The organism is Deinococcus aquiradiocola (genome assembly GCF_014646915.1).
In the GTDB taxonomy this organism is placed as follows: Bacteria; Deinococcota; Deinococci; order Deinococcales; family Deinococcaceae; genus Deinococcus; species Deinococcus aquiradiocola.
On sequence record NZ_BMOE01000013.1, the window covers coordinates 55,687 to 97,152 of the forward strand.

General features: G+C 71.1%; 44 protein-coding genes and 2 tRNA genes (1 of these 46 only partly in view). 33 read left to right on the forward strand and 13 right to left on the reverse strand.

Annotated features, from left to right (window positions below):
- Positions 1-706, reverse strand: the 5' portion of a protein-coding gene (locus tag IEY33_RS19355) for an aminopeptidase (protein WP_229671067.1). It extends 404 nt beyond the left edge of the window; the window shows 706 of its 1,110 coding nt (coding positions 1-706); the start codon lies at positions 704-706; its stop codon lies beyond the left edge, outside the window.
- A 176-nt stretch (positions 707-882) separates the two neighbouring features.
- Here IEY33_RS19355 and IEY33_RS15550 point away from each other — a divergent pair, with 176 nt between their 5' ends.
- Entirely contained in the window at positions 883-1,638 is a 756-nt protein-coding gene (locus tag IEY33_RS15550; RefSeq protein WP_188964203.1) for a hypothetical protein, read from the forward strand.
- An 87-nt stretch (positions 1,639-1,725) separates the two neighbouring features.
- Here IEY33_RS15550 and speA read toward each other — a convergent pair whose 3' ends face one another.
- The gene (gene speA / locus IEY33_RS15555) at positions 1,726-3,633 is read right to left on the reverse strand and encodes a biosynthetic arginine decarboxylase (RefSeq protein ID WP_188964204.1); all 1,908 of its coding nucleotides are present in this window, start codon (positions 3,631-3,633) and stop codon (positions 1,726-1,728) included.
- Positions 3,634-3,972: 339 nt separating this feature from the next.
- Positions 3,973-4,048: transfer RNA gene (locus IEY33_RS15560), tRNA-Asp, on the reverse strand.
- Positions 4,049-4,247: 199 nt separating this feature from the next.
- Between IEY33_RS15560 and IEY33_RS15565 the strand changes: the two genes are divergently transcribed.
- The gene (locus tag IEY33_RS15565) at positions 4,248-5,258 is read left to right on the forward strand and encodes a GGDEF domain-containing protein (RefSeq protein ID WP_188964205.1); all 1,011 of its coding nucleotides are present in this window, start codon (positions 4,248-4,250) and stop codon (positions 5,256-5,258) included.
- A gap of 89 nt (positions 5,259-5,347) precedes the next feature.
- Here IEY33_RS15565 and IEY33_RS15570 read toward each other — a convergent pair whose 3' ends face one another.
- The 4 genes from IEY33_RS15570 to ruvA form a co-directional block, all read right to left on the reverse strand.
- Positions 5,348-6,391 carry a DUF4384 domain-containing protein gene (locus tag IEY33_RS15570; RefSeq protein ID WP_188964206.1) on the reverse strand — a complete coding sequence of 348 codons (1,044 nt, stop codon included), beginning with the start codon at positions 6,389-6,391 and terminating at the stop codon, positions 5,348-5,350.
- Positions 6,392-6,524: 133 nt separating this feature from the next.
- Complete coding sequence (locus IEY33_RS15575) at positions 6,525-7,022, reverse strand: TM2 domain-containing protein (RefSeq protein ID WP_188964207.1); 498 nt, start codon at positions 7,020-7,022, stop codon at positions 6,525-6,527.
- A gap of 188 nt (positions 7,023-7,210) precedes the next feature.
- Positions 7,211-8,620: a low temperature requirement protein A gene (locus IEY33_RS15580; protein WP_188964208.1), complete on the reverse strand. Its 1,410-nt coding sequence runs from the start codon at positions 8,618-8,620 to the stop codon at positions 7,211-7,213.
- A 98-nt stretch (positions 8,621-8,718) separates the two neighbouring features.
- On the reverse strand, positions 8,719-9,318 hold the full coding sequence (ruvA, locus tag IEY33_RS15585; RefSeq protein ID WP_188964209.1) for a Holliday junction branch migration protein RuvA: 600 nt from the start codon (positions 9,316-9,318) through the stop codon (positions 8,719-8,721).
- A 135-nt stretch (positions 9,319-9,453) separates the two neighbouring features.
- Between ruvA and lepB the strand changes: the two genes are divergently transcribed.
- Entirely contained in the window at positions 9,454-10,062 is a 609-nt protein-coding gene (gene lepB / locus IEY33_RS15590; RefSeq protein WP_188964210.1) for a signal peptidase I, read from the forward strand.
- On the opposite strand, the gene IEY33_RS15595 is transcribed toward lepB, so the two are convergent.
- Positions 10,041-10,562, reverse strand: a complete 522-nt coding sequence (locus IEY33_RS15595) for an acyl-CoA thioesterase (RefSeq protein WP_188964211.1) — start codon at positions 10,560-10,562, stop codon at positions 10,041-10,043. The genes lepB and IEY33_RS15595 overlap by 22 nt on opposite strands.
- Before the next feature lie 44 nt (positions 10,563-10,606).
- Here IEY33_RS15595 and IEY33_RS15600 point away from each other — a divergent pair, with 44 nt between their 5' ends.
- Positions 10,607-11,146 carry a hypothetical protein gene (locus tag IEY33_RS15600; RefSeq protein ID WP_188964212.1) on the forward strand — a complete coding sequence of 180 codons (540 nt, stop codon included), beginning with the start codon at positions 10,607-10,609 and terminating at the stop codon, positions 11,144-11,146.
- A 97-nt stretch (positions 11,147-11,243) separates the two neighbouring features.
- On the opposite strand, the gene IEY33_RS15605 is transcribed toward IEY33_RS15600, so the two are convergent.
- The gene (locus IEY33_RS15605) at positions 11,244-11,507 is read right to left on the reverse strand and encodes a cold-shock protein (RefSeq protein WP_188964213.1); all 264 of its coding nucleotides are present in this window, start codon (positions 11,505-11,507) and stop codon (positions 11,244-11,246) included.
- A 456-nt stretch (positions 11,508-11,963) separates the two neighbouring features.
- Here IEY33_RS15605 and IEY33_RS15610 point away from each other — a divergent pair, with 456 nt between their 5' ends.
- The 5 genes from IEY33_RS15610 to kynA all read left to right on the forward strand — a co-directional run bounded on the left by IEY33_RS15610 (position 11,964) and on the right by kynA (position 16,227).
- On the forward strand, positions 11,964-12,698 hold the full coding sequence (locus IEY33_RS15610; protein ID WP_188964214.1) for a YebC/PmpR family DNA-binding transcriptional regulator: 735 nt from the start codon (positions 11,964-11,966) through the stop codon (positions 12,696-12,698).
- A gap of 128 nt (positions 12,699-12,826) precedes the next feature.
- The gene (locus IEY33_RS15615; protein WP_229671068.1) at positions 12,827-13,654 is read left to right on the forward strand and encodes a PSP1 domain-containing protein; all 828 of its coding nucleotides are present in this window, start codon (positions 12,827-12,829) and stop codon (positions 13,652-13,654) included.
- 102 nt (positions 13,655-13,756) lie between these two features.
- Positions 13,757-13,832, forward strand: a tRNA-Trp gene (locus IEY33_RS15620).
- Positions 13,833-14,095: 263 nt separating this feature from the next.
- Entirely contained in the window at positions 14,096-15,376 is a 1,281-nt protein-coding gene (kynU, locus tag IEY33_RS15625; protein WP_188964215.1) for a kynureninase, read from the forward strand.
- The gene (kynA, locus tag IEY33_RS15630) at positions 15,373-16,227 is read left to right on the forward strand and encodes a tryptophan 2,3-dioxygenase (RefSeq protein WP_188964216.1); all 855 of its coding nucleotides are present in this window, start codon (positions 15,373-15,375) and stop codon (positions 16,225-16,227) included. The genes kynU and kynA overlap by 4 nt, the downstream gene beginning before the upstream one ends.
- A gap of 17 nt (positions 16,228-16,244) precedes the next feature.
- Here the strand turns inward: kynA and IEY33_RS15635 are convergent, their stop codons facing one another.
- Positions 16,245-16,511: a hypothetical protein gene (locus IEY33_RS15635; protein ID WP_188964217.1), complete on the reverse strand. Its 267-nt coding sequence runs from the start codon at positions 16,509-16,511 to the stop codon at positions 16,245-16,247.
- 76 nt (positions 16,512-16,587) lie between these two features.
- On the opposite strand from IEY33_RS15635, the gene IEY33_RS15640 reads away from it, so the two are divergent.
- From IEY33_RS15640 to IEY33_RS15755, 24 genes are all read left to right on the forward strand, one after another.
- On the forward strand, positions 16,588-17,250 hold the full coding sequence (locus tag IEY33_RS15640; RefSeq protein WP_188964218.1) for an MBL fold metallo-hydrolase: 663 nt from the start codon (positions 16,588-16,590) through the stop codon (positions 17,248-17,250).
- 123 nt (positions 17,251-17,373) lie between these two features.
- Positions 17,374-19,758, forward strand: a complete 2,385-nt coding sequence (locus IEY33_RS15645) for an HD domain-containing phosphohydrolase (protein WP_229671074.1) — start codon at positions 17,374-17,376, stop codon at positions 19,756-19,758.
- Positions 19,759-19,944: 186 nt separating this feature from the next.
- A complete protein-coding gene (locus IEY33_RS15650; protein WP_188964220.1) occupies positions 19,945-20,652 on the forward strand; it encodes a response regulator transcription factor in 708 nt (235 codons plus the stop codon).
- A gap of 14 nt (positions 20,653-20,666) precedes the next feature.
- Positions 20,667-21,647 (forward strand): sensor histidine kinase, encoded by a 981-nt coding sequence (locus IEY33_RS15655; RefSeq protein WP_188964247.1) that lies wholly within the window; start codon positions 20,667-20,669, stop codon positions 21,645-21,647.
- 51 nt (positions 21,648-21,698) lie between these two features.
- The gene (gene phoU / locus IEY33_RS15660) at positions 21,699-22,337 is read left to right on the forward strand and encodes a phosphate signaling complex protein PhoU (RefSeq protein ID WP_188964221.1); all 639 of its coding nucleotides are present in this window, start codon (positions 21,699-21,701) and stop codon (positions 22,335-22,337) included.
- Positions 22,338-22,352: 15 nt separating this feature from the next.
- Entirely contained in the window at positions 22,353-23,426 is a 1,074-nt protein-coding gene (locus tag IEY33_RS15665) for a type 2 periplasmic-binding domain-containing protein (protein ID WP_188964222.1), read from the forward strand.
- 151 nt (positions 23,427-23,577) lie between these two features.
- Positions 23,578-25,308 carry a long-chain-fatty-acid--CoA ligase gene (locus tag IEY33_RS15670; RefSeq protein ID WP_188964223.1) on the forward strand — a complete coding sequence of 577 codons (1,731 nt, stop codon included), beginning with the start codon at positions 23,578-23,580 and terminating at the stop codon, positions 25,306-25,308.
- 106 nt (positions 25,309-25,414) lie between these two features.
- Positions 25,415-25,792, forward strand: coding sequence for a response regulator (locus tag IEY33_RS15675; RefSeq protein WP_188964224.1), 378 nt, complete (start codon positions 25,415-25,417; stop codon positions 25,790-25,792).
- A gap of 79 nt (positions 25,793-25,871) precedes the next feature.
- Positions 25,872-28,223 carry a transglycosylase domain-containing protein gene (locus IEY33_RS15680; protein WP_188964225.1) on the forward strand — a complete coding sequence of 784 codons (2,352 nt, stop codon included), beginning with the start codon at positions 25,872-25,874 and terminating at the stop codon, positions 28,221-28,223.
- 83 nt (positions 28,224-28,306) lie between these two features.
- The gene (locus tag IEY33_RS15685) at positions 28,307-28,720 is read left to right on the forward strand and encodes a penicillin-binding protein (protein WP_229671069.1); all 414 of its coding nucleotides are present in this window, start codon (positions 28,307-28,309) and stop codon (positions 28,718-28,720) included.
- 47 nt (positions 28,721-28,767) lie between these two features.
- Positions 28,768-29,457: a cytochrome c biogenesis CcdA family protein gene (locus IEY33_RS15690; RefSeq protein ID WP_188964226.1), complete on the forward strand. Its 690-nt coding sequence runs from the start codon at positions 28,768-28,770 to the stop codon at positions 29,455-29,457.
- A complete protein-coding gene (gene ccmA, locus IEY33_RS15695) occupies positions 29,442-30,125 on the forward strand; it encodes a heme ABC exporter ATP-binding protein CcmA (RefSeq protein ID WP_229671070.1) in 684 nt (227 codons plus the stop codon). The genes IEY33_RS15690 and ccmA overlap by 16 nt, the downstream gene beginning before the upstream one ends.
- On the forward strand, positions 30,122-30,811 hold the full coding sequence (locus tag IEY33_RS15700; RefSeq protein WP_188964227.1) for a heme exporter protein CcmB: 690 nt from the start codon (positions 30,122-30,124) through the stop codon (positions 30,809-30,811). The genes ccmA and IEY33_RS15700 overlap by 4 nt, the downstream gene beginning before the upstream one ends.
- Before the next feature lie 113 nt (positions 30,812-30,924).
- A complete protein-coding gene (locus tag IEY33_RS15705; RefSeq protein WP_188964228.1) occupies positions 30,925-31,434 on the forward strand; it encodes a macro domain-containing protein in 510 nt (169 codons plus the stop codon).
- A gap of 370 nt (positions 31,435-31,804) precedes the next feature.
- Positions 31,805-32,530 carry a cytochrome c biogenesis protein CcsA gene (ccsA, locus tag IEY33_RS15710; protein WP_188964229.1) on the forward strand — a complete coding sequence of 242 codons (726 nt, stop codon included), beginning with the start codon at positions 31,805-31,807 and terminating at the stop codon, positions 32,528-32,530.
- A complete protein-coding gene (gene ccmD / locus IEY33_RS15715; protein WP_188964230.1) occupies positions 32,523-32,645 on the forward strand; it encodes a heme exporter protein CcmD in 123 nt (40 codons plus the stop codon). Before ccsA ends, ccmD begins: the two co-directional genes overlap by 8 nt.
- A complete protein-coding gene (gene ccmE / locus IEY33_RS15720; RefSeq protein WP_306415620.1) occupies positions 32,642-33,106 on the forward strand; it encodes a cytochrome c maturation protein CcmE in 465 nt (154 codons plus the stop codon). Before ccmD ends, ccmE begins: the two co-directional genes overlap by 4 nt.
- Before the next feature lie 40 nt (positions 33,107-33,146).
- The gene (locus tag IEY33_RS15725) at positions 33,147-35,117 is read left to right on the forward strand and encodes a heme lyase CcmF/NrfE family subunit (protein WP_188964251.1); all 1,971 of its coding nucleotides are present in this window, start codon (positions 33,147-33,149) and stop codon (positions 35,115-35,117) included.
- Positions 35,118-35,217: 100 nt separating this feature from the next.
- Positions 35,218-35,799: a TlpA family protein disulfide reductase gene (locus IEY33_RS15730; protein ID WP_188964231.1), complete on the forward strand. Its 582-nt coding sequence runs from the start codon at positions 35,218-35,220 to the stop codon at positions 35,797-35,799.
- A 143-nt stretch (positions 35,800-35,942) separates the two neighbouring features.
- Entirely contained in the window at positions 35,943-36,440 is a 498-nt protein-coding gene (locus IEY33_RS15735) for a cytochrome c-type biogenesis protein (RefSeq protein WP_188964232.1), read from the forward strand.
- Positions 36,437-37,468: a c-type cytochrome gene (locus tag IEY33_RS15740; protein ID WP_229671071.1), complete on the forward strand. Its 1,032-nt coding sequence runs from the start codon at positions 36,437-36,439 to the stop codon at positions 37,466-37,468. Before IEY33_RS15735 ends, IEY33_RS15740 begins: the two co-directional genes overlap by 4 nt.
- A complete protein-coding gene (locus IEY33_RS15745) occupies positions 37,469-38,029 on the forward strand; it encodes a QcrA and Rieske domain-containing protein (RefSeq protein ID WP_188964233.1) in 561 nt (186 codons plus the stop codon).
- A complete protein-coding gene (locus tag IEY33_RS15750) occupies positions 38,026-38,703 on the forward strand; it encodes a Nif3-like dinuclear metal center hexameric protein (RefSeq protein WP_188964234.1) in 678 nt (225 codons plus the stop codon). Before IEY33_RS15745 ends, IEY33_RS15750 begins: the two co-directional genes overlap by 4 nt.
- Positions 38,704-38,745: 42 nt before the next feature.
- Complete coding sequence (locus tag IEY33_RS15755) at positions 38,746-39,348, forward strand: HD domain-containing protein (RefSeq protein WP_229671072.1); 603 nt, start codon at positions 38,746-38,748, stop codon at positions 39,346-39,348.
- Between the two features lie 19 nt (positions 39,349-39,367).
- Here the strand turns inward: IEY33_RS15755 and IEY33_RS15760 are convergent, their stop codons facing one another.
- Genes IEY33_RS15760 through IEY33_RS15770 form a run of 3 tightly spaced genes read right to left on the reverse strand, consistent with a single transcriptional unit; the run spans position 39,368 to position 41,303 of the window.
- Complete coding sequence (locus IEY33_RS15760; RefSeq protein ID WP_188964235.1) at positions 39,368-40,282, reverse strand: carbon-nitrogen hydrolase family protein; 915 nt, start codon at positions 40,280-40,282, stop codon at positions 39,368-39,370.
- Positions 40,279-40,902, reverse strand: coding sequence for a GNAT family N-acetyltransferase (locus IEY33_RS15765; RefSeq protein WP_229671073.1), 624 nt, complete (start codon positions 40,900-40,902; stop codon positions 40,279-40,281). The genes IEY33_RS15760 and IEY33_RS15765 overlap by 4 nt, the downstream gene beginning before the upstream one ends.
- Positions 40,899-41,303, reverse strand: coding sequence for a ketosteroid isomerase-related protein (locus tag IEY33_RS15770; protein ID WP_188964236.1), 405 nt, complete (start codon positions 41,301-41,303; stop codon positions 40,899-40,901). The genes IEY33_RS15765 and IEY33_RS15770 overlap by 4 nt, the downstream gene beginning before the upstream one ends.
- Positions 41,304-41,466 lie beyond the last annotated feature (163 nt).

The window sequence follows — 41,466 nt, forward strand, 5'->3', positions numbered from 1 at the left end:
GCGGGCCGGTGAAGACCTCGCCGCTCGGCATGTTGCGTTTGCCGTCGCTGTTCGCCCAGGTGCGGCCGCCCACGCGGAGCGTGAGGTCCGTTTCCGGTCCGACGATGCGGACGACGTCGGCGCGGCTGAGCCGCTCGATGAGGTGCGCCTGCCGTTCGCGCACGGCGACCCAGCCGCTGACGGGGTCCGGCTGGTCAAGGAACATGGCGCGCGCCACGAAGTCCTCGTACTCGGGGAGGGTCATGCCGGCCGCCTGCGCGCCCGCCAGGGTGGGGTACAGCGTGAGGCTCCAGCGGCGCTGCGACCTGAGCTGCGCGAGGGGCGCGAGGGCGCGGGCGTGCCGGGCGCGGCGTTCGGGGCGGCTGTCGGCCACGCTGTCCTGCGGCGTCAGGATGCGCAGGGTCGCCTCGTTGGCGCCCATGTCGTACAGGTCGGCGGGGTGCAGCTGGTCGATCAGGTCGTCGCTGGCGTAGCGGTAGAAGTCGTCGAGCTGTTCCGGGTACTCGATGCGCAGGACGGGCCGCGCGCCGCGCGTGAGCAGTTCGCGGTTCAGGGCCTCCAGCAGCGGGAGGGCGAGGGTGGTGGCGCTCACCTGGACGCGCTGGCCGGGCTGCGCGTCCAGGCAGTACGCGGCGAGCAGTTCGGCGTGCCGGGCCGGGATGTACAGGGACGAGGGGACGCTGCGCGTGTCGGTCAGGTCAGCCATGCTTCAGCGTACCTCCGGGGCGCGGCGCGGGGATGTCGATCACTTCACCCGTCCGGACCGGGGAAGGCGCGGGCGGCGGGGGGTGCGGTGCGGGCGTGCGGTCCCGCCGGAACATGAACGCGCGTACGTGCGGGACGGGCCAGTTCTCACCGTCGCGCTCTAAGCTGACGACTGGCATGAGGGCCACCCGTCACATCCTGATTTCGACCCTGCTGGTGGGCCTCCAAGGGGGCGCGCCGGTCCTGATGTTCTCGCAGTTCGCGCAGGGTGCGTCGTCCCTGGCCGCTGTCCCGTCGCTGCCGCCCGAGTCGGCGCTGCGGGCCCGGCTGGCGGCGCTGGTGCCGCTGCCCGGCACGGTCACGCAGGTGATGGTGGCGCAGCCGCGCGTGTCGGTCGTGGATTTCCAGCAGCGCGTCGTGGAGTCCGGCGGGGACCTGAAGGTCCTGGCGAGCGTGCTCGGGCAGGCGCAGCAGGGCAACATCCCCAGTTATGACGAGCGGCTCGGCATCACGCGCTCCGAGTTCCAGCGGTACCTGATCTTCCGCAGCACGCTCGTCCCGAGCGGCCGTTCGCTGCGGCTCACCGTGTCGCGCGACGGGAGCCGCCTGGTGTTCGGGGACGCGCCCGGCGCGGTCGTCCTGAAAGGCCTGAGCATCGACCTGGGTTCGGGTGAGCTGAGCACGCCGGAGGGCTTCACGGCCCGCCCGCGCACCGTGCAGATCAGTGCGGCGCAGGACGGGACGGGCATGGGGTCCAGCAGCGGGCTCGCGTGGGACGTGCGCGGCAGCAACCCGCGCACGCAGAACGCCCTGCAGGGGCACCTGTCGCTGCTGCAGTTCGGGGGTGGGCAGCTGCTGCTCAGTTACAACCGCGTGAGCATCCAGAAGGGCCGCATCAGCGAGGACAACCTGAACCTGCTGTACCGCCGCTGAGCGTCCCCTGCGCCCGGCAGGGCCAGCAGGACGAGCGCCCCGCCTGAATGTCAGGCGGGGCGCTCCAGTTCGGGCGGGGCGTGTGCGTTACGCTTCCTCGTACTCCAGGTACGTGTACCCGAGCAGTTCCTCGTCGTAGTCCTCCAGCAGTTCGCGTTCCTGGTCGGTGGTCAGGATGCCTGCCTCGATGGCACGGTCCGTCTGGTTCTCGATGCTGTCGCGCAGCATGGGTTCCTCGTACCCCATCGATTCGATCATGCGGCGGGCCTTCTGGCCGCGCACGAACAGGTCGATGTGGTAGCGGCCGCCGGGGCGGACGGTGACGTGCGCCTCGTTGACCTTCCCGAAGAGGTTGTGGGCGCTGCCGAGCACGTCCTGGTACGCGCCTGCCAGGAACACGCCCAGGTAGTACGGGTCGCCGTTCGGTTCGTGCAGCGGCAGGGTGGCCTTCACGTCGCGCAGGTCGATGAACTTGTCGATCTTGCCGTCGCTGTCGCAGGTGATGTCGACGAGCGTGCCCTGCCGGGTCGGCTGTTCGTTCAGGCGGTCGAGCGGCGTGATGGGGAACAGCGCCTGGATGGCCCAGTTGTCCGGCAGGCTCTGGAACAGCGAGAAGTTGCAGATGAACTTGTCGGCCAGCACCTTCTGCAGGTCTTCCAGTTCGTCCGGGACGTACTTCTCGCCGCTGATGAGCTTCTGGATCTTGCGGAGGATGGCGTTGAAGAGCGCCTCGCCGCGCGCGCGGTCCTCCAGCGTCACGTAGCCGAGGTCGAAGAGGTTGTGCAGCGTCTGCTTGTCGCCGACGGCGTCGTTGTACATCTCGCGGTAGTTGCGTCCGGAGATGTTCTCGAAGATCTCTTCGAGGTCCTTCACGACCTGGTGCGGTTCGCCCTTGCTTTCGGGGATGTCCTGCAGGTCGCGGGTGGGACCGGCGACGTCCACGACCGGCACGACCAGCACCGAGTGGTGCGCGGTCAGGGCGCGGCCCGATTCGGACACGATGGTCGGTTCCGGCACCTGGCGGGCCTTGCAGACTTCCTGCACGGTGTACACCACGTCGGCGGCGTACTCCTTGAGGGTGTAGTTCATGCTGGCGTAGAAGGTGGTCTTGCTGCCGTCGTAGTCGACGCCGAGGCCGCCGCCGACGTTCAGGTACTTGAGGGGCGCGCCCTGCGCGACGAGGCCCGCGTACGTCTGCGTGGCCTCGCGCACCGCGACCTTGATGCGGCGGATGTCGGTGATCTGGCTGCCGATGTGCGTGTGCAGCATCACGAGGCTGTCGAGCATGTCGAGTTCGCGCAGGCGTTCCACGACGCGCAGGAGTTCGTAGGCGTTCAGGCCGAACTTGGCCTGGTCGCCGCCGGACTCTTCCCACTGGCCGCTGCCGCGCGCGTGCAATTTGAAGCGCACGCCGATGGCGGGCTTCACGCCGAGCGCCGTCGCCTGCTTCAGGACGCGGTCGAGTTCGCTGTACTTCTCGAGCGTGATGACGACGTTCTTGCCGAGCGTGCGTCCCCACAGGGCCAGCTTGATGAAGCCGTCGTCCTTGAAGCCGTTGCAGCACAGCAGCGCGTCGGGGTGCATGCGCTGCGCGAGGCACAGGGCGAGTTCGGCCTTGCTGCCCGCCTCCAGGCCGTGCGCGTAGTCGTACCCGGCGGCGGCGATGCCTTCCACCACGGCGCGGCGCTGGTTGACCTTGATGGGGAACACACCCTGGTACGCGCCACTGTACCCGTACTCCAGCGTGGCGGCCTGGAAGGCCTCGTTCAGCTGTTTGACGCGTCCTGTCAGCACCTGCGGGAAACGCAGGATGACGGGCAGGCTCTCGCCGCGCTGCACGAGTTCGGCGACCATCTCGGAGAGGGTGGCGCGCAGGCCGGGGCTGGGCGTGACCTCGATCTTGCCGGCGTCGGACACCCGGAAGTACCCGCCGCTCCAGGCGGGGATGGAGTACAGTTCGGCGGCGTCAGTGGCGGTAAAAGGGGCAGTTTTCAATGCAGGCGTCCTCCAGCGGAAGTGTCCCCCAGCCTCGGCCGGTCTCGGCCTGGGGTGGGGACTGGGTGGCGCTCGCCGTGCGCGGGTCTGGGGCCAGACATCTGAACGTGAACCAGAAGGGCATTGCTCCCAAAAAGCCGTGCGAAACCGCTGGCAATAATACCCCCCCGCTGCCCGCGAAACGTCAGGCCCGCACACATCCCGCCGCGGCCGGGCAGGCGCGCCGTGACCTGACGTCCGTGGCACGTGCCCGGCTGTCCGGCGGGCCGTGCATCACAGCGGACCGGGACCCCTGGGGGCCCCGGCTTCTTCCGCTTCCTGATTGTTCCTGCTCGGTTCTGGCGGTCCGGACGGGATTTGAACCCGCGACCTTCTGCGTGACAGGCAGATATGCTAACCGCTACACTACCGGACCAGAACGCCACCAGTGGCAGCGGCATAGAGCTTAGCGGGCGGGGGCGGCCCTGTCAAGGCGGGCGCGGCGCTTCACAGCTCCGCGCGGCGAGTCTGTCTGCACAGCGGCCCCACAGGGTCAGGTTTTCGGAAGAGTTGCCCGCTAGGATGGGGGGTCAATGTCCGTCTCTTCCCGCCGATCGCTCCTGCCCGCGGACGCTGTGGCCTCCTCCCTGGAACCGGGACGCAGGCGCGTGCTGCTGTGCGTGAGCGTCGGGTACCTGCTGTACCTGCTGCTGCGGTCGCTGCTGGTCCAGATGCCGCTCGATCCGCTCGGGCCGACGGCGATCAGCGGGTACCTGGCAGGCGTGGCGACGCTGCTGGCGGCCGTGCCGGGCATCCGGTTCCGGCCGCTGAGTTACCTGCTCACGGCGATCTTCGTGCCGTTCGGGGTGTGGGAGACGGTCGTGATGCTGCAGCGCGGCCTGCAGCCGACCGGGGCGATCGGGTGGACGCCGCTGGTGTTCGTGCTGTATTTCGTGGTGCTGGGGTGGCGTCTGGCGCTGGGCGTGTCGCTCGTGTCGCTCGTGACGATGCTCGGCGCGCTGATCGCGCTGGGAGGCGGGCGGGGCGCGGCCCTGGACGGGTGGCTGTCGATGGACATGATGCTGGTGGTCGTCACGGTCACCTCGGCGCTCATCACGCGTTTCGTGGAGGGTCGCCTGGAGCACGGGCAGCTGGCGAGCGTGCAGCTGGAACAGGCGCGCATGGACGGCCTGACGGGCCTGATGGGCCGCGCTGCCGCCGAAACGTACCTGAAGGAAGTGCTGGACGCGGCCATGCGGGACCGCCTGCCGCTCGCGTTCCTGATCTGCGACATCGACAACTTCAAGGGCGTGAACGACCGGTACGGGCATCCGGTCGGGGACGCGGTCCTGAAGTCCGCCGCGCGCCGACTGAGGCGGCACACCGGCACGCAGGGCCGCGTGGCCCGCTGGGGCGGCGAGGAGTTCGTGGTGATCCTGCCGAGCGTCTCGAAGAGCGAGGCCCTGGTGATCGCCGAACGCCTCCGCAGGGCCTTCGCGGCGCAGGACCTGGCGGGCCTGAGCGTCACCGCGAGCTTCGGGGTGGCCGCGTACCGGTCCGGGGAGGGCTTCGCGGAACTGTTCGAACGGGCCGACCAGCGGCTGTACGAGGCCAAGCAGAACGGCCGGAACACCGTGCGCGGCTGAACGGGTCGGGCAGTCCCTCCCCTGACCCGCGCAGGTCACACGAGAACCCCCCCGCCACGGGGGCGGGGGGCGGACGCTGCTGTCCTGGCTCAGCGGGTGGGGTTGATGGTGAGGGTGCCGCCCTGGGTGACGTTGTAGGTGTTCACGAAGGTGCGGTAGCCGGGGGCGATCAGCACGATCTCGTGGCTGCCCTGGGGCACGACGAGGTTCAGTCCGCCGTTCTGGATGCTGCCGACCTGACGGCCGTCCACGAACACCAGGGCGCCCGCGACGCTGCTGCGCAGGTTGAGGGTGGCGCGGCCGGACTGCACGGGCTGCGGGGCGGGCGTGACGGTCCCGGCGGTGGGTTCCACGTTCAGGTTGAGGACGGCACCGGCGCGGATGCTGACGTTGCCGTTGTAGTCGGCGTAGCCGGGCGTGGTGACGCGCACGGCGTACGTGCCGGGCTGCAGGTTGGTGTACGTGACGTTCGCGCCGCCGACCTGACGGCCGTTGAGGTACACGATGCTGCCGGGGGCGTTGCTGCCCACGAAGAGGCTGCCGGTGCTGACGGTCTGGCTGGGCGCGACGCTGTACAGCGCGGTGTCACTGACCCAGCTGTTCTGCGGGAGGGGGTTCACGACGACGCTGAGCGCCTGCGCGAGCTGCTGCTGGCCCTCGACGCGGCCCGTGGCGAACTGCGCGCCGTTCGCGAACTCGCTGATGTTGCTGAGGTTCAGTTCGGTCTTGGACGCGACGGCCAGCACCTTGTTCAGGCCGAGGGGGCCGTCGATGCTGAAGCTGTAGTTGTCGCCCGCGGCGGGAAACACCTTGGTGGTGTTGGCCTTCAGGAAGTTCGCGCCGCTGTTGTAGCGGTTGGGGAGGATCTGCGTGACCTTGCCGGCCGCGTCGATGTCGAAGAGGTACACGTACGCGTCCTGGTTGACGGTCGCGCTGATGCGGACGTTGTCGCCCACGCGGTACGTGGCGACCTGCCCACCGGTGGGGTCGCGGTCCACGTTGACCTTCACGGCGAGGTCGCTGGGGGTGGGGTTCACGATGATGCTCTGAGCGCTGATCTTGGGGGCGGCGAACGTGGTACCGGTGATCAGGGCGGCCGTGACGGCAGCGGAGATGGTCAGAATCTTTTTCATGGTGGTGCCTCCTGTGCCTGCAGGCTAAAGGCCCGCACTTGACGGGCCATGAGGTGCACAGGAGAAAACGTTTATGTGGCTTCAGCCTGCAATCAGCCTTGCGCGCGCCGCGCGTGCTGCGCGCACCGGAGCGTCACAGCCAGGGTTTCCTGCCGCTGAGGTAATCGCGCTGGAAGTCCGTGTCGGACTTGGTGAGGTACAGGACGCCTTCCACCAGGCCGAGCAGGCCGACCGCCCAGGGAATCACGAAGAAGATCGCGCCCACGATGACGAGCGAACCCACGATGCCCAGAATCCAGCCACCGATGGTGAGGCCCAGCATGATGAGGCCCGCCTGCGTCATGCCGAGGTAGAACTTGTGGACGCCCAGGCTGCCGAGGAAGATGCCGAGCAGGCCCGCGATCAGCCGGCGCTGCGCGACGTCGCCCTGCGCCTGGAAACTGTTCAGTCCCCCCTGGACGGCCTGCTGTGCGGCGTTCGCGGCACCGGTGGCGGCGTCCTGCGCGGCGGCCCAGGGCGACGCGCCCGCCTCCTGCCGCTGGCCTGCCGGGGTGGACTTGTCGAGACTCACGGCGCCCGGCGTGGCCTGGGCGGGCGGGAAGGGGTCGTGCGGACGGGGATCGTCTGTCATGGCGGACCTCCTGAACCTGAGTGATCGGGCTGGACCCGGTTGGTCCGGGCGAAGCGTCGGCGGGCGCGCCGGGGATCGGCGCCGGACCTGCAGGCGGCGCGGGAACGGGGTGGGGCGAGCCTGCCTTCAGCATAGTCCCCCCGGGCCTGCGTGGTGCGGGCGCGGGTGGGCAGACCCGTCCGGTCATCTCAGGGGCGCTGCACGTCCGGCGTGTCCCGCTGCCGGTTTTCACTGTTCCCGTCCGGCCGCGCTCCTTCCTGGCCCTCTGTGCCCGTTCCGGCGTCATCCCGCTGGCCGGCTTCCTCGGAGGCGTCGGAGAGGTCGTCTTCCTGCTCGGAGAGCCGTTCGCGCAGCGGGTCGCGCCAGCTGAGGTACGTGACGAGCAGCAGCACTGCCGCGCACAGCGCCTCGTAGACGGGCGAGGACAGCGGGACCGGCACCAGCAGCAGCAGGACGGCGGCGCCCGTCACGCGCGCCACGGCGCTCAGGTTCAGCTGCCTGCCGCGCCCCTCACGGCCCGCCGGGCGCTGTCCGGGCGTGTCCTCCACGCGGTTCAGGGCGCGCAGCGAGAAGGCGCGCAGCAGCACCATGCTGAGCAGGACCACGGCGAGCGCGCCGCTCACGAGGAGGCGGGCGAGGTGGTCGGCCTCCTGGCCCTCGCCCGCCACGCTCTCGCCCAGGCCCACGCCCAGCACGCCCAGGCCCAGCATCAGCGGCAGGTGCGTGTACGCCCACGCGTACAGCAGGCCCGCGCGGCCGCTGCGGCGCGCGACGAGGGCCGGGAGGGTGTGCGCCTCGTCGAAGTACAGCCGCCACACGGCCATGATCTGCACGAAGGCCAGCACGGCGGGCAGCTGGTCCGGGAGGCGCAGGCGCTGCTCGCCCGCCGAGCGGGACAGTTCCGTCACGATGGCGCCCAGGAACACGATGAACAGCAGGCCCAGCCGTTCCGGGTAGTGACCCTGGTGCGGCAGTTCGCGGCGGGTGCGGGCCTCGGTCAGCACGACCGTCAGGACGTCCACCGCGAGCGCCAGCGTCCACAGCGCGAGCTGCGCCGCGCCGCCCAGCGGAACGGACGCGAGCCACAGCAGCACGCCGACCGAGAAGCCCAGCACGAGCAGCCGGTCGCTGCGCCCGTCCTCCTCGGGCCGCTTCCCGTCCCGGCGTGCGGCGGCAGCCTCCTGCCTGCGGTGCAGGACGAGCATCACGATCAACAGGGCGCGGCCCGCCGCGTACGCGCCCGCGAAGAAGGCGCCCACGTCGCGCAGGTCGCCGCGCAGCGACACGGTGAGCGCCGCGAGGGCCAGCATCTGCGCGAGCGTGCCCCAGCGGTACGCGCGGCAGCTGTTGCCGTAGCGTGCGGCGAAGTTGGTGTTCCCCAGCCACGCCCACCACAGCGCCAGGAAGATCAAAACGTACACCCCGAAGGACGGGAGGGTCGGGTGCGCCGCGAGGCGCTGCGAGAGGCGGTCGAAGGCCGACACGAACACCAGGTCGAAGAACAGTTCCAGCCAGCTGACCGGCTGGTCCCGGTCCTGGCGGTCGGCGCCTCCCCCGTCGTCCGTGCCACCACGGAGTTTGCGGGCCTGGGCGGTCACGGTCGTTCCGGTCGGGTGGGGGCTGGGGGCATTCGTTCACCGTACCGGGATTGGGGGCGGGCGGACTTGACCGCTCGTTTAGGGTTGGTGGGCGGCGTTCAGCGCAGCTTGCCGAGGCCGCGCCGGATGAGGGCGTCGGCGCTGAGGGCCGGGTCCTGCGAGAGCAGTTCCGCGACGACGGATCGCACCTGCGCGTCCCGGAAGCCGAGGGCGAGCAGGGCGTCCACCGCGTCACGTCCGGCGGTGGAGACCACGGCAGCCGCCTTGGCGCCCGCGCCGACCGGTCCGGCGGCGAGGTGTTCGGGCACCTTGTTCTGCAGTTCCAGCACGAGGCGCTCGGCGGTCTTCTTGCCGACGCCGCTCACGCTGGACAGCAGGGCGGTGTCGCCGGTCAGGAGGCCCTGCGCGAGCGCGGAGGGCGGCATGGCGGACAGCAGGGCCAGCGCGAGTTTGGGGCCGACGCCGCTCACCTGCGTGAGCAGGTCGAAGAGGCGCAGGCTGTCGGTGTCGAGGAAGCCGTACAGCGTCATGGAGTCCTCGCGGACCACGAGACGGGTGTGCAGTTCGGCCGGGTCGCCGGTCGTCAGGCGGCCCAGGGTGGAGGCCGGGCACAGCAGTTCGTAGCCGACGCCGGACACCAGCAGCACGGCGCTGTTCTCGCGCAGGTCGCGGACCACGCCGGAAAGGAAGGCAATCACGCACTCAGTTTACCGCGCCCGCACTGTTCGGGCCACAGCAGAATGAACACTCCTGAATTCGCCACGTTCAGGGGCATGCACCTGCCGGGGCACGGGTCCCGGCCACCCCGGCCCGGCGTGCTCTAGCATGCCGGGATGACCGGCGAGCCCTCCCCCGCCCCGCCCACCACCCCCGCCCGCCCGTGGTGGGTGCGGCTGTGGCGCGAGTGGCTGCTCGGCGCGGCCCTCCCGGTGTGGCTCGTCGTGACGTTCGGGTTCACGTTCGCGCGCGTGGACGGCAACAGCATGAACCCCACCCTGCACACCGGGGACGTGGCCGTACTCCTGAAGTACCCGCGCTGGCTGCGCGCGTGGGGCCTGTGGGACGGCTACCCGCGCCGGGGCGACATCGTGGTGTTCCGCGCGCCGGCCAGCAGCGAGTACGCCTACCAGGACGGCCCGCTGGGACGCTACCGGCCGTACAACATCAAGCGCGTGATCGGCGTGCCGGGCGACAGCGTCGGCATCCGGGACGGGCACGTCGTGCTGAACGGCCGACCGCTGACGGAACCGTACACGGCCGTCAGCACGGACCGGCCCGAGCAGACCGTGCGGCTCGGGCCGGGGCAGATCTACGTGCTGGGCGACAACCGCATCGTCGGGGAGAGCGTGGACTCCCGGTACTACGGGCCGGTGTCCCTGGCCGACGTGGCTGGCCCCGCGAACCTGCACGTGGGCCTGGGTCAGGCGGGCGAGTCGCCCTGAAACGAGAGGGCCGGAGCGCTGCCGTCGGGGGCGGCGAGGTCCGGCTGGAGGGCCAGGACCGCCGCCCGGAACGAGGCCGGAAGGGGGCGCGAACGGCCCGCGTGCGCGTTCACGGACACGACCTCCACCGTGCACAGCAGTTCCCCGTCACGCTCGACGCGGCACTCGAACACGAAACTGCTGTTCCCGAGCCGCGACACGCGCCCACGCAGGGTCAGCAGGTCGTCGAAACGGGCGGACGCGCGGTACTCGGCCGTGGCGCGCACCACGTACTGGTCGAGTCCCTGCGGGTCGTGCGGCGCGGCCGGGTCCGGCAGCCCGCCCCACGGGGCGAGGCCCGCCGCGCGGAAGTACTCGGTGGTGCACAGGTCCGCGTACATCAGGTAGTGCCCGTTGAACACCACGCCCTGCGGGTCCACTTCCGTCCAGCGCACCCGCAGCGGAAAGGAGAGCGGGTACGTCGCCCCGCCATGCAAGGTTCCAGATACAGGTTCGGTCATGCCCTCATTATTCCGCGCTCACTCCGCGCGGCTACGCTGCCCTCATGAAGACCGAGACTCCCGCCCTCACGACGCGACTCCTGCGCGTCCCGCTGCTGCTCGCGCCGCTCGTGCTCGCCCCGCTCGCGCAGGCGGCCGGGACGGTGCGCGTGTCCGACCCGAAACTCCCGTTCAGCGTGACGCTCCCGAGCAGCTGGGTGGGCGTGAACTTCAAGGACGGCCTGAGCGGCGTGAGCCTCGCGTCGCAGGCGAAGTCGCCCGCCGCACTGATGCGCTTCACGTTCATCCCGAAGCAGGGCAAGACCCTGAACCTGAAGTCGGAATTCATGGGCTTCGAGCAGGCCGTGCGGCAGGGCGGCGCGACCCTGAAGCTCGTGAGCGAGAAGCCCGCCACGTACGGCGGCGTGGGCGGCCTGACACACACGTACGACCTGACGCAGAAAGGCAAGACGCTCCGCATGCAGATCTGGTTCGGGAACGGCAGCAAGAACTTCTACAACTTCCAGCTGACGGACCAGAGCAGCACCTTCGCGAAACGCCAGCCGCAGTTCACGGCGGCCCTCGCCAGCGTGAAGTTCAAGTAACTCAGCAGTTGGGGCGGCTCGGCACAAGGTGTGTGCCGGGCCGCCCGTAGACATGAAGAAACCCCCGCCGGAGCGGGGGTGGAGTGTTAGAGGACGATTACCAGCGGTCGTTGCGCTGGGGACGGCTGTTGCCGTAGCTGCTCTCGGGAGCGGCCTTGGTCACCACGATCTTGGCGGCCTGGGGGCCCTTGCCGTTCTGACCGGGCTGAATCTCGAACTCGACCTCGTCGCCTTCGTTCAGCTTCTTGAAGCCGCTGCCCTGGATGGCGCTGAAGTGCGCGAAGACGTCCGGGCTACCGGGGGTCTCGATGAATCCGAAGCCTTTTTCCGCGTTAAACCATTTCACTTTACCTGTTGCCATATGTCCAACTCCTCAAGCGACAGGGTGATAAATGCTGAAGGTACACCTTCGCACCTGTATCACCATGTGCATAACCGGGATTATGACGCCTCGCGCGGCACAACGCAAGCGCTCCCGGAACCAGGGGTCCGGCAGCATGAGGCGCGCCCGCGCGTGGCACGGCGTTCCGGGGTCGCGGCACGCCCCGTCGCCGGCACCCGGGCGGACGCCCCGGCGGAGGCGCGGGGACTCGGGCGGGGCGGGCGGGGTCGGGGACAGGGGCGGCAGGGCAGGGTGCCGGACGGGACGGTTTGCTAGAATTGTCCGGTTACGACCTGCCGGGCTTCCGCTTCAGGCCACCCGGCGGGCCGCCAGGAGCGCGTCCTTTCCGTGGCCGTGCCGGTGACGGAACGCACGCACAGGCAAGAACCGTATCAAGTCATGCAGGGACAGTCAACGCACACGAGGTGAACAGGAATGGCAGGTCATAGCAAGTGGGCTCAGATCAAACGCAAGAAGGGCGCGAACGACAAGCGGCGCAGCGGCATCATCTCCAAGCACATCCGGGCGCTCACGGCGGCCGTCCGCAGCGGCGGCAGCGGTGACCCGGCCGGGAACCTCTCGCTGAAGAACGCCATCGCGGCCGCGAAGTCCGACAACGTCGGCACGGAGAACATCGAGAACGCCATCAAGCGGGCCGTCAGCAACGCCGACGGCGGCGCAGACTACAAGACCGTGGTGTACGAAGGGTACGGCCCCGGCGGGACCGCGATCCTGATCGAGGCGCTGACCGACAACGTGAACCGCACGGTGGGCGACGTGCGCTCCGTGTTCACGAAGCGTGGCGGCAGCATGGGCAACAGCGGGTCGGTCGCGTGGCAGTTCGAGAGCAAGGGCATCATCCAGCTGGCCGAGAACACCGAGGCCGCGCAGGAGGCCGCCATCGAACTGGGCGCCGAGGACCTGCAGGACGGCGAGGAGGGCCTGGAGATCAGCACGGCGCCCACCGACCTGTACGCGGTGTCGGAGGGCCTCACGTCGCGCGGCTTCACGGTCGTGAACGCCAGCCTGACCATGCTGCCCAGCAACACGGTGTCGGTGGCGGGCGCGGACGCCGACAAGCTCATGACGCTCATCGAGTACCTCGAGGACCTGGACGACGTGCAGAACGTGTACTCCAACGCCGACATGCCCGAGGAAGTCGAGGCCTGACCCTCCCCCACCCGAACGCGGGCGGCCCCACCTCCAGGCGAGCGTGGGGCCGCCCGTCCGCTTGCGGGGTACGCGCGGTGTGTGGCGCACGTCTGTACGCTGCGCGGCTGCGCGTGCCATCCTGAGCCGTGCAGATTCAGCCTGTCCGTTTCGAACGCAGCCCGCAGCTGCACGCCATGATGACCGAGCAGGCGTACCCGGTCGGCGCGCGCGTGGTGGTGCAGGGCAAACGCGGCCCGGAGGTCGCCACCGTGCGCGGCGAGGCCGAAGAGATGCCCGCCACCGGCCGGTACGGCATGATCCTGCAGGAGGCGACACAGGAGGACCTGGAGCGCTGGGCGGAACTGGGCCGCGAGGCCGAGGACCTCAAGTGGCTGCTGCGGGCCCGCGCCCGCGCCCGCAACCTCCCGGTGAAGATCGTGGCGGCCGAGTACACGCTGGACGCGTCGCTGCTGACCGTGAGTTACAGCGCCGAGGAGCGCATCGAGCTGAGCGCCCTGATTCAGGATCTGCGCTCGCACACGCGGGCCCGCGTGAACTTCGCGGCGGTCGGGCCGCGCGAGCAGGCCATGATGCTCGGCGCGCTCGGCGCGTGCGGCAAGGAGAACTGCTCCAGCCACCACCTGCAGGAGTTCGCGCCCGTCAGCATCCGCATGGCGCGCGACCAGCAGCTGCCGCTCAACCCGGAGAAACTGTCCGGCCCGTGCGGGCGGCTGCTGTGCTGCCTGCAGTACGAGCACACGCAGTACATCGAGCTGCTGCAGCACATCCCGCGCAAGAACGCCAAGGTGTGCGTGGAGGGCAGCGGCGCGTGCGGGAAGGTCGTGAAGCTCCACCCGCTGCAGGGCACAGTGGACGTGTACACCGACCAGGGCCTGCTGACGGAAGTGCCCGCCGCCGACCTGCGCGCGCAGAAGGACGCGCCGCAGGAGAACCGCCCTCGCCGCAACGGCTGATCCCGTCCCGGGGCGGCCCCGTGCGGGGTGCGGCGCTTGCAGGGCCGGGAGCGCTCTGCTACACTGTTCGGGCATTTGAAGCGTGACCTCACGTTCAAGTCCGGGTTCTTAGCTCAGTTGGTAGAGCGGCGGTCTCCAAAACCGTAGGTCGTAGGTTCAAGTCCTTCAGGGCCCGCCAGATCCCCCCCGCCTCGCGCGGGGGGTTCTTCTTGGGATGTGCGGCGTGGTATCGTCCGGCCGATGCGCCCCGCGTCCACCCTCCCCTGGCCTCACCGCAGCGCCGCGAACGAGATCGCGTGCGCGCTGCACGCCTGGTGGTGCGCGCACCTGGGCCGCCCCCTGAACTCCGGACGCTGAAGGCCCCCCTTCACCGTCCTCTGCCCGGACCCCGGCAGGCCACGCGCCGCCCGGTGGTCCGGCGACCCCTGCCCCGGAGTTCACATGCCGTACCCCGACGCTGCCGCCACGCACCTCACGCCCGCCGAAGACGCCGTTCCCGCCGACCTGCTCGCCCTGGACGCCACCGACCCGCTCGCACGGACCCGCGACCTCTTCTCGCTGCCGGACAGCGTGCTGTACCTGGACGGCAACAGCCTCGGCGCGCTGCCCGCGCACGTCCCGGACCGGGTCGCGCAGGTCGTGACGCGCGAGTGGGGAGACCAGCTCATCCGTTCGTGGACCGGCGACGCCGCGTGGATGACGCTGCCGGACCGGGTCGCGGCCCGCCTCGCGCCGCTGCTGGGCGCACGTCCGGAGCAGGTGGCCGTGTCGGACAGCACCAGCGTGAACCTCTTCAAGCTGCTGTCGGCCGCGCTGCACCTGCAGGACACGGCGTCCGGCGGGACGCGGCGCGTGATCCTGACGGACGCCGACAACTTCCCCACCGACCTGTACGTCGCGCAGGGCCTGAACGCCCTCCTGCGGGACCGCTACGAGCTGCGGCGCGTCCCGGCGCTGGACCTGGCGGGCGCGTTCGGGCCGGACGTGGCGGTCCTCCTGGCGACCGAGGTGGATTACCGGACCGGTGAGCGCCTGGACCTGCCGGGCCTCACGCGGGACGCGCACGCGCACGGCGTGCTGACCGTGTGGGACCTGGCGCACTCGGCGGGCGCGTTCCCGCTGGACCTGCGCGCGGCAGACGTGGATTTCGCGCTCGGCTGCGGGTACAAGTTCCTGAACGGCGGGCCGGGCGCGCCGTCCTTCGTGTACGTCTCGGAACGGCACCTGGAGGGCGTTCCGGCGTTCCTGAGCGGCTGGATGGGGCACGCCGAGCCGTTCGAGATGGCGCGAGAGTACCGTCCGGCGGCGGGCGCGCGCCGCTTCGTGGTGGGGACGCCCGGCGTGCTGAACCTCGCGGCGCTGGACGCGGCCCTCGAAGTGTTCGGGGACGTGGACCTGCACGCGCTGCGCACCAAGTCGCTCGGCCTGACCGACACCTTCATCCGGCTGATGGCGCCTGTCGCGGCCCGGCACGGTCTGACGCTCGTCACGCCGCTGGAGCACGCGCGGCGCGGCAGTCAGGTGTCGTACCGGCACGCGCGCGCCGGGGAACTCATGACGCACCTGATCCGGGCGGGCGTGATCGGCGACTACCGCACGCCGGACATCCTGCGCTTCGGGTTCACGCCGCTGTACCTGTCGTACGCGGACACGTACCGCGCCGCGCAGCGCACCGGGGCCGTGCTGGACGCCGTGCTCGGCGCAGCGCAGGTGCAGGCGTGAACGCCGCGGGCAGCGCGCCTGCCGGGGACGCGGACGCGCCGGAACGCGCGTACACCGACTTCACGCGCGCCCTGAGTTACGGCGAGTACCTGCAGCTCGACGCCCTGCATGCCGCGCACCGGCCCGTGACGCCCGCGCACGACGAGCACCTGTTCATCGCGGTGCATCACGTGTCCGAGGTGTGGCTGAACCTGATCGTGCAGGAACTGCGGGCCGCCATGACGCTGCTGGAGGCGGGCGTGACGGACGCGCCCCTCAAGATGCTGAGCCGCGTGGTGCGCGCCCAGGAGCAGATGACGAACGCGTGGGAGGTCCTGAAGACCATGACGCCCGCCGACTACCTGCAGTTCCGGGACGCGTTCGGGCAGGCGTCCGGCTTTCAGTCCGCGCAGTACCGCATGATGGAGTTCCTGCTCGGCAACCGCAGCGCCGTCCTGCTGCGCCCGCACGAGCACCGCCCGGACCTGCACGGGCCGCTGCTGGCCGCCCTGCACGCCCCCAGCGTGTACGACCTGACGTTGCGCCTCCTGGCGGCGCGCGGCCTGCCGGTGCCCGCCGAGGTGCTGGACCGTGACCTGACCGTGCCGCACGAGGCGCACCCGGGCGTGCTGGCCGCGTGGCTCGCCGTGTACCGCGACCCGGAACGGTACTGGGACGTGTACGAACTCGCGGAGAAGCTGCTGGACGTGGAGGATAACTTCCGCCGCTGGCGGTTCAATCACCTGACGACGGTGGAGCGCACCATCGGCTTCAAGCGCGGCAGCGGCGGCACGAGCGGCGCCGGGTACCTGCAGCGCGCGCTCGGCACGGTGCTGTTCCCGGAACTGTGGGAGGTCCGCACGCACCTGTAGGGCGCCGCACACCCGGCTCAGGGGACGGGCTGGCCGGACCCTGCCGCCGGAGCGGCGCGCCCTTCGAGCGCCTGGACGCGCGCCTCGAGTTCCGTGACGCGGCGCAGCAGGGCCGCGATCACCAGGGCGTAATGGTCGTACACCTTCGGGCGTTCCATCCTCAGCTCGCCGCTCATCCAGTCCTCGAACAGCTGCCGGGAACGGGCGAGAATCTCGTCGTCCGGCACGTCGCGGTGGTTGCGGCCCTGCAGGATCTCGCGCGCGAGGTTCAGTTCGTCACTCATGCCCGCCATTGTTCCATGCGCGCCGGGGACGTGCGGCCCGCACTGCCCTGCGCGCGGGTGCTCTACACTCCGCAGCATGACGCAAGTTCCTGTGTACGCCCACGGCCCGCTGCGGGTCTCGACGCTCGTGACGGGGCCGGTGCAGGAGAACGCCGTGCTCGTGTGGGGGCCGGAAGGTCAGGGGTTCCTGATCGACCCGGGCGACGACGCCGGGCAGGTGCTGGCGTGGGTGCGGGCGCTGGAAGTGCAGGTGCAGGCGATCCTGCTGACGCACGCGCACTTCGATCACATCGGGGCGGTGCAGCCGGTCCGGGAGGCGCTGAGCGTGCCGGTGTACCTGCACGCGGACGGGCTGGACCTGTACGCGCAGGGCGCACAGAGCGCGGCGCGCTGGAATCTGCCGTTCGTGCAGCCGGACGCGCCGGAGCACGGCATCGTGCAGGGGCAGACGTTCGTGGCGGGCGGCCTGACGCTCACCGCGCGGGAACTGCCGGGGCACGCGCCGGGGCACGTGGTGTTGCTGGCGAGCACCGGCGCGGAGGGCTTCGTGGTGGCGGGCGACACCCTGTTCCAGGGGAGCGTGGGGCGCACGGACCTGCCGGGCGGGAACCACGACCTGCTCCTGGCGGGCATCCGGCAGGAACTGCTGACCCTGCCGGACGACACGGTGGTGTATCCCGGTCACGGCGGGCCGACCAGCGTGGGCCGCGAGCGCGGCAGCAACCCCTACCTGCGCTGACGCGCGCCGCAGGGGAACATTAAGACCGGCAGGGAACGGGGGAAGCGTCAGAGGGATGTGAGTCCACGGCTGGCATGGTGGACGCAGGTGCCTGGAGATGGCCCCGGAGGACCCTTGACTGTCATGACGTACCAGCCGCCCGAACTGCTCCACCCTCAGCCCGCGGCAGGGCCGAGCCCGCTGGAAGGCACCGCCCTGCTGGACGGTCCCGGCCCGGACGCCGTCCTCGTCAGCTGCACGGACGGGTACGCGCACCTGCACGGCCGCACGCCGCAGCAGCTCACCGGTCAGACCATGCCGGGCGTGCCGGACGGGCCGACGGTGACGCGCACCCTGCCGGACGGCCGCACCGTGACGCTGGACGTGACGCGGTCCGCCCTGACGCTCGGCGGCCGCGTCCTCACGCTGGAGAACGTGCGCGCCGTGAGCCTCCGGCCCGGACGGCCCGCCCCCGACAGGGACGCCCCGACCGGACTCGGGGACCGTCGGGCCTTCGAGCAGGACCTCGAGGAGGAACTCGCGCGGGCCGCTCGGCACCGCTACCCCGTCACGGTCCTCACGGCGGACCTCGACGGCCTGAAACGCGTGAACGACGAGCACGGCCACGCGCGTGGCGACGACCTGCTCGGCACCTTCGCGCGAGAGTTGCGCGGCCAGTTCCGCGCGTCCGACCGCCTGTACCGGCTGGGTGGCGACGAGTTCGCCGCCATCCTCGCGCACGCCGACACCACGAACGTCGCCCAGATCCTGATGCGCGTCACGGCCGCCATGACCCACACCCGGCACGCGACCGGCCTTCCCGGCGCCGACGTCAGCGCCGGGTACGCCACCTTCCCCGGTGACAGCGGCTCGCCGGGCGACCTGATCCGCCTCGCGAACGAGCGCATGTACGGCCAGAAACGCGCCCACCGCGGCGTCCGGCCCGGACAGGACTGCGTGACCGGACAGCTGGACCACACCGTGCAGACCGTCGCGCAGCGCACCGTCCGCATGACCTTCGCGCTGCTCGCCCAGGCGACCGACCCGAGCGCCCAGGACTGGGCGGCCCTGCTGGAAGCGGCCGTCCTGACCGTACCGGACGCCGCGGCTGGACAGTTCTGGGTGAGAGGGCCCGCCGGACCCGGACTGGACGCCTTCCAGCTGCGTGCCGTGACGGGCCTCCCCGACACGGACCTGGGCCTGACGCGCACGCCGGACGACACGCTCGCCCTGTACGGCGCGTCCGCCCACGACTGGCAGCACGGCCGCCCGAACATCCATGCACGGACAGACACGGACGGCGCGGCCTCACCGTCCACCATGGACGTGCCGGTCGTCGCGGAACGCGAGGTGCTGGCACACCTGCACCTGCAGGGCACGCCCGGCCGCACCTTCGGTCCAGCCGCGACGCACGCCGCGCTGGAGTTCGCGCAGCAGCTCGCGGCCCTCCTGGCAGGGTGCGCACGCACGCAGCGCGAAACGAGGCGCCGCCAGGAACTCGAAACGCTCGCCGCGCTGAACGTCGCGCTGGGCCGCGCCCGGACGCCCGCCGCCGTCGAAACGGTCCTCACGGAGCAGGCCGCGTCCCTGCTCGCCGCGCAGACCGCCACGTACCTGAAGTACGACCCCGTCACCGACAGCCTCGTCCCCACCGTCACGGTCGGCCGCGCCCGGACGGGGCAGTCGGCCCTGCCGCGCGGCGTGGGCGTCCCCTGGGACGCCGCCGAGCGCGCCTGCATCCTCCGCAGCGACGACACGCACCGCGACCACCCCGCACCGCAGCACGGGCGGCCCGGCGCGGCCCTCGCCACCCTGCACGCTCCCCTCGTCAGCTCCTCCGGGCAGCTGCTCGGCGTGCTCGCCGTGGGCCGCGAAGCGTCCCCCTTCAGCGACCTCGACGTGACCCTCGCGCAGGCCATGACGGGCGCCGCCGCCACCTCCCTCGAACGCAGCGTCGAGGCGGTCGCCGTCCACCAGGCCCGCACGGGCGCCCTGCACGCCGTCGGCCTCGCCCTCGAAGCGCGCGACTTCGAGAGTCCCGGCCACACCGCCCGCGTCGTCGCCCTCGCAGAACGCTTCGCCGAGAGCCTCGCGCTGGACGCCGACCAGAAAGAAGCGCTCCGCGAAGGCGCGTACCTGCACGACATCGGCAAACTCAGCCTCCCCGACGAGGTACTCCTCAAACCCGGCGCGCTCACCCCGCAGGAACGCGTCATCATGCAGACGCACGCCCGCATCGGCTACGACCTCAGCCGCAGCCTCCCCACCCTCCCCGAAGCGTCCCTGCTCATCCGGCACCACCACGAATGGTGGAACGGCAGCGGCTACCCAGACGGGCTCGCCGGACAGCACATCCCGTACCTCGCGCGCGTCTTCACGCTCGTCGACGTGTACGACGCCCTCACCAGCGACCTCCCCTACAAACGCGCCTGGACCCCCAGAGAAGCCGCGCACGGCCTGCGCAGCCTCAGCGGCACGCAGTTCGACCCCACCCTCCTCAAAGCCTTCCTCAGCCTGCTCAAACTCTGACCCGCGCGCCCACACCGCACACCGCCGGAACAGGCAGGACCCACCACCAGCCTCGGGCAGAGCGTCTCTGGGCTGACTGGCAGGCTCGGCCCAGGGCGGCCTGGGCCTCCTTCCGGGTTCGGGCGGAGCGTCTCTGGACTGATGACCTGACACTCGCCTGACCTCAACCCTCAGAATGGGAAGGGTATGAGCCATGTGGTGGTCGTTGAGGATGAAGGAACGGTACGTGACGTGCTCCGCTTTCACCTGGAACGCGCCGGGCTGAAGGTCAGTGCGTTCGAGACGGCGGCGCCCGCCTGGGACGCGTTCGGGACGGCGGACGTGGTGGTGCTGGACTGGATGCTGCCCGGCGAGAGCGGCATCAGCGTGCTGCGCCGACTGCGGCAGCATCCGGAACTCAAGCGCCTGCCGGTCCTGATGCTCACGGCCCGCGCGGCCGAAGCGGAGCGCGTGGAGGGCCTGGAGACCGGAGCAGACGATTACCTGACCAAACCGTTCTCGGCGGCGGAACTCGTGGCGCGCGTCCGTGCCCTGCTGCGCCGCACGCAGACCGAGGTGCCGCAGACGCTGCAGAACGGGCCGCTCAGCATCGACGTGGGGGCCGCCGAAGCGAAACTCGGCGGGGCGCGCCTGAACCTCACGCGGCGCGAGTTCGACCTGCTGGCGTTCCTGACGCAGAACACCGGGCGCGTGTACGCCCGCACCGAACTGCTCGACCGGGTGTGGGGCGCGGATTTCCTGGGCGGCGAACGCACCGTGGACCAGCACATCACGCAGCTGCGCTCCCACCTGCACGACGACCCCGCCCAGCCGGGCTTCCTGGAGACGGTGCGCGGCAAGGGGTACCGCATGCGGCCGTGGCAGGAGAGCGGGACGCTGGGGAGCACCGGGTGAGTGCCGCTTCGGCCATGTCGCCGCACGGCGCGGCGCAACCGGACCGCTGGATCGACGCGCTGCCGCAGGCGGTGGTGCTGTACTGCAGCGCGCCGGGCGGCGGTCAGCGGACCGTGCAGCGCCTGAACGCGGCCGCCGCGCGCCTGTGGGGCGTCACGGACGACCGGGCGCGCGGGCGTCCGCTGCTGGAGGTGCTGCGCCGTCACACGCTGGAGACGCTGTGCGAGCGGGGCGGGGAGCTGGAGCTGGACGTGGCGGGGCGCGCGCTGCACTGTCAGGCGCTGCTGACGGTGGCCGGGCAGGGCCTGAACGCGCTGATCGTGGAAGACGTGACGGACCACCGCCGCCGCGAGGCGGAACTGCGGGAGGCGGCCGCGATCCTGTCGCACGAGTTCCGGACGCCCGTCGCGGGCTTGCGGGGCGTGCTGGAGGCGCTGGAGTACCAGATGCCGCCCGAGATGCAGCAGAGCTTCGTGCGGCAGGGCCTGCAGGAGGTGGAGCGGCTCGCGCGGCTGGTGGAGGACCTCGCGGTGGGGTTCCGGCCCACGCGGGCGCGGACCTTCCCGATCAGCGAGGCGTTCGCGCGGGCCGAGCGGCTGCTCGCGCAGGACGCGGCCCTGACCGGCACGCCCCTGAGTTTCGGGGAGGATCACCTCGTGCGGGCCGACCCGGACAAGCTGCTGCAGGTACTGCTGAACCTGATCGAGAACGCCATGAAGTACGGGCCGCGCGGCGGCGAGGTGCGCGTCGAGACGCGCAACCAGGGCGGGTTCGTGGAGGTGGCCGTGCTGGACGGCGGCGCGAGCGTGCCCGACACCGAGAACATCTTCAAGGCGCACACGCGGGGCGCGGCCGCGACCGGCAACGGGAGCGGCATGGGGCTGTACATCGTGCGGAGCGTCGTGCAGGGCTGGGGCGGTCAGGCGTGGGCGGAACGGCGCGGCGACCAGAACGCCTTCTGCTTCACCCTGCCGTCCGTGGCCGGCCTGATCTGACGCGTCCCTCCTGACCTGCCCTTCCCCTTCATCCTTTACTCTGGAGTCCGTATGCGTGAAGCCCTGGAACAAGACCTGAACAAGGTGCTGAATGGCGCCATGGAAATGCTCGGCACCGTCGAGCGGATGCTGCCCGTCGCGGCGGCCGTCCTGAACGACCGTGACGGAGCGAGACTGGAGGAGGTCCAGGCGCTCGACCGTGAAGTGGACGCGCACGAGGCGCGCATCGAGGCGGAGTGCCTGCGGCTCATCGCGCTGCACCAGCCGGTCGCGCGGGACCTGCGCCTGATCGCGCTGGTCCTCAAGAGCCTGACGGACATCGAACGGATGGGCGATTACGTCGTGCACGTCGCGGAGGACGGCGAGGAACTGAGCCGCGCTCCGGCCCTGAAGCGTTACGTGAACCTCACGCGGATGCTGGAGCGCCTGCAGGAGATGGCGGTCGCGCTGCGCGGGGCGATCGCGGCGCGCAGCGTCCCGGCGGCGCGCGAGGCGCTCACCATGGACGACGAGGTGGACGACCTGTACGAGCAGGTGCAGCGTGAACTGGTGACGTACATGCTGGAGGACCCGCGCAACATCAGCAAGTCCCTGATCCTGATGCGGGTGGGGCGGTCCCTGGAACGGGTGGGCGACCACATGGAGAACGTCGCGGAACGCGTGCAGTACTGGGTGACCGGCGAACGTTGACGCGTGGTGCATGACGTGCGCGCAGCTGAGCGGCACGCGGTGAGGGCCAGTCGGGGGAGCGGCAGTCGCCCCGGGCTGGCCCTCCTGCTGCGTGCCGGGCCACTGATAGCGGCGGTGGTCGGGTGGGGGCTGGCGGTGCAGGCGGGACCGCCGGAGGGGCAGCCCGCGCCGGACCCGCCGGGCGTGAGCGTGTCGCTGCCGCTGCGGGTGGTGGGCAGCACGCCCCTGTGGGTGGGCGGCGCGGTGGGTGAGGCGTTGCCCACCGAGGACGCCTTCGCGGAACTGTACGCGGGCCGGGCGGACCTGGTGCTGGGGACGCTGCCGCCGCCCGTGGCGCCCAGGGGTGTCGCACCTGCCGTGAGCGTGCCGGTGGGCGTGTATGCGGTGAGCGTGGCGTACAGCCTGCCGGGCGTGCAGTTGCGGCTGGACGTACCGACGCTGTGCGCGCTGCTGTCGGGCCGGGTGAGCCGGTGGGACGCGCCGGCGGTCGCGGCGCTCAATCCGGGCGTGCGGCTGCCGGCGTTGCCGGTGCTGGTGAGTGCCCGCACGGCCCGGAACGGGGTGTCGCTGGCGGTGGCGGGCGCGTGCGTGAAGGCGGGCGTGTGGCCGTCCTCGCAGCTGAAGTCCAGCTGGGCGGCGGGCGCGGCGTTCGGGCGGGCGACACTGGGCGCGCAGCGCACGGACCTGAACCTGCCGGGCGCGCTGGCGGTGTTTGCGCTGCAGGCGACGCCGCGCGGGGTGCAGGTGGCACAGTTGCGCGCGCCGGGCGGGGCGTTCGTGTCGCCGGTCAGTGAGCTGGGGGTGACGGTGCCGGGCGCGCCGGGGGTGGCGGTGCTGCCCGGGGAGGCGTTCGGGGTGCTGCGCGCGGCGGACCGGGTGGGCGCGTACCCGCTGCGGGGGCTGGTGTGGGCGTCGTTCCTGCCGGAGCAGGCGTACCGGGACCGGACGCTGGAGCGGGCGCGGGCGCTGCTGAGGCTGCTGGGGACGCTGCGGTCGGGGGGCGGGCGCGGCGTGGCGGGCCTGCCGGTGAACGCGTGGGGTCCGGTCGTCATGACGTTCCTGGGCGCGCGGGTGACGGACGCGGAGTGACGGGTGGGTCGGGGGTGGGGGCGTCCGGCCGGGGGGATTCACCACAGTCGAGCGAACGCTTGTTATACTGGCCTCAAAGTTAGACCAGGTACAACAACCCAGAGTCTTCACCGCCCTCCGGCCGCACGCTGGCGGGCCGCAAGGGAGCAGCATGGACACCCACACCCCGCACACCGGTCCGCAGGAAACCGCCCGCCCCTGGCTGAGCCACTACCAGAACGGCGTGCCCGCCGACCCCACCCTGGACATCGGCAACCTGCCCGCCATGCTGGAACGCACCGCCCTGCGCTTCCCGGACCGCACCGCGCTGCACTTCATGGGCCAGAAATGCACGTACCGGCAGCTGTGGCAGGACGTGCGGCGCTTCGCGGCGGCCCTGCAGCAGCAGGGCGTGCAGCCGGGCGACCGCGTCAGCATCATGCTGCCCAACTGCCCGCAGTTCGTGGTCGCGTTCTACGGCGCGAGCCTCGCCGGGGCCGTCGTCGTGAACACCAGCCCGCTGTACGTCGCGCCGGAACTCACGCATCAGCTGCTCGACAGCGGCAGCGAGACGCTCGTCATCCTCGACAGCTTCTACCCGCGCTTCGAGGCGGACCGCGTGCCGGGCGTCAAGCGCGTCATCGTGACCGGCGTGCAGGACGCCCTCCCCTTCCCCAAGAACCTCCTGTACCCGCTGCGCGAACGCATGCAGGGCCACGCCGCCACGCCGCCCAGCGGTGAGCGCGTGCACCAGATGCAGGCCCTCATCCACGCGCAGCCGACAGGCGTGCAGCCGCGCACCGTGCCGCTCGCGCCGGACACGCTGGCGCTGCTGCAGTACACGGGCGGCACGACCGGCACTCCCAAGGGCGCCATGCTCACGCACGGCAACCTGATCGCCAACACCGTCCAGGCGAGCGCGTGGATGCCGGACCTGCAGATGGGGCAGGAGGTGCTGCTCGCCGCGATTCCCTTCTTCCACGTGTACGGCATGACGACCGCCATGAACATGGGCGTGCTGATCGGCGCGACCGTGGTGCTCGTCCCGAACCCGCGCGACATCAAGATGCTGCTGACGCTCGTGCAGAGCATGAAGCCCACCCTGTTCCCCGGCGTGCCCACCATGTACGGCGCGATCAACGCGCACCCCGACACGCCCAGGTACGACCTGACCAGCATCCGCGCCTGCATCTCCGGCAGTGCGCCCCTGCCGCACGAGACGGCCCGCCGCTTCCGGGAGATCACGCGCGGCGCGAACCTCGTGGAAGGCTACGGCCTGACCGAGGCGAGCCCCGTCACGCACTGCAACCCTGTCACGGGCGAACAGCAGCTCGGCAGCATCGGCCTGCCCGTGCCGGGCGTGTACGCGTACGTGGCCGCCCCGGACGGCACGCCCCTCCCGAACGGCGAGGCGGGCGAACTGTACGTGTCCGGCCCGAACGTCATGGCCGGGTACTGGCAGCGCGACGAGGAGAGCCGCGCCACCCTCCCCGTCCGCGCGGGACGCACGTGGCTCAGGACGGGCGACGTGGCCGTCATGAGTGACGACGGGTTCTTCCGGATCGTGGACCGGCAGAAGGACGTGATCATCGCGGGCGGCTTCAACATCTACCCGCGCGAGGTGGAGGAAGTGCTGTACGCGCACCCGGCCGTGCAGGAGGCCGCCGCGATCGGCGTGCCGCACCCGCACCGCGGCGAGACCGTCAAGGTCTTCGTGGTGTTCCGGCCCGGCATGCAGGCCAGCCAGAACGAACTGGAAAGCTGGTGCCGCGAGCGCCTCAGCCCCTACAAGGTCCCGAAACTGTACGAGGTGCGCAGCGAACTGCCGAAATCGGCGGTCGGGAAGGTCCTGCGCCGCGCGCTGGCCGACCAGGAACGCGCCGCCCCGAAAGCCGCAGGCTGACCGGACCGCACGCCCCGCGCCGCGCCGTGCATGGGCATCCACACGCAGACCACCGCCTGAGGGGCCATACCCTTCTCAGGCGGTGCGTGCATTATCATGGGTCCCTATGGCCTATACCATTCTGGTTGCCGACGACGAACCAGCGATCCGGACCATGCTGGAGGTCATCCTTTCGGCAGACGGTCATGACATCGTCGCAGTCGCTGACGGCAAATCTGCACTCGATTACCTGCGTGACCACACGCCCGACGCCATGCTGCTGGACGTCAAGATGCCGTTCATGGACGGCTTCGAGATCTGCTCGCGCGTGAAGCGCATCAAGCGCCTGCGCAACGCGCCCGTGCTGCTCCTGACCGGCTTCGACGACGATCAGACGCGCGACCATGCCAAGCTGGTCGGCGCGGACGACATCGTGTACAAGCCGCTGTCCGGCAAGAACCTGCGCGGACGCGTCAATCAGCTCATCGAAGCCCGCCGGAGTTGAGGCGGGCCGTTCCAGGCACCGTGACCCTCACCGTGACCATACCCTCCCCCACTCCCCTGACCACTCCCGGGGCCACCCGATGACGGCGCGCGTCCTGACGGGGCGGTTCTTCAAGCTGCTGTTCTCGCTGCTGCTCGCCGTGGTGTTCGCCGCGCTCGGCGTGGCCGTCACGTTCGGGCTGCGCTGGTCGAAGAACCTGCCCGACTACCGTGCCCTGGACTCCCTGACGCTGGGCGCCGTCACGCAGGTGTACGCCCGCGACGGCTCGCCGCTCGGCACCATGATCCCCAAGATCGGGGACACCAACGTCAGCCGCACCCTGGTGTCGCTCGACGAGATCAGCCCGTACATGACGGCCGCCCTCATCAGCAACGAGGACCGGCACTTCTTCGAGCATTACGGCCTCGACCCGAACGGCATCCTGCGGCAGTTCCGGCGCCTGTCGCAGAACGAGAACGTGCAGGGCGGCAGCACCCTCACGAACCAGCTCGTCAAGAACACCCTGCTCGCCGACTACCAGAACGCCCGCACCGCCGAACGCAAGGTCAAGGAGTGGCTGCTGTCGGTGCAGGTGGAACGCAGCTTCACCAAGGAAGAGATCCTTCAGGACTACCTGAACATCATCTACTGGGGGGACGGCGGGCCGGTCGAACTGTACGGCATCTACTCGGCGGCGCAGGCGTACTTCGGAAAGACGCCCCGGCAGCTGGACCTCGCGCAGAGCGTGTACCTCACCACCCTGATCCCCGGCCCGGGCCTGTACTACCCGAACTACACGCGGCAGCGGCCCCTGATGAAGGCGCTGCTGGACCGCATGGTGGAGGACCACTGGGTGACGCGCGCCCAGGCGGACGCCGCGTGGCGCGAGGACCTGCAGCCGCGCGGCTGGAAGATCCGCTACGACGCGAGCGGCAACGTCGTGCAGGCGCAGCTCGTGAACCGCAAGCTCACGTACCTGAAGGCCGTCAGCACCGCGCGCGCGCCGCACTTCATGCAGCAGGTGCAGCAGGAACTCGTGAACCGTTTCGGGCGCGAGAAGGTGTACGGGTCCGGCGGGCTGCGCGTGTATACCACCCTCGACCCCAAGGCGCAGGACGCCGTGGAGGCCGCGTCCCGCAACGCCCGCGTGCCGTCCGGCACGACGCTCGCCGCCGTCGTCTCGGACCCCTACACGGGCGAGGTGCTCGGCATGATCGGGCAGAAACTGAACGGCAACGCGCCGCCCGCCGACTGGAACAACGCCGCGCAGGGCCAGCGGCAGATCGGGTCGAGCATCAAGCCGCTGCTGTACACCACGGCGCTCAGCACCGGCATCGGGCAGCTCGACCGGTACCTCGACACGCCCATCAGTTACCCCTGCCCGAGCTGTGCGGGCGGAAAGTACGAACCGAAGGACTTCGAGGGCGAGATGACGAACCGCGACATGACGCTCCGCGAGGCGCTCGACCGTTCCCTGAACCTGCCCACCGTGCGCCTCGCGGACAAGATCGGCCTGCCGACCTTCTTCGGGAAGCTGCAGGAACTGAACATCCCGCCGAACGACGGGACGGGCCTCGCCGCGGCGCTCGGTGCGGTCGAGACGACGCCCGTGAAGATGGCGGCCGCGTACGCGCCCTTCGTGAACGGCGGCATGTACCGCGCGCCGCGCTACATCACGCGCGTCACCACGGCCCGCGGCGAACTGCTGTACGACAGCGCCAGCGAGGTCGGGCAGGCGCACCGCGTGTGGACGCCGCAGGTGGCGTACCTGGGGCTCGACATGATCAAGGGCGTCGTGGACGACCTCGGCACGCGCGAGGGCGGCTTCTCCGAACCGGCACGCATCGAGGGCTGGCCCGTGGGCGGCAAGACCGGCACGAGCACCGGCCCGAAGGACCTGTGGTTCGTGGGCGTGAACCCGTACTACGTGGGCGCCGTGTGGATCGGCAAGCAGCAGGGCGGCAACATGGCGTACAACATCTACTCGGGCGTGTGGGCGCCGCCCATCTGGCACAACATGATGGCGCCCCTGCTGAAGAACAAGACGGTGCGGGACTTCGCGCAGCCGCAGGGCATCACCTTCGCCGAGCATCCCGACACCGGCCCCTACGCGAAGGTCAAGGTGGCGCTCCTCGACCCGGCCTTCCGGAACGCCGCGAACACCGAGACGCAGACGCTGCCGACCGCGCCCACCTACAGTGAGGCGAGCCTGCCGCCCACGGCGGGCGGCGTGGTCGTGAGCCTCGACCGCCTGACCCTGAAGCTCGCGAACGAGTTCACGCCGCCCGACCGGATCGTGCAGCGCCGCGTGAGCGTGGAGGAACTGCCCGCCTTCGCGCCGGACAGCGCCCCGACGCCCCTCACGGAACAGAAGGCCGACCCGGCCCTCGTGAAGAGCCTGAACGCTGCCGCCGGCACCACCGACGGCATCCCCAACGCCCCCAGGAACTGACCCGAACCCGGTCTCCCGCCGCCGCCCCGCCCGGGCGGCGGCGTCCTGATGTGCCGCTCACTTCCCTCCCCTACCCTGAAGGCATGAGCCGCCCGCGCCTGCCCATCCGGCCCGCCCCGCTGACCCTGCTGCTCCTCACGCTCGGCATGTCCGGCCTGACGAGCGCCCGCGTGCGGCTGGGAGACGCGCTCCCGCCGCACCCCTGGCAGGACAGCGGACGGGAACTGGTGGTGCTGTACTCGCACGACTGCGGCGACATCGGCCCGCTCTGGACGGCGCTCACGCAGGCGGGCCTCCCCATCCGCGCCGTGAACCCCGAAGACGTGCCCGCACCCGCGCCCGGCGGCCTGTCCCCGTGGCGCGGGGAGGACGCCACCCGCTTCTCGCGCGCACTGAAGGTCAGTGCGTACCCGGCGGTGCTGCTGGTGCAGGACGGCCGCGTCCTGAACGCCTGGGAGGGCGACTTCGTGGCCGGTGACGTGCCCGCCCTGAAGTGATGGGCGGCGGGGCATCCCTCCCCCGGAGGCCCTGCTAGGATGCCCGCATGACCGCCGTTCCGGACCTGACGCTGCCCGGCCTGAGCCTGGCCTTCCTGGCGGGCCTGATCTCGTTCCTGAGTCCCTGCGTGCTGCCGCTGGTCCCCAGTTACCTGGGCGTGATCGGCGGGGCGCGCGCGCCGCTGTGGCGCGCGGCGGGCTTCATTCTGGGCTTCGGGGTGGTGTTCATCGCGCTGGGCGCGACGGCCAGCGCGCTCGGGTCGCTGCTCGCGCCGCACAAGATCCTGCTGGGGCGCGTGGCGGGCGTCCTGATCGTGTTCTTCGGCCTGCTGATGCTGGGCGTGTTCCGCCTGCCCCTCATGATGCGCGACACGCGCGGCATGGCGGGCGCCGACCGGTACGGCCCGGTCGCGCTGGGCGCGGCGTTCGCGTTCGGGTGGTCGCCGTGCCTGGGGCCGGTGCTGGGCAGCATCCTGGGCCTCGCGGCGAGCAGTGCCAGCCTGGGGAGCGGCGTGGGTCTGCTCGCCGTGTACACGCTGGGGCTGGCCGTGCCGTTCCTGCTGGCGGCCGTGCTGTGGGAACGGCTGGGCCTGCGTCGCCTGAACCGCTTCACGCCCGTCTTCGAGCGGGTGGGCGGCGCGGTGCTGGTGCTGGTGGGGCTGCTCATGGCGAGCGGCGAGTTCACGCGGCTCGCCGGGTACGCGTACGCGCTGCTCCCGTCGTGGTTGCAGCTCTGAACGCCCCCGCGCCCACCGAGCAGCGTGACGGCACGCCCGCCGTGCAGCTGCGGCAGGTGTGGCTGCGGCTGGGACGCGACGCGGTCCTGCGGGACCTGAATCTCGACGTGACGGCGGGCGAGGCCGTCACGCTGCTCGGCCGGAACGGGGCAGGCAAGAGCACGCTGCTGCGCCTGATCGCTTCGGCCGTGTCGCCCACGCGCGGCGAGGGCCGCATCTTCGGGTACGACCTGCGCGACCGGCAGAGCGTGCGCGACCACGTGCACCTGCTCGGGCACGACCTGGGCCTGTACCCGGACCTGACGCCCCGCGAGAACCTGCACTTCGCCCTGCGCATGCACACCCAGACGGGCGACGTGGACGCGGCCCTCGCGCGGGTGGACCTGACGCGCGCCGCGGACCGCCGCGTGCGCTTCCTGTCGGCAGGCATGAAGAAACGCCTCGCCCTGACGCGCCTCACGCTGCTGTCCCGCCCGCTGGCGCTCGTGGACGAACCCTTCGCGAACCTCGACGCGCAGGGCCGCGAACTCGCCATCGAACTGCTCACCGAGGCGAGAGCGGCAGGCAGCACCTTGATCGTCGCGGCCCACGAGCCGGAACTCAGCCTGCGCGTCGCGGCCCGCGCCCTGACCCTCGACGGCGGACGCATCGTGGAGGCGGACGCATGAGAAACGCCGTGACGCTCGCCCTGAAGGACGCGCAACTCGCGGGACGCACGCGGGACACGCTGCTCAGCACCGCGTTCTTCGCGGGCCTGCTGCTGCTCGTGCTCGGCATCGGGCTGGGGTCCGGCATCGGCACGGAAGCCGCGCAGCTTCGGCCCGCAGCGGCCGGAGCCGTCTGGAGCGCCCTGGCCCTCGCGGCCGCCGTGGCCGCCGGACGCGCCTTCGCGGCCGAGCAGGAAGCGGGCGCGCTGGAAGCGCTGACACTGTACCCCGGCCCGCACGGCGGCCTGTACCTCGGGAAGCTGCTCGGCACCCTCCTGCAGATGCTGCTGCTGTCCGTGGTCGTCGTGCCGCTCGGCCTGCTGTTCTTCGGCGCGCTCGGCGCGGGCGTCGCCGTCCCCTGGCCCGCCCTGACGCTCACGGTGCTGCTCGGCGTGCTGGGCCTGTGCGCGTCCAGCACCTTCTACGCCGCCATCACCGTCAACCTGCGCGCCCGCGAAGCCCTCCTGCCCGCCCTGGCCTTCCCCGTCCTGATCCCCGTGGTCCTCGCGAGCGTGCAGGCCACGCGCCTGCTGCTGCTGGGCGGCTGGAGCGCCGAGGTCGGCACGTGGCTCACGTTCCTGACGGCCTTCGATCTGTCCGTCATCGTGATCTCCACCCTGCTCTTCCCGTACGTGCTGGAGAACTGAACCGGACGCCGTCCCGGCCCTGCGGGGTGACCCTGCGCGCCCGCCCCTGACCGGACCGAACCCATCTACACCCCGGACGTCTACCCGGACCCGTGTGATCTACACTCGGGATCATGTCTCTTCGGTACCTCGAAGCCGATGCCACCCTGCCGCAAGGACCGGGGCCGAAACTGCTGGTCCACGTCTGCAACGACATCGGGGCCTGGGGCCGGGGCTTCGTGCTAGGCCTGAGCCAGCGCCACACAGAGCCAGAACGCCGCTACAAGGCCTGGGCGGCCGGGCGGGAGGACCTGCCGTTCGAACTGGGACAGGTGCAATTCGTGACGGTCACGCCGGACCTGATGGTCGCCAACCTGATCGGTCAGCACGACATCGCCCGCAAGGGTCAGGCGCAGGACCGGCCACCGGTACGATATGAGGCCATCCGGGAGGGATTGGGGCGCGTTAAGACCGAGGCCCAGCGCCAGGGGGCGAGCATCCACATGCCGCGCATCGGTGCGGGGCTGGCAGGCGGTGACTGGCAGGTCATCGAGCAGATCGTCGAAGAGGAACTGGTCGCCCACGGCCTGAGTGTCACCGTCTATGACTTCCCACAGTCCAGGGACCAACGAGTACGGTTTTGATCCGATTCCAGGGATGCCGGGAACAGCACCGACATCCCTTCTTGGGCAAAACAGCGCCCTGCAGGACGCTCGCCCGCTTCCACCTCCTCAAAACCGTACTCGTTGGTGCTCGCGTCGCTCGGCTGAACTCCAAAAGTTCAGCTCAAAATCGTATGACTACCGGACCGATACCTTCCGGCCGCCAGTAGAAAGCAGGGCCGGGCAGTGCGGCGAGGACGTGCCCGGAGTGGAGTCCGGGCCGCAGTCATCCGGGACTCTCATCCTTGTTCCTCACGCGTCCGGACGGCATGATTGGGGCATCGCGGCGTGAATCGGGACAGCCAGAAAGACGCCTCACGGTCTGGCACGCGCCGCCGGGAGAGAATGAATCATGACGTTGTCCACAACGCAAGCCAAATCGGATCGCCTGACGCCGGCGCTCGGCGTGTTGACGCTGGTGCTGATGCTCGTCGGGCTGTATGTCGGTCTCACTTCTCCGCCGGACGTGAATCAGGGAACGCTGGTGCGGATCCTGTTCATTCACGTGCCGGCCGCGTGGCTCAGTTACCTCGCGTACGGCGGGACGGGCCTGTTCGGGCTGCTGTATCTCGTGACGCGTCAGCGGCGCTTTGACCGGCTGAGCATGAGCAGTGCCGAGATGGGGCTGATGTTCACGGTCGCCACGATCATCGTGGGGATGCTGTGGGCCAAGCCGACGTGGGGCGCGTACTGGGTGTGGGAGCCGCGCCTGACGACCACTGCCCTGAGCCTCGTGATCTACGGCGGGTACCTGCTGGTCCGCTCGCTGATCGAGGAGCCGGAGCGGCGGGCGCGCGTGTCGGCGGTCATCGGGATCGTGGGGACGCTGTACGTGCCGGTGAACTACATGGCGGTGGAGTGGTGGCGCGGCATTCACCAGACGCAGACGCTGAAGCTGCTCGGCAGCGTGGGGTTCGCGGCGTCCCCGGCGTACGGGATCGCGCTGGCGGTCATGACGGTGGCGTTCACGGTGCTGTACGTGTACCTGCTGCGCGTGCGCGGCAAGATCGCGTTGCTGCAGGAGGAGCGCGAGGAGCGCGAGTTCGAGACGCTGGGGGCGGTGACGGCACGTGGATAAGTTCAGCGGGTACGTGATCGTGAGTTACGTGGTGACGTTCGCGGTGCTGTTCGGGTACCTGGGGTGGCTGTGGCTGCGGTTGCGGCAGGAGCAGCGGGAGCAGGGCCGGAAGTGACGACCTCGCCCACCATGCTGCCGCAGGCGCGGCGCCGCAGGCGCAGTCCGCTGCCGGTGCTGTTGGGCGGCGCGGCACTGCTGCTGCTGCTGGGCTTCATCGTGTTCGGGAACCTGAGCCGCAGCCTGGAGTACTTCGTGACGCCCACCGAGTACAAGGCGCAGAGCGAGCAGTACGTGGGCCGCACCATCCGTCTGGGCGGGCTGGTGCGCGGCGCGAAGTACGACCGGCAGTCCCTGAAACTGAACTTCACCGTCACGGATTACGGCGCGAGTTACCCGGTGCAGTACCAGGGGGCCGTGAGTGACCTCTTCAAGGAGAATCAGGGCGTGGTGGTGCGCGGCGCGTTCACGCCCGCCGGGGTGTTCGTGGCGAACGAGCTGCTCGTGAAGCACTCCGAGGAGTACCGCGTGCCGACCTCGCAGGCCGACATCAAGAGCATGCTCAAGGATACGAAATGACGCCGCGCAGACTGGCGCGGCTTGACGGCCGGAGGTCATGATGCTGAACCTGCTGTCCTTCCAGGCGAGCGCCCTCGGGACGCTCGGCGAGATCGGTCTGCTGGGCGCGCTGCTGTTCACGCTGGTGGGCCTGTGGCTGGCCGTGATGGGCGGCGTGCGGCACGATCCGCGCGCGACCGAGGGTGCGCGCCGCAGCGTGTGGGCGGTGTTCGGGTTCCTGACGCTGTCGGTGCTGGTGCTGGAGGTCGCGCTGCTGCGGGACGACTTCTCGGTGCGGTACGTGGCGGCGCACTCGATGCGCGTGTCGCCCACCTGGGTGAAGGTCACGACGCTGTGGGCGGCGCTGGAGGGCAGCATCCTGCTGTGGGCGTGGATTCTGTCGCTGTACGCGTTCGTGCTGAGCCTCACGCTCAGGCGTGATGCGCTGCGCCCGTGGGCGCTCGGCGCGATGTTCGTGTCGCTGCTGTTCTTCGTGGGGGTCGTGGCAGGCATCGCGAGTCCGTTCACGCCGCTCGCGCAGGTCCCGTCGGACGGTGCCGGGCCGAACCCGGCGCTGCAGAACCACTGGATGATGGCGGTGCACCCGGTGCTGCTGTACCTGGGCTTCGTGGGCCTGAGCGTGCCGTTCGCGTACGCGGTGGCGGCCCTAGTGACGGGGCGGCTGTCGGAGCACTGGATCGCGGTCACGCGCCGCTGGACCCTGACGGCGTGGCTGTTCCTGACGGCGGCGATCGTGGCGGGCGGCTGGTGGAGTTACGAGACGCTCGGCTGGGGCGGGTACTGGGCGTGGGACCCGGTCGAGAACGCCAGCTTCATTCCGTGGCTGCTGACCACGGCGTTCCTGCACAGCCTGCAGATTCAGGAGCGTCGCCGTCAGCTGAAGGCGTGGAACATCTGGCTGATCGTGCTGGCGTACAGCAGCACGGTGCTGGGCACGTTCCTGAACCGCAGCGGCATCGTGCAGAGCGTGCACGCCTTCAGCAACGGGCCGGTCGGCGCGGTGTTCCTGGGCTTCCTGGCGTTCCTGCTGGTGGCGGGCATCGCGCTCGCCGCGTGGCGCAGCCCGTACCTGCGGGACGAGGGTGAGCCGAGCGCCGTCCTGAGCCGCGAGAGTGCCTTCCTGACCGGCAACTGGCTGTTCCTGGTGTTCAGCGCGATGGTGCTGCTGGGCACGCTGTTCCCGGTGCTGGTGGAGGCCGCGACCGGCAAGAAGACCAGTGTGGGCGCGCCGTTCTTCGACGCGTTCGCCATTCCGCTGGGGCTGGCGCTGCTGTTCCTGATGGGGGTCGGGCCGCTCCTGCCGTGGCGGCGCGCGGCGGGCGAGCGCCTGCTGATGGCGCTGCGCGTGCCGGGCGGGGCGGGCGTGCTGGCGCTGCTGGTGGGCCTGCTGTTCGGGCTGCGCTCGCCGGGCGTGCTGCTGACCGTGGCGCTCGCCGCGTACAACATTGCGGGGCTGGCCGTGCTGACGGGCCGGGCCGCGCGGGAACGCGGGAGCTTTCCGGCCCTGCTGCGCGAGCAGCCGCGCCGGTACGGGGCGTACACGGCGCACGCGGGCCTGGTGGTGCTGGCGCTCGGCGTGGCGTTCAGCGGCGCGTTCAAGTCGAGTGCCGAGGTGACGCTCACGCGCGGGCAGCCCATGCAGCTGATGGGGCACACGGCCGTCCTGCAGGGCCTGGAGCGCCGGGAGTACGCGTACGGCAGTTCCGCCATCGCGACCGTGACGCTCGACGGGCAGACGTACACGCCGCGCAGCAACCTGTACGTGCAGGGCGGCAACACCCTGTACCCGACGCCTGCCGTGCGGTACGGGGTGTTCGGGGACACGTACCTCGTGACGACCAATCTCGACCCGAAGAACGGCTGGGCGAGCGTGCGTCTGATCTCGTCGCCGCTCGTGTCTTGGATCTGGGTGGGCATGCTGATCATCGTGGCGGGCGCGGGCCTGACGCTGGTGCAGCCGCGCCTCGCGGCGCGCCGCCCGGTCCCGGCGGGCGCCGTCGCGGCCGACTGAATCCGGTCCCGGCTGTCCCGGCCGCCTCCTGGCTGCGGGCGGCTCTCCCCTCCCCCACTCCGCCGCGTCCCGCTGCGGCGCGTCAATCCAAGGAACGACCATGACTGACTCTCCTTCCTCGCCCTCCGCCCCTGCCTCTCCGCCTGCGCCCACGCCCGCGTGGCGGCGGTTCGTGCCGCCCGTGCTCGCGGCGGTGCTCGTCGCGGCGCTCGGGGTGGGCCTGCTGCGCGGCAACGGCACGCAGGACGGCGGGCCGCTCGTCGGGAAGGCCGCGCCGGACTTCACGCTGCAGACGATCGACGGGGGCCGCGTGAGCCTCGCGTCCCTGAAGGGTCGGCCCGTCGTGCTGAACTTCTGGGCGTCGTGGTGCGTGCCGTGCCGGGACGAGGCGCCGCTGCTGCGTGACCTGTCCGAGAAGCAGAGCGCGAACGGGCTGGCCGTGGTGGGCGTGGTGTTCTCCGACAAGGACCTGAAGTCCGTGCGGTCCTTCGTGCAGGAGTACGCGCTGGCGTACCCGAGCCTGCTCGACCCGAACCTGAACACCGCCATCACGTACGGGGTGAGCGGCGTGCCGGAGACGTTCTTCATCGACAAAGGCGGCATGGTGCGCGGGTACGATCAGGGTGGCCTGACGCGCGAGCGGCTGCAGGCGGGCCTGACGAAGATCGGGGTCGCGTTTTGAGCGCCGTCGCCCGGCAGGCCCCTGCACGTGCAGGGCGGGTGACCGTGCGGCTCGCGCTGTGCGGCCTGCTGTGGCTGACCGCCGGGGCCACCCTGGGCACTGTGCAGGCACAGCAGTCAGTGCAGACGCCGCAGACTGCTCAGGTGCAGGCCACTCAGACACGGACGGCCGGGCAGACGCAGGCGGCCCAGGAGCAGCAGGCCCCGGCGGCCGGACCGGCCCTCACGGCCGTGCAGGAGGCTCGCGCGCAGGCCGTCGGGCGCACCATCCGCTGCCCCGTCTGCCAGGGCCTCCCCATCACCGAGAGTCCCAGCGACCTGAGCCAGTCGATGCTGCGTGACCTGCGCGGGCAGGTGGCGGCAGGCCGCAGCGACGACCAGATCACCACGTACTTCGCGCAGCGGTACGGGGACACGGTGCTGCTCGACCCGCCCCGGCGCGGCGTGAACCTGCTGCTGTGGGCGGGGCCGGTCGTGGCGGCCGTGCTGGGCGGCGCGTGGCTGCTGTCGTACCTGCGCGCCCGCGAACGGCAGGCAGCCCCCACGCCGGACGCGGGCCCCCTCGCGGACGACCCGGGCGACGACACGCCCGACGCGTACCTCGCGCAGGTGCGTGCCGAGGCCGGACGGAGGCAGCCGTGACGGCCGCCCTGAGCCTCACCCTGCTGGGCCTGATGCTGGTGGCGGCCGTCCTGCTCGTCCTGGCGCCCCTGCGTGGCCGCGTGAGCGACCCGGACGCGCTGGAGCGCGGGCAGCTGGAGCAGGAACGCGACCGGCTGTTCGGCGAACTGCGGTCCCTGCCGGACGCGCAGGAGGGCCGCCGTCCGGAACTCGAGGGGCGCGCCGCGCGCCTCCTGCGGCAGCTGGACGGCATGCCGCCCGCCCCGAAAGGGTCGCTGCCCGCGCCGCTCCTGTGGGGCGGGCTCGCGCTGGCCGCCGTGCTGGTGGCGGTGGGGGCCTTCACGTTCATTCCGCGCTGGCAGCTGGGCGGCCTGAACGGCAGCGAGGCGCAGACCGTGAAGACCGCCCTGCAGCTGCCCGGCCTCGCGCAGCGCGCCCGGCAGAGCGGCCGCGTCCGCGACGAGCTCGCGTGGGGCAAGGCCGCCTTCGACGCCGGGCAGTACGATCAGGCGGCCAGCGCGTACGCCGCCGCCCTGAAGCAGGACCCGCGCCAGCCGGAAGCACTCCGGCGGCTGGGCATCATCCTGCTCACCCGTGACGACCAGAACGGCCAGACCGCCAAGCCGAACGATCAGGCGTTCCTGCTCATCCGGACCGCCGCGCAGCTCGCACCGAACGACCCGGAAAGCCAGCTGCTGCTGGGCTTCGCGCTCTCCCGCTACGGGCAGGACACGCTCGCCCTGACGGCCCTGGAACGCTACCGCAGCCTGAACCCGCAGGGCCGCGACGCGGACGACATGATCGCCGCGCTGCGCGCCCGCCAGAACACCAGCGATCCGGGCCTCAGCACCTTCGCCGCGAACTGCGCCAGCTGTCACGGCGCGGGCGGCAACGGCGGCATCGGCCCCAGCCTCCGCATGGCGGGCCTCACGCGAGACACCCTGGCCGCCGTCGTCCGCAACGGCAAGGGCACCATGCCCGCCTTCCCGCAGATCACCGGCCGGAACCTCACGGCACTCCTGGCACTCGTGGAAGGCTGGCAGAAGTAGATGCCGACCCGCCGCGCGCTGCTGGAACGCTGGTGGCTGCTGCCGGTCGGCCTGACCGGCGCGGCCTTCGCGGGCCTCGGCCTGTACGCCGCCCGCGTCAGCCGCAAGAGCGTGCCCGGCCAGCCGCGCTACACGGCCGCGCCCGCGCAGCGCGTCGCGGCCCTCGCCGCCCTGAAGGCCGAGTGGAGCGAGACGCCGTTCACGTACGCCGCGCGCCCCTGCACGCTGCTGCGCCTGCCCGCCGCGACCATCGGCAGCGTGCAGGTGAACGGACGGCACTACGCGGCGTACTCGCGCGTCTGCACGCACCTGGGCTGCACCGTCAACCTCGTGCGCGACACGGAAGTGCTCGCCTTCTCCTTCAACTACCGCCCGACCGACCCGGCGAGACAGCACCCGTACCTCGGCTGCCCCTGCCACTACAGCGTGTTCGACCCGCAGCAGGACGGCGAGGCCGTGTTCGGCAAGGCGCACCTGCCGCTCCCGCGCGTGCGGCTGGAGGTGCGCGGCACGGAGCTGTGGGCGACCGGCATCGAGCCCGCGCCTGCCAACGTCGGATGACCGGGCCTCACGGCGTGACCGTCACGCTCGGCGACCTGCACGCGTGGCTGCGCGGTCACCTCGGACCGGACGCGGACCTGCACGGCGACCCGCTCACGCCGGTCACGAACCTCGCCCTGGCCCTGGAGCCGGGTGACCTGCCGGACCCGCCCGGCACGGACGCCGTGTGGCTGCACCGCTCCCGCCACGTGACGCCGGGGTGGGCGCACGTGCCACGCCTGACCTCGCACGACGGGTTCGACGCGGCCCTCACCACCGGCGAGAACTGGCCGCTCGCACGCGCCCTCGGGTGGCAGGACGTGCGCGCCGTGACCCTTCCACGGGCCGCCGGGCTGCTCGCCACGCCCCCGCAGGCCACCTGGCCGGAACTGGTGACGGCCCTGGAAGCCGAGTTCGGCGGCTCCGAGGCGCTCGTCCCGCCGGAACGGCCGGACGTGACCCGGCTCGCCCTCATGAATGCCATGCGGCCCGAACTGCTGACCGCCGTGGCTGCCGAGGGCGCGCGGGTGTACGTCACCGGGCAGCTGCGGCCCGGCGCGCTCGCTGCGGCGCGGCAGCTCGGGCTGGGTGTGATCGCCGTCGGCCACCGCCGCAGCGAGGCGTGGGGGCTGCGGCAGCTGGCGGGCGACCTTCGGGCCACGTTCCCGGGACTGAGGACTGAGATCCACCCCTGATCCGGTGCTCAGCCGGGCGGGACGTGTGCCACACTGGGTGGCGTGACCGTTCCCGACCTTCAGACGGCCGAGGCCCTTCTGCTGGACGCCGAGGCCATGAATCCCGGCCGGTGGGTGCCGCACACCCGCAACGTGGCGCTCGCGGCCCGCGTGATCGCCGAGCACCACCCGCACCTCGATCCGGAGCGGGCGTACGTGCTGGGCCTGCTGCACGACATCGGGCGGCGTACCGGCCCGAACGCGGACCGGCACATCCTCGACGGGCACGATCACCTGATGCGCCTCGGGTACGCGGACGCGGCCAGGATCGCGCTGACGCACAGTTTCCCCGGGCAGCGGGTGGACGAACTGATCGGCGCGTGGGACGGCACGGCGCAGGAGTTCGGGCGGCTGGAGGCGCTGCTGCTGGCCGCGCAGTACACCGAGGAGGACCGCCTGATTCAGCTGTGTGACCTGCTGGCCCTGCCGGAAGGCTGCTGTGTGATGGAGAAACGCCTGGTCGACATCGCCCTGCGGTACGGGTTCACCCCGCAGCTGCTGGGGAAGTGGCGGGCGCAGCTGGCGCTCAAGGCACACTTTGACGGGGCGCTGGGGCGGAACCTGTACTTCCTGCTGCCGGGCATCGTGGAGACGACGCTCGGCTGACGACAGGTTCACGCCGTTTTTACAGTTTCACCGTGCCGACCGGGCCGCTCGCGCGGGCGGCGGCGGCGTGCCGGTCGCGGGCGTTCAGGACGTGCCCGTCCCGCCGGACTTCGGCCGTCACGGCGAGGTCGAGGGTGCGGTGCAGCCAGCCGGGCGTGTTCATGCCGCCCTCGGCCACGATGCCGCTGGCAGGCAGAGTGTTCGGCGTGTCGCCCGAGCCGGGATCGGCGGGCGCGTAGATGGCGGGCGCACCGACAGCCGTCTCGATGGCGTACGTCCAGCCCGCGTCGGCCAGGAAGGGGGCGTGCACGGCGTAGATCTGCCCTTCCAGCGCGCGCGCCATCGCGCCGACCCGCACGCGGGTGTACCCGTGCGCGCTGCCGGTGAAGCTCGGCACGAGCAGCACCTCCATCCCGGCGGCCGCCTGCGCCTGCGCGAGGTGCGGGAACTCCGAGTCGTAGCAGATGTTGATGCCGAGCACGCCCAGTTCCGTCGAGAAGACCTGCAGGCCCTCGCCCGGCTCGATGCCCCACTCCTCGGCCTCGAAGCGGGTCATGAGCTGCTTGTCCTGATACTGGTGAGTGCCGTCCGGAGAGAAGAAGTACGCGCGGTTCACGTAGTGCCCGGCGGCCGCCTCGGTGGGGTAGCTGGCCGCCACGAGGTAGATGCCGTGCTGCCGCGCGAGGCGCGCGTGCAGGTCCAGCATGCCCGGCAGGAAGCGCTGCATGAGGGGCCGCTGCGCCCGGACGTCGTTCCAGACGCCTTCGGGGAGCAGGCTCACGAGTTCCAGGCTGGCGTACTCCGGCAGCAGCAGCAGGCGCGCGCCGCCCGCCACGCCCGCCGCGACGAAGGCGCTGAGGGTGGCCTCGTACTCGTCCCAGTGCGTGAACTGATGACAGGGGTACGCGGCGGCCGCGAGATCGATGGTGGTCACGGCAGCTCCCTGAGCCAGAACGTCATGGGTTTCGGGCTTTCCTGCGTCTCGTCGAGGTCCTGCCACGACAGCAGGGCGCGCAGGTCCGGGCGCCGCGTGTACCCCCGGTGCGTCCAGAACGCGTCGAGCGGCACGAAGTCGGCGGGGCGGCGCGGGTGCGTGTCCGGGCGGTCCACCGCGCAGAACGCGGCGAGCGTGAAGCCCAGCTCGCGCCCCACCCGCTCCCGCTCACGAAAGAACTGCACGCCGATCCCCTGCCCGCGGTACTCGGGCCGCAGGACGCTCTCCGCGAGGTACCACACGCGCCCCACGTCCAGGCCCGCCGCCTCCCACGGGGCGCGCAGTTCCGGCAGCTCCGCCGCGAGCGGCAGGGCGCTGCTCGCCCCGACCACCTGCTGACCCGGCGGTCTGCTCAGGTCGCGCACCAGCACCACGGCGCTCTGCGGCGTCTCCAGGTACCCGCGCAGGTAGCGCGTCTCGTACGCCGGGTCGCCCTCGTAAAGGTACGGGAACGCCCGGAACACCTCCACGCGCAGCCGCGACAGTTCCGGGATGGCGTCCGCGAGGGCCGCGCCGCTCAGCACGTCCACGCTCAGGTGCGCGGGCAGCGGGCGCGTCACTGGCCCGCGACCTGCCGGGACCAGTCCATCAGGTTGTACAGGTTCGTGACGCGCGCGATCCGCCCGCCGCGCACCTCGAAGAACGCCCCGACCGGCAGCACGTACGTCTGACCGTGCGCTTCCGGCAGGCCCTCGTCCGTCTTCAGGTACTCGCCGTGAATCACGAATTCCGCCGCGGCGCGCGACCCGTCCGCGTTCGTCATGACGACCACGTCGCGCGCCTGCTCCCGGTAGTGCGCGTCCATGCGTGCCAGGAACGCGCGGAACGCCTCACGGCCCGCCTGCCGTTCGCCCTCGTTGATGTCGTGGACGACATCGTCCGTCAGCAGGTCCAGCATCCCGGCGGCATTCCCGGCGTTGAAGGCGGCGTAGTAGGCGGTGATCAGGTCCGTGGTCGACATGACGCGCATTCAAGCGCAAGCGGGCGGCAGGCATTGTGAGCGTCCCACAGCCCTGGTCGGGTCGTGGGGTCATGGTAATGAGGCGTTGTAGCGGTGGATGAAGAGCCACACGAGCATCTCCAGATGGGCCTGCTTGCGGCTGAACGACAGGCTTTTCCGGACC

Bases quoted from the DNA above. Each gene is read 5' to 3' on its own strand.
- IEY33_RS15550 (WP_188964203.1), top strand. From the start codon at position 883: ATGAGGGCCACCCGTCACATCCTGATTTCGACCCTGCTGGTGGGCCTC.
- IEY33_RS15570 (WP_188964206.1), bottom strand. From the start codon at position 6,391: ATGAAAAAGATTCTGACCATCTCCGCTGCCGTCACGGCCGCCCTGATC.
- IEY33_RS15575 (WP_188964207.1), bottom strand. From the start codon at position 7,022: ATGACAGACGATCCCCGTCCGCACGACCCCTTCCCGCCCGCCCAGGCC.
- lepB (WP_188964210.1), top strand. From the start codon at position 9,454: ATGACCGGCGAGCCCTCCCCCGCCCCGCCCACCACCCCCGCCCGCCCG.
- IEY33_RS15595 (WP_188964211.1), bottom strand. From the start codon at position 10,562: ATGACCGAACCTGTATCTGGAACCTTGCATGGCGGGGCGACGTACCCG.
- IEY33_RS15600 (WP_188964212.1), top strand. From the start codon at position 10,607: ATGAAGACCGAGACTCCCGCCCTCACGACGCGACTCCTGCGCGTCCCG.
- IEY33_RS15605 (WP_188964213.1), bottom strand. From the start codon at position 11,507: ATGGCAACAGGTAAAGTGAAATGGTTTAACGCGGAAAAAGGCTTCGGA.
- IEY33_RS15610 (WP_188964214.1), top strand. From the start codon at position 11,964: ATGGCAGGTCATAGCAAGTGGGCTCAGATCAAACGCAAGAAGGGCGCG.
- kynU (WP_188964215.1), top strand. From the start codon at position 14,096: ATGCCGTACCCCGACGCTGCCGCCACGCACCTCACGCCCGCCGAAGAC.
- IEY33_RS15635 (WP_188964217.1), bottom strand. From the start codon at position 16,511: ATGAGTGACGAACTGAACCTCGCGCGCGAGATCCTGCAGGGCCGCAAC.
- IEY33_RS15640 (WP_188964218.1), top strand. From the start codon at position 16,588: ATGACGCAAGTTCCTGTGTACGCCCACGGCCCGCTGCGGGTCTCGACG.
- IEY33_RS15645 (WP_229671074.1), top strand. From the start codon at position 17,374: ATGACGTACCAGCCGCCCGAACTGCTCCACCCTCAGCCCGCGGCAGGG.
- IEY33_RS15650 (WP_188964220.1), top strand. From the start codon at position 19,945: ATGAGCCATGTGGTGGTCGTTGAGGATGAAGGAACGGTACGTGACGTG.
- IEY33_RS15655 (WP_188964247.1), top strand. From the start codon at position 20,667: ATGTCGCCGCACGGCGCGGCGCAACCGGACCGCTGGATCGACGCGCTG.
- phoU (WP_188964221.1), top strand. From the start codon at position 21,699: ATGCGTGAAGCCCTGGAACAAGACCTGAACAAGGTGCTGAATGGCGCC.
- IEY33_RS15670 (WP_188964223.1), top strand. From the start codon at position 23,578: ATGGACACCCACACCCCGCACACCGGTCCGCAGGAAACCGCCCGCCCC.
- IEY33_RS15675 (WP_188964224.1), top strand. From the start codon at position 25,415: ATGGCCTATACCATTCTGGTTGCCGACGACGAACCAGCGATCCGGACC.
- IEY33_RS15680 (WP_188964225.1), top strand. From the start codon at position 25,872: ATGACGGCGCGCGTCCTGACGGGGCGGTTCTTCAAGCTGCTGTTCTCG.
- IEY33_RS15685 (WP_229671069.1), top strand. From the start codon at position 28,307: ATGAGCCGCCCGCGCCTGCCCATCCGGCCCGCCCCGCTGACCCTGCTG.
- IEY33_RS15690 (WP_188964226.1), top strand. From the start codon at position 28,768: ATGACCGCCGTTCCGGACCTGACGCTGCCCGGCCTGAGCCTGGCCTTC.
- IEY33_RS15700 (WP_188964227.1), top strand. From the start codon at position 30,122: ATGAGAAACGCCGTGACGCTCGCCCTGAAGGACGCGCAACTCGCGGGA.
- IEY33_RS15705 (WP_188964228.1), top strand. From the start codon at position 30,925: ATGTCTCTTCGGTACCTCGAAGCCGATGCCACCCTGCCGCAAGGACCG.
- ccsA (WP_188964229.1), top strand. From the start codon at position 31,805: ATGACGTTGTCCACAACGCAAGCCAAATCGGATCGCCTGACGCCGGCG.
- IEY33_RS15725 (WP_188964251.1), top strand. From the start codon at position 33,147: ATGCTGAACCTGCTGTCCTTCCAGGCGAGCGCCCTCGGGACGCTCGGC.
- IEY33_RS15730 (WP_188964231.1), top strand. From the start codon at position 35,218: ATGACTGACTCTCCTTCCTCGCCCTCCGCCCCTGCCTCTCCGCCTGCG.
- IEY33_RS15745 (WP_188964233.1), top strand. From the start codon at position 37,469: ATGCCGACCCGCCGCGCGCTGCTGGAACGCTGGTGGCTGCTGCCGGTC.
- IEY33_RS15750 (WP_188964234.1), top strand. From the start codon at position 38,026: ATGACCGGGCCTCACGGCGTGACCGTCACGCTCGGCGACCTGCACGCG.
- IEY33_RS15770 (WP_188964236.1), bottom strand. From the start codon at position 41,303: ATGTCGACCACGGACCTGATCACCGCCTACTACGCCGCCTTCAACGCC.